The sequence below is a fragment of the Mesorhizobium sp. M4B.F.Ca.ET.203.01.1.1 genome (assembly GCF_004791025.1).
GTDB lineage: Bacteria > Pseudomonadota > Alphaproteobacteria > Rhizobiales > Rhizobiaceae > Mesorhizobium > Mesorhizobium abyssinicae.
In genome coordinates this window covers 40,879-98,549 of the sequence record NZ_SRUO01000017.1, presented here as the reverse complement: position 1 = coordinate 98,549, position 57,671 = coordinate 40,879, and the positions used below count along the sequence as shown (strand labels likewise).

Genomic DNA, 57,671 nt, shown 5'->3' with positions numbered 1-57,671 from the left:
CGAAGGTCGTGAACCAAACTATCACGGAGGTTGCTGACGGATCCGGATCGAGCGAAGCGAGCGTCTTGAGGTTCTGTAGAGACATCAAATTTTCGAGCTTCCAGCGTTTCAAACTGGCATTGGGGATCGAACTCTCCACTCACCAGACAATCAGACACGCCAGCCCGTCTGGTGACGTCATCGACGACACGCTGTCGACGGCCATCACCGCGCTCAAGCAGACAAAGGACCTGTTGAATCACGCCGCTCTCGAATTGGCGGCAAAACAGATCATACGAGCAAAAAGCATAGATCTGTACGGGTTCGGCGGCTCTGCGAATGTGGCCCGATACGCGCATTACTTGTTTGTTCGATTCGGACTGGTGTCGCGCGTGCTGGACGACCCACATCTCGCCGTCATGAGTGCAGTGAATCTCGGGCCGAAGCAAGTCGCACTGGCAATTTCGGAATCTGGCTCGAGCAAGGATACAATCAACTCACTTATGGCGGCCAAGGCGGCTGGCGCATTTACCATCGCAATCACCTGTCATATACGCAGCCCGATCGCTGCCAACGCGGACGCTGTACTGGGAGCATCCTCAACAGACACGCCCATCACGCGAGGAGCATTCTCCAGGGTCGCTGGACAATATTTGATCATCGACATCCTCGCCAACATGATCGCTAAAGATGGCAGCAAGTTCCAGGCGGCTATGCAGCGAACCGCAGAAGCCACCATAGATAAAAGCTTTTAGCCGAAACGTTCGCGCAGGTAGTCGTTCAGGAAGCGACCGTCCGGGTCGAAGCGAGCCCTTTGAGAAATAAAATCCCCGTATCTTGGGTACAAGGCTTCGATCTCGGACCGGCCCAGGCTGTGAAGTTTGCCCCAGTGCGGACGACCTTTTACCCAGGAAAAGATTGTCTCGCAATCGCGGATGAAATCCCAGTAGTCCTCTCCTGCTGCGCCGGACACCGATATCATTGCGGTCTTCCGCTCAAAGTATGGACTCAACCAAATATCGTCAGCCGCCACGGTTCTATACTCAACCGGGAATATCTGCGACGGATGCTTCGTCTGGATCAGCTTGCGTATTTCACGCAATACCGCCGGACCGTCCTCGTAGGGCACCGAGTATTCGCATTCGTTATGGTTCGGCATCGGAATTGAACCCGGAAATATCCGATAGCTGGGCCCTATTCTCTCGCCGGCCTGTGCTTCGACAGCTGCTGACGGCTGAGTTGTGACGTTCAGCGTTCTGATTTCGCAGACATCAGCTTTACTGCGCGTACGACCAATGCCAGACGTGTCGGGCAGGCTGTATAACGATGCCGAGTGTTCGGTCGGGCACCAGAACACGCGGAGGCTCCGGTTTTCCTGACATAGCTGATCCAAATGATTCATGCATTCTTCAAAATCCTCACGCCATATTTTGTCATGAAGATCAAAAGCAGGAACAAGCTTCATCGTGACGGAAAGCACCACGCCAAGCATTCCGAGACAAACTTTCGCAGCGTTGAGGACATCGATGTCTTGCGAAGCATCGAAATTGGCGATGGATCCATCGCCCATCGCTATCCGCATTCCAATTATCGGGCCCGCTAAGCATTGCAAACTATCGCCGCTGCCATGCGTACCCGTCGATACGGCCCCGCTCATCGTCTGCAGATCGATATCGCCCTGGTTGGGCAATGCCCAACCAGCAGAACGCAGTTCAAGGCCAACGTCACAAATCCGCGTTCCGCCGCGGAGGGTTACGCTGCCGTTGGTTGGGTCGATATTTTCGATCCCTGTTAGACGCTCCGCGGAGATTAGAACTCCGTCCGTGGGGACAATCGGCGTATAAGAGTGCCCCGTACCCACTACGCGGACGCGCAGATTGGTTGAAGCTGCTGTCTTGATCGTTCTGCAGACGTCATCGTCCGAACTTGGCATTTCGAAATGCTTCACCCGACAAACCTGATTGCTCACCCAGTTCCGCCAAATCATGCTAGGGCCGAGTGTCTGCGCTCTGGTCTCTGAAGAAGGCAATGGAGTTCTCCTTGCGTGTGTTTTCTCGCTGCTAGGTGCTGGGGCAGCCGCCTCGGCCCGCCAGAATAGGGTCGTCACGCTGTGCCCAGCGCCGACTCATTTTGGCAGGCATGACGGATATCATCATCGACCTAGATACAAAAGAAGATTATCTCCATTATAACTCGGTGCCCCGGCAGACCGACCATTGGCGCGGGGCAGCGGTGACCGCTGGTGGTCCACACTCGCTTCTCCCGTCGATGCGAACGGAAAATTATCGTTTCAGAGCCTTCACCCCACAAGAGCCGACGACTGGCACCGACCGGTTGCGTCGGGCCTCACCACGTATTTCGTGCGAGGCTTTCGCCGAAGGACGCGTATGCTGTCTTGTGCACGTCAATCAGCCTGTTGGACAGTTCTGGCTCTTGGCCCGGCGGCCTTGCAGTGCAGGAGCGTTTGGCGAGTCCTGGCCCCAGCTCTTGACCTTGTCCTTGCCCTTGAAGCGCATCATCAGACGCCGCCTCATAGAGCGCGCGCCGCACGTCGACGTCGCCTGCCTTCGAGATGCGGCCCTGAACGTCGATCGAGGTGCCCGACTGCCGGCGTCGCGACCTCAGCCCGAAGTAGGCCGCGACGTCGCGCGAGCGGCGGAACCGCGTGGGATCGTCCATCGCCGTTCATGAACGAAAGCGCCGTCACCGGACCGACGCCGGGGATGAACGCAGCGCTCGAACCGTCGTGACGCACTCTTCCATCGGACGGACGGAGCATCGAAATCGAGCGCGGTCCGGCTGTCTCATTGTCGGCGCGGCGGCAGGCAGGATAACGTGGTTCAGTCGTTCCTGGTTTGCATCGGTGCTCATCCGCCGGAGCGGATCTCCTTGCTCAGATGGGGTCCGTCAGCGCGCCGGCGCCATGCGTTTTATCTGCCGCCGCACCGCTCATCGATGCGCTCCCAGCAGCTTGCGGTCCTTGACATGGGCGCGCCGCGTGGCATCGGCCTCGCTCGCGGCCGCATCGCCGACGTAAACGTCCATCGCTCCACATGGCGTGTATGATCACCGCCAGCTTGCGCGCCACCGCAACGCAGGCCTTGCGGTGGCAGGAGCGTTTGGCGATGTCCCGGCCCCAGCTCTTGACCTTGTCCCTGCCCTTGAAGCGCGTCATCAGTCCTGACGCCGCCTCGTAGAGCGCGCGCCGCACGTCCGCGTCGCCGGCCTTGGAGATCCGTCCCTGAATGTCGATCGTTGAACCGGACTGCCAGCGCCGCGACGTCAGCCCGAAGTAAGCGGCGACGTCGCGCGAGCGGTGAAAGCGCGTGGGATCGTCGATCGCCGTCATGAAGGAGAGCGCCGTCACCCGACCACGTCGGGAATAGCCATGAAGCGCCGGCACGGCTCGCTGTGCGCGACGATCCTCACGACGAGATCATGCAGCCGGCAGTACTGTCGCCACAGCGCCGCGCGCGCCGTCAGCATGGCGTCCATCAGCTCGGCCGACAACGGATTGTCCGCCACCGCCTGGCGTACCGCGCGTTCGAAGGCGCCACGTCCGACCTTGCCTAAGGCGGATGCCGAACGACTTCAGCGAGTGGCGGATGGCGTTCTCCAGGTCGAGGAACTTCGGCCTTCAGATTGCGCCGGTGCGTCAGCAAAAGGCGCGTCCGGTAGCTCAATGGCTCGACGGACACGAACTCCGACGCCATGCTCGAACATCAAGTCGGCAAGTTGGCGCCCATCGAGCAGAATGACGCGTTGAGACAGGTGCTTCACGAATTCGTGGGCATGTGGGCTGAATGTCGAGGTGGTCACGAAAACACCCTTCGTCGCTCCTAGCCCTACCAGACTGCCGACGAATCCTTGAACATCAGGTCGCCCAATAGCGTTTGCGACAGCATAACGCTTCGCTTGAACATACACCGATCGAGACCGAGCCGATCCTCGTTGATTACGCCATCAACCCCGCCGTCGCCCGAGCGCCCAAGCTGGGCGGCTGCGTTCTTATGCGATCCGCCATAACCCATGGCGACAAGTAGATCGACAATGAGCCGCTCAAAGAAGGCCGGGCTGTTTTGGCCTATCCTGTCCAAAATGTCTGCCCGCAAAGCGGTTAGTACCGCCTGATAGGCACTTTCGATCTGCTCTTCCGGCGTCGCCTCCGTCGCGACGTCGGATGGCGTCTCCCCTGCACTATCATCGGAGCCGTTGCCCTTGTAAAACTTCCTAAACTCTGGGTGTTTCAATAGCAGCTTCACGTCGATGCGGTCAGGGCCGCTGGTGAGCAATGACAGACCTGCTTCGGTGGCAACGAACCGCCCTCGTGCGGGAGAGGCGAGCAGTCCCGCTTTGCTCATGTAGAATTTCGCCCAGTGGATACGGTTGTGTAGCACGTGCTGCTTGCCGCTCGGCAACAGCTGCTCACGCTCTTCAGCGGTGAGACCAAACCGTGCAGCAATCTCGGCCTCGGCTAGTGGGCGGAGGTTTCGTCCTTCGAAGAGACCTCAAGAACCGGGAGCATGAGCGATTGGTAGTCAGGGATCGGCATCGTGCTTTCAGCCTTCGAATACACGGAATGCAGTTGAGGCGGCGAGCGCTGACACGTGGGAATATCCCCGACTGTCGGGGGCATTACTGTCGATCGGCTTCGCTGAGCTTGACCTGCGGCAACTCATCGCCGCGACACCTTACTCGTGGAGGCAATCCCTTCGCCAGCGGGGGCCTCCGACGGAGTCGCCAAAGCGAAACGCGCAAACCTACCCAATCGCGTTCCAATTCTTGCTTACGAACAAGCCAGTCTGGAAGCACGCTGTCCATCGCTTTCCAGAATTGCTTGGAGTGGTTGTGATGCAGCAGGTGAACCTGTTCGTGTAGCACCACGTAGTCGATAACCTGTACCGGCAGCTGTAGAAGTCGCCAGTTAAAGTAGAGTGTCCTATGCTTGCCGCACGAACCCCAGCGGAATCCAAGGTCCCTCACAATCACCTTAGATGATTGTCTGCCCGCTTAGTCGTTCAAGCTCGGCCGATCGTGATCGGAGCCATGCAGCCCCTTCGTCCATGAACCATCGCTGAAAATGTAGAGCAGCCTTCGGAGATCGTGGACAAGCGCGTGCGCCGTTACGATTTGACGGTGAGTGGTTTGAGCTCAGGCGCAGTGCAACGAAAGTATCTTCTATCTCGGCCGAAGCTACCGACTTCGCAGCGTTGCGGCGCGTTGGACGATCTCGTCGAGCACATATCCGTCCTGATCAACCGCTCTCCACACCCAGGATTTCTGACCGTTGATGCGCACCACGACTTCATCGAGGTGCCAGACATCGTTTTCGTTTGCGCCTTCGGCGTATGCGGCGGGCATAATCAGGCAGTGCATCGGCACCATCGGAGGATGGTCTCGTGGGGAACGACAATCCCGCGATCGAGCAGCATTTCCCTGACATCGCGCAGACTCAGATTGGAGCGGAAGTAGCCAGATAGCACGGGCCACAATTTCGATCAGGTAGTTCGATCACACGTCGTTTCGTCAGTATCGATTGTCGCGCATCTCGGAACCAGATCCGCCCTGCGTGTGAACGATCTTGAAACGAGATGATGTGGGACGACAATCGGTATTTGACCACTACCATTTAAATAGAGATTCTTTGGGCGCTCGCTTCCGCTGAGCTTGATAAAGCGCTGACATTAGCACGAAACAATGAATGGGAGGAGGAACATTTCATGTCGCAAGAACTCGAATATCTTAGCCGTTACGTCGCTGCGGGCCGCCTGAGCCGACGTGAATTTCTCGGCCGTGCGACGGCGCTCGGCGTTTCAGCGACGTTCGCCAATTCGATCCTCGCCAGCGCTGCGCGCGCGCAGGGGCCTGTCCGCGGCGGTATCACCAGGGGCGGCCTTAGTGGTGCTGGGGCAACCGACAGTCTCGATCCGGCGACGTCCTCGAAGATTATATCAAGATCGTGGATATGATCAGGCGCTTAGCGTTATTGCGAGGAACGTTAGTGAAGGAACTTCAAGCGCGTCGTAACGACACTAGCTCCTGCGAAACGTGATCATCACCTAAGTGGAAGAACCGGAGCTGTGGCCGAACAGCGACAATCACCGCAATAGGTCGGAGAACAACCCGCTGCGCGGGATGGACGCGCGTGGTAAGGTAGAGGTCACGATCCGGTTGCCGCGCCCGCATTGAGCGTCGTTCGGCGGGGCAGAGCATCACAGGCTTCGTCAACAAGAAGCCTGACCACCCCCACCCTGTTCTCGATGCACCGATCAGCCCGCCGCGCCAATGGTTGATTGACGACATGACCATGCGCCGGTTCAGCCAGGAGGCGCAGCGCAACTACGTCCGCGATGTCGGGCGGTTCGCAAGCTTCCTTGGCCGATCGCCTTGCGAGACGCTGTGTTAGAGCAGCCAATTGTTATGCGAGTGCATCTTGCTTAAGCAAATTGCACTTTTGCCAAACGTCTTTATAGACAAAATGGGCTCTGGCGTAGAGGATTAGAATAGCCAATGGGAGGGGAACGAAATGCACAATGGTCGTAAAGAGAGCGAGCTGCTCGCCCATGCAAGACTGGTCCACGGCAGCGTAGAACGACCAATACAGGGCCGCTAGCCCGAACAAGGATGTGACGGCCGCGCAGCATGTTACCCAAGTGGCCAAACTATCGTCATTGATGACGATCTCTCGCTTTGCCGATTCCAAACGTGCCCGAAGGCTGCCGGCTGATGAGGGGTTTCTCACCTTTCTTGTTCCGATTAACGTTTCGATTGCCGCGATCTGGCGTGCAAGCGGTCCTCGAGGAACGATTGCCAGCTCTCTAAAAATCGACAGCGCCAAATTCAATCCGAACGCTAGTTGAAGCAGTCCGGAAAACTCATTCAGACGAAAACACTCTGTTGCGAGCGACTGAGATGCCATTGAAACTTACCCCCCGACCTTCGGCAGTGGAAAGCATCCGCCGCGCGCGACGATTGTCAATTGAAGCGGTCGCGATTGAGGCGAATATCCGACCAGATTTCTTGACTGAAATGGAAACAACCCCAACCGACGTCAGCAAGCGAGTGGCGTTTTCACTTTCCTCCGCTCTGGCTGTACCGGTCCAGTTCCTGTTCGCCAAAGACGTAGAAATCGACGCCAATATGCCTGATTTTCGCGCCGCCAATAATAGGCCAGCGGTTCTTACATCGGCAGGACTAACGCGAATCGCGCGTGCTCGTTCTATCGCCGCCTACCTGGCGGACCGAGCGTTCGAAGACTGCGCCAGGTTCGCCAATACAAATAGCGTGACCATCCATCAGCAGTCGACCGCGCGAAAGCTATTGAAATCGCTCTATGTCCCCGTCCAGCGCGTCGATGGATCGGTGGATCCTACCCTAACGTTCAGGGAGACGCGTGTATCGCTAGAGCGGAAAGGCATCATCGTGCTCTGCGATAGGGTAGCGGACCCGTTCCGTGGGTTTTGTTACTCTCCTACCGGTGACTTTCCCATCATCTTCGTGAATACAACCGGGCAGCGGCCCGCTACCAAGCTGTTCACACTGATGCATGAAGTGGTGCATGTGCTCCTTGGCAAAACGGGAGTTTCAGACCCCGCCATTCTCAACAACCAGGTTGAAAGATTCTGCAACTCGGTGACTGCCTCGGTCATGATGCCTGCGGAGGAATTTTCCCAAGCCTATAAAAGCGTCGCGGGAAGGGGTGCTAGGGCCGTCGTTGATCTCCTTTCCAGACGATTTGGCGCCAGTAAGCAGGCGAGCGCCTTACGCGTCTCTGATTTGGGCTTGAGCAAAGGCTTTTACGCTGCGTGGTCTGCGACCCTGCCGTCTGAAGTCCCCATGATCGAAGAAGAAGACGAAGGTGAGGAAAACAGCGGGGGCGGTGGAATTAGCTCGCAGATTGCCAGGTTCGGATATCTTCTGCCTAACATGCTCACCGCCGCGGTCGACAGGAAGGCAATCTCTCAGTTCGATGCGTACCGGCTCACCAATCTGAAGCCAAGTACGATAAAGCAGATCGCCGCCATCGGTGTTAACCGGCTGGGGCCATAACAGCATGGCCTATAGCGGCATCAACTTTGTGCTTGATCTAGAGGCATGCCTCTATTTTAGCGAAGCTGGCGGAAACCTGAAAGCCGCTCTGTTCCAACGAGCGAAAGTCGAACGCATTGCGGTACCCAAAGAGGTTTTCGACCAGGTTCGTATCTTCGACAAGAGCTTGGCCGATGAGATATCGGAGTCGGACATCGAAATTGTCGAACTCGATTCCGACGTATACGTGGCCGCTTGCGCACTCAACGAAATCTTTATGACCTCAGGGCATCGGTTAAACGCGGCCGCAAACGAAAAGGTCCCCTTCATAGCTCTCGTCCATTGTGCGCAAAATGGCGCTAAGCCGCCATGCCATTTGGTATCCGGCGACAACGGACTCCACTCCTCGTCGATGAGAAGCCTCTGTGCCGCCCTGAAAGTCCCTTTCATGGAAGTCACCAGCTTCTAGCAGCATTTTGGCGCTGTGCGGGAACTTGGTGTGGGACCAAGTGGCAGCTTTGCTCGAAAACCCATCTAAGCGACTGTGCCCTTCCCGAGAGATGGGTGCACTTCACCATGTCTCCGGTATAAACCGTAACCTATGTGTCCAGAATGGACCCCTGATTTCTTTGGCGCACCCTATCTCTTAGAAACTTTTAGGCAACTTGAAATGCCGAGCGACGCTCGAATCCGAAACTGCGCTCCGACTTCCGCCCTCGTGCTTACGTGGTTGCTTACGCGAGAGATCGGTGCTGGTTGGAGAGAACGTCATGACTAAGATCACCAAAAGGGTTGTCGACGCCGCCCAGGTCCGCGAAAAGGACTACGTCATCTGGGATGAGGAGCTGCTCGGTTTCGGCCTTCGTGTGTTCGCATCCGGCAAACGCAGCTATGTCATCAATACAGGGCAGCCGGCCGCTCGCCTCGCTACACCATCGGCCTCCACGGGATTGGACGCCCGAGACGGCACGACCGGAAGCGAATGTCCAGTTCGGCCGTGTCGCTCAAGGCGACAATCCTGCCGACGAGCGTGAACTCGACTACAAAGCAATCACCATCAAAGAGCTGTGTGCGCGATATATCGCCGATCTGAACGCGGGGCTTAACCTGCAAGCGGTATGAAGCCCCGCTGCCGATTTAGTATTTCTCGAAGGTCGGATTGTAGTCTTTACAGGCCATTTCGCTCAGAATCGAATTCGAGTCGCGCAAGGCACGTAGCAAAGACGGTTTAGTAAGGCCGGCCAACGTCACTTTCTCTGCCGAAACGCCAACAATGACGCGCAGAAGAACGGCGAAGACGTGACGAACGAGATCAAGAGAGTGATCGTCCGGCCCAATAGTCGCTGACTGGTCTCTTTCGCTTCTCGCCATGCCAGCGAGGATTGTTCATGAATGTCAGCGTGTCTCCCAAATTGGTGGGCACGCCATGAGCGATGTCATTCCTGATCGCAAACGCGAGACGGGCTGCATTGCACCATGTCTCAAGCAGGGGTGCGCTCCTCTCCTGCTGGCAGGGTTGAGGCGAATGTTTCAAGCATCCGATCAAATCAGAGATCATCTTCGCGTCGGTCTCGGGTCGAATGCCCGTTGGATTGGCGCCCTCGAGCTTCCACAGTGCCCGCTCCAGGTGATGTTCGATGGCGGCGGCGAAGATGATGATCGCCGCGATACGCTGGCTGACCATGGGCGTCAGCCCAAGCCGCTCTTCGAGGGTGTCGGCCCTTCCATACGTCATTACAGGGGTAGTTTCATCTCGCTCACTCCTGACCGTATCCCCACAGCCGTTTCTGCCGCGCGATCTTGAGCCCGACCGTATTGATGGAACCCCCGGCCGCAGGGCAGATCCCCTGCGATAGTCACGGAGCGAGGAAAAATCCATCCAAATCGAATTATCCTCGTTGATGGACTTCGTGACGTGAATTTCCGACGCTAAAAAGGTCGAAATGCCAATTCTTCTCAGTAGGATCAGGCTGTCGAATTACTTATCCTAAGGCATCATCGTCATCTTCGGAAAGGACGCCCCGATGACTGACGAGCGTTCCCGCGGCCGCCCTCGCGGCACAGGCAAGAACGATACAGTCTTCCTGACCATGGTTGCAGATCTCATGGTGAAGACGCCTGGCCTGAAGTATACCACAGCCATGACGCGCATCGTTCGGCAGCGCACGGACTGGGATGCGGCGAGTCCAGAGGCGGCGGTCCGTCGCTGGCAAGTGAAATGGAAGGTGCAAGGTGAGGCACTTCTCGCCGCTGCGCATGAGCGCGCCATGCCGAAGCCTGTAGCTCGGATAGGCCGTCATTCGCGCTTGCCAGACATGAGCGAGGCGCAGGCGATCGTCACGCTGATCCTAGATGCCGTGCGGAACCACGACCCCGTTCATTACCGCTCGCTTGAAACCACACGCTAACTCCCTGCGCTGAGTGTAGGTGATTATGGAATTCGCGGAGCGGCAATAGTCATCGTAGGATTACAACGTTGGCAACACTTTGCGACCTGGCAACACGGCTACCTCTTGTGATCGGGGGACTGCTCGACCGCGAGACCAACCTCAAGCGCGGTAGGTTCCGGGAAGAAACCATGACCGACATCCTCACGGGCGCGCTGGCCGCGTTCGCCGGTCCAGAGCTCGTCATCTCCTACCCGATCGAAAAGGACACCGGGGGTGATCTTGATCTGCGGTTCTGGAACGTGTCTGAGGGTCGCGACCTTTGGGTGCGGATCCAAGCCAAGCGCCTAAACGCCGCCGTGGTCCAAAACAAGAACCGCTCCTACAGCGAGCTGCTGCATAGGCCCTCGCCCAAGCATGACTATCAATTCCGCACCCTGCGGGACACGCCCCCGCCGTGGGTCCCACTTTACCTCTTCTACAATCATGCGAGTGTGACGATGGACCCTAACTTCAGGGGGCTGGTCCCCTCTGTCAGCGGGGCGAACCTAGCCTTTGCGAGCGACATCGCCGCCGAACTGGAGGCGAAGCTCGCTGGTGCCAGTGGGACGCCGAAAACGGGAGCGCTTAACAAGCGTCTGTCCATCTGCGGCCTCATTTCTTTTGCCTCGAGGCACTACTTTGTCCTCGGAGCACGGTTCGGAGCGAGACGGTTCCGACACCTGATACGGTCTCTGCCTTCCTGAGAGAGCGATATGTTCGTAGCGCCCCTGCCAGGCCTCGCGAAAGGTACGGGGACGAAACCTTCCGCCGGCTATCTGAACCTCATGAGCTCATGACAGCTGATGGGATTGGTCGGACCTTGCAGGACGGTCCGGCGGTACGTATCGACCGGCAGCTCGATTACCCGTTAGTTACGTTCATCTCCGGTCGCACCGGAGACTCCCGTACGCCTGTCATCAGCGACGTGCCCTCACAGCGAGGCTGAGCTGGGGCTCGCCATTAATAGGGATTGGCTGGCTAAATTGGGGGCGGACTAAAGACATTTGAGCCCAGCGGCCCATTTCAGGCAAAGCTTGCGTAGTAACTTTGCGCCTCATTTTGGCTCTGGTCGACTTCCAAGCACTTGACAAACTACTGGTCAATTCGTCGATCCAGCGGAGCGGAGGTCGGAAGAGAACCGCGTCGCGTGGAGCCGGTCCATCTCTGTGTCGAACCGGTGCCACAGAAGAACGCCCTCCTCACCGAGCATTTCGCTGTCGCGTTGGAAGCGGTTCTCCTCGTGCACGGCGTCCAGCGGATCGCGCCAAGGGAAGATTGCCGTGGCTTCGAGCTTGGCCAGTGTCGTTTCCAGACGCGATCGGATCGCTACCCGCTCTGATTGCGATAGCGTGTTGCGTTCGGCGTCGTCTTGCGCGAACAAGTCTGCTTGAGCGAATCTCATGGTGGCAACTTATGCTCTCGCGCATGCGGCGGCAACGGTACAGCCTCAAGCGGGAGGGGAAAGTGGCAAACAGTTGGCGCGGAGATCGTCTGCCCGACATCGTCCGATCGATGGCTTCCCGGCCACGACACGAGGCGTTGCGGGGCCTGATCACGGAACTGCTGCGAGAAGGCTTCGGCGCCGCGTTCAGCGAGTTAGAGCACGAGCGCTACCTTGTCGACAACAGTGGGCGGATCGACGTGGCGTGGGGCGCCACCGTGATCGAGCTGAAGAGCGATCTACGGCGCGAAGAGCGTGATGTCGTCGCCCGTATGCCCGACTATCTGGCCGATGCAAGCCGCGGCAGCGCACCTGGCCGTACCACCGTCGGTCTTGCCACCGACGGCGCGACGCTGCTCGCTTACACGCTGGATCTCGGCAGGCTCACGAGCATCGGCCGCTATGACGTCGACGTCGACCACCCCGAACGGTTGCTGACCTGGCTCGAGCCGCTGCTCTCGCCCGTTCCCGAGGTGATGCCGACACCGATCGCTGTCGCGCTCGCGTTCGGTCGATACAGCCTTGCCTTCGGCCGCGCGCACGCGCAACTGCAGCGCCTGTGGTCCGAGGTCGGCGACCATCCCGAAGTGCGGTTGAAGCGGAACCTGTGGGATGGGTTGCTGCGCCAGGTATACGGCGATGACGTGGGCAGTGATGCGCTGTTCCTCCAACACACCTACCTGACTATCCTCGTGAAGGCGATCGCGGCGCGCGTCCTCGATCTGGAAATTGGCGATCCGGCGGAGATGCTGTCGGGCCGGTTGCTGGCGAATGAGGGTATTGTCGGCGCCGTCGAGGCTGACTTCTTCGACTGGCCCCTACTCGCAACGGGCGGCGATGACCTGGTGCGTTCGCTTGCCGCCGAAACGATTCGTTTTCGCCTGCGCGATGTCAAGGTCGACGTGCTCAAGAGTCTCTACGAGAGCCTGATCGACCCCGACGAGCGCCACGACCTCGGTGAATACTACACCCCCGACTGGTTGGCCGCGCGGGTGGTCACGGCGGCTATTCCTCGCCCGCTGGAACAGCGGGTGCTCGATCCGTCCTGTGGCTCTGGGACCTTTCTGTTCCATGCGCTTCGCCGCCTGATCGAAGCCGGTCGGCAGGCTGGGGTGCCACCAGCCGAGATCGTCGAGACTTGTGCCGATCGCGTGTTCGGGATCGACGTGCACCCTGTCGCGGTCGCGCTCGCGCGCGTCACGTGGCTGCTGGCACTCGGCGATTTGGTACAGGATCGGCCGCCCACGCTCAGCGTGCCGGTTTATATGGGCGACTCGATGCAGTGGAACCTGCGACCGCTGGGCGCATCGGCCGAAGTGCTGGTCGACGTGCCGCCCAACGATCCGCCCCTGCGCATCCCCGCCGGCTTGGCGAGCGACCAACATCTGTTCGAGCGTGCGCTCGACGAGCTCAACCGCGGGCTCGACACGCTCGCCGAGCCGGAGGCCATTCGCCATGCCATCGCTCTCGCCGGCGCGACCACCGAGGACGCGGCCATGCTCGGCCAAACGTTCGCGCAGCTCAAGGAACTCTATCTTGACGGCCGCAACCACATCTGGACTTTCATTCTGCGCAACTTGCTGCGCCCAGTGTGGCTGTCGCATCCCGATCACCGGGCTGACGTCCTGATCGGCAATCCGCCCTGGATCGTTTATCGCCACCTGAGCGCGGACATGAAGGACCGGCTGCGCGAGGCGCTGCGGAGCTACAATCTCTGGGTCGGTGGCAGTCTGGCCACACAACAGGACATGTGTGCGCTGTTTTGGGCGCGCGGCGCGGAACGCTACCTGCGCGACGGCGGCGTGCTGGCGCTCGTTCTGCCCTATGCCGCGCTCAACGCTCCCGTGTTCGCCGGAATGCGCGACGGGGGCATGGAGCGCGTGCGGGTAGCGATCATCGGCGGTTGGGGTCTGGAGCGGGTGTGGCCGATCTTCGGTGCGCAATCCGGCAGCAGCACGACGAGCACCTGTGTGCTGTTCGGTGAGCGTGACCGTGCCGGGCCGCCGCCGGCGGAATTCGATCGCTGGGTAGGTGTGCTTCCACGGCGTGATGCCAGCGAGGCCGAGGCGGCCGAGGTGCTCGCGCATATGCGCGCGGCTTGGCCAAGGCCGAGAACGCTACTTGCTGCATCTCCATATCGGACACGCTTCCGTAATGGTGCAAGCCTCTTTCCAAGGCGCTTTGTTCTCGTGGAGTATGCCGCAGCCGGACGCCTGCAAAGCCGCCGCGATGCGCCGCGCCTGCGCGGCCGTGTTGGTAGTCTCGACAAGCGGCCGTGGACCGGCGTCGAGCCTCCCGAGGGCCCGGTCGAACGCATATTCGTGCGTCGAATTGCGCTGGGAGAGTCCGTCGCACCTTATCGGGTCCTCGACCTCGTGACGGGCGTGGTTCCGATGGAGAGCGGTGCAATCCTCACGGCGGCAAGCGCTGACGCACGAGGCCATCGTGGCCTTGCGGCGTGGTTGCGCGATGCCGAAACGAAGTGGAACGAGCATAGCAACAAGGGGGTAGACGGCGCGCCTCGTATGACGCTGACGCGGTCGCTAAACCACCTTCAAAAACTGGTGGCGCAGGCGGCGAGATCGCCGATTCGAGTTCTCTACACCAAAGCTGGAACGCGATTGAGCGCGTGCTGGCTAGAGGACGACGATGTGATTATCGACCACAAGGCCTATTGGTCGGCCGCCAACTCACTCGAAGAAGCCGCGTACGTTGCTGCCGTCCTGAACACGAGTATTGTGCTTGATCGCGTAAAGGACCTTCAGCCAGTCGGACAGCGAGATCCGCGTGACTTCGACAATCTCGTCTGGACGCTGCCTATCCCTGAATTCGACGCTTCCGAGGCACTGCACGTGGACCTTGCCGCGGCGGCGCTGCACGCTGCCGGAATCGCCGCCCGCATCGAACTACCCGACAGCGCGCACTTCACCGCCAAGCGGCGGGCGATCCGGCAAACACTAGTCGACGACGGCGTAGCGGAAACGATCGAACGCCTTGTCGACGCGCTACTTCCACCTTGACACCCGCACTAGAGAAGGTCCGCTATCGGAACCAATCCGCCCGTCCCCTGCCGTCCGCTCCCGGGCCTTATGCTGCCCCTTAGCCTGACGAATTGCAGAGTGCCGTTAAACCAAGTCATATAATTCGTGTCCACTTGCTATGCATTCGAATGTTAATATATTGTGCGTATGAGAGGTCGTAATTTGTCATAACCTACGCACAGCTCGCACACTCCAAGGCGGTCTCAGGCTTTGTCGATAGCCTTCAGGAGCCGCGCACGCCTTATATCTCGCCGAAGCGCCTGTCGCAGGCGCTGGGCGTGAAGGTGGCCAATCTGGCACAGTTGACCGGGGTTCATCGCAACACGCTCCGCAATCCCTCATCGGAACGCCTGCAGGGCCGGATGCGCGAGATGGTACAAGTGATCTCGGCCGCGACGGAGCTCACCGGCGACGTCGACAAGGCGATCTACTGGTATCGCAACGAACCGATCGCCGACTATGGCCACCACACGGCTGCCGATAGGGTGCTACAGGGCTGAGCATGCTCGTCGCGTTGGTTGAGGACGAGGGGCACGACCTCATTCCCCCGCTTGCCCGATCGGCCCTACAGCAATTGCGTGAGGTGCACGAGAAGGTCGGTGAGCTGGACCGACAGATTCACATCTGGCATCGTTCGCACGAGTTGAGCCGTCGCCTCGAAACGATCCCCGGCATCGGTCCGATCACCGCCAGCGCAATCGTTGCGACCGTGACAGATGCTTCCCTGTTCAAATCCGGCCGGCAACTCGCGGCTTGGCTTGGCCTGGTGCCGCGACAGAACTCATCCGGAGGAAAGGATCGGCTCGGGCGGATCAGCAAGCAAGGCGATCCCTACATCCGTCGCCTTCTTGTTGTGGGAGCCCATGCCGTGCTTCGCTTCTGTCGTAAGGGCAAAGCGGCACCCACTCGCTGGGCTGCCGAGCTTCTGGCGAAAAAGCCGTACAACGTCGTTGCGGTGGCCTTGGCAAACAAGATGGCCCGGATCGTCTGGGCGCTGATGACTACGGGCAAGCGCTTCGCGGATTCACCGGCGTAGTGACGTAGTCGCAGAGGATGCACAGAGGTTGGTGAGGTGCTGATGGTGTGATGACCGACGGTCGAACCGGGATCGGAAAAACCCGCTCAGTGGGTGCCGCTCAAAAAGCGCGTTGACCTGTCTGGGATCCGATCCGCGGACTTCAAGGCCAGCGGCATGAACAGGCCGCACTCAAAGGCCGAATACATGCCTGCACCCGACCAACCTGTCATCAATGTCAGAAAGCCCTTGCCACGCGGAGGCTGTCCATACATGCACTGTCTTCTCGGATCCGAGACCGGAAAGGCCGCGCTCGGCGATCTCGATCTTGGCGCCGACTGCGTGCGGCACGCACGAATGTTTTTCGACCGTCCCGACTATGACCTCGCCTCAGCAGTCCCGGGCAGCTTCGCGATCGCGCCCGCTCCAAAGATGGTGGACGCGCTCACGCGCGACTATGCCAATACGGCGGCCATGATCTTCGGCACTCCGCCGAGTTTCGATGACATTCTGGAATCAGCACGGCAGATTGAGCAGGACATCAACACCCATTCCTAGTCGCCTGGCCACGTCGCCGGGGCATCATCAAGGCGGTGTCGAGCAAATGGTCTGCTACTTCAAACCCGAGGGCATCGAAAAACATCACGCTGGCCGAGAGGACATGCATTGGCAGTTCGCTGAACTGCGGGATCGCTTTCTTGGTCGTAAGTATCAAACCGAGCGTGGCCACGAGTTCGAAATCACCGAGAGGGACACGGTCTTCGACGCGACGCTGACTATCCAGGCAGCATTGGCAGCCGCACAGCAGGCTGCGGAGGACGAGGATTTATTAGGCGAAGGCACCGCCGACGTGCCCCCTGTAGAGTCGCCTGACTGGCTTCTAACCAGAGAAGAAGTAGCCATTCTCCAAGAGGCCGGCGTCGAACTGGAAGATGAGTACGCGCGCAACCTCGAGCGCTTAATGGAGGGTCCTGCACAGTCTCCGTTTCGTCTCCCAACGCACCAAAAAGGCAACTGCGCAGAGCAAGCCTTCTATCCATCAATCTCCCTTTTCAAAATCATCATATCTCTGACCAACACTGCGATATTTTTCGCGGCGGAAGGAGCCAGGCACAGTCATTTCATGCGCAACAGCATTTCTAAGTTTCTCAGCTCGCCGGAACACGTCGGCGGCCGATGTCGCGCTCCGGGGGAGCTCTATTCCTTTTCGAACAATATCAGATTTGTCGCAGAACTGAGTGAATAGGATCTCGTCCACAAATCCATCATCACTCTTCGCATCGGCGATCACTTGAGAAATCTTCTTTCTTCTTTCGGCGCTAAGCTTCTCCAGCCAGCGGCCCGGCGTTTCGAAGCGTCTCCCTATCGCATCCGCCATGGACATCTCGAATGCTGTCACGAGAGCAAAGAGGGCTGCTCGCACTGGCAATTTCTGCATGCTGAAATGCTGACGAGACCTTCGATCTGGCGTGAGGAAACAACTAGGGTCAGGACCCATTAAATTGTTGAGTTGAAGGAGCGATGATGATTCAAGGTGGCTGGAGGTGGCCACCATGGGTGATTTGTTACTGCTGTCGCCGACGCAGATGCGGCGGATCGAGCCATTCTTTCCACGCTCGCACGGGGTACCTCGGGTCGATGACCGACGGGTGCTGAGCGGGATTCTGTTCGTGATCCGTAACGGGCTGCGCTGGCGGGATGTGCCGGCCGCCTATGGTCCGCACAAGACGATCTACAACCGGTTCATTCGCTGGAGCCGGCTGGGTGTGTTCAACCGCATTCTGGCCGAACTCTCGGCCCGGGGCGGCGGCACAGACAAGCTGATGATCGATGCCACCCATCTCAAGGCGCATCGCACGGCAGCCAGCCTGCTCAAAAAGGGGCTCTACCCCGATGTATCGGACGGACCAGAGGCGGTCTGACCACCAAGCTGCAGGTGGTTTGCGACGACCAGGGACGTCCGTTGCTGCTGCACCTGAGCGAAGGCCAGGCCAACGATCACAGAACCGCCGCTGCCGTGCTCGACGAACTGCCACCTGCCCGCCATCTGCTGGCCGATCGGGCCTACAGTTCCACTGGCTTCCGCGAGGCGCTCATCGGCAAGGGCATCACACCCTGCATCCCGCCTCATGCCAAGCACCGTGTCCAGCACAGCTATGATCCGCTGCTCTACAGGCAGCGCCACAGGATCGAGAACATGTTCGCCCGCCTCAAGGACTGGCGACGCATCCACACTCGATACGACCGATGCGCGCACACATTCTTGTCAGCAATCGCCTTCGCTGCAGCGTTCATCTTCTGGATCAATGAGATGCTGTAACGGGGCCTGCGTCGTGCGCTGCCCGTTACCGATTGCATGCTGACCGGTTGCCGCCGACGCTCCCGTATCTGATTCTGACAGGAGGATTACGGGATGAAACTGTTCATTGGGTTGGATGTCTCACTCGCCAAGACTGCGGTCTGCATTGTCAGCGAGCACGGCAAGATCGTGAAGGAGGCTGAGGTCGGCAGCGATCCCGCGGCGCTGACGCAATTCGCGCTGGAGCAACAGGGCGAAATTGCGATGATCGGGATGGAAGCCGGGCCGTTGTCGCAATGGCTGCACCGGGGGCTGACCGAAGCCGGCCTGGAAGTGGTTCTGATGGATACCCGGCAAGTGAAGGGTGCTCTGAAAGCCATGCCGATCAAGACAGACCGGCGCGATGCTGAAGGTATTGCCCGGCTGCTACATTTGGGCTGGTTCCGGCCAGTCCATTGCAAGTCGGTGTCTGCCCAGGAGATCCGCGCACTCCTCGGGGCGCGCAAATCCATCCAGCAGGGCGTGATCGCTCTGGAAATGTCCTTGCGCGGGTTATTGCGGAACTTCGGCTTGAAAGTCGGCGCAATCTCCAAAGGACGGTTTGATGCTCGCATTCAGGAACTGGTTGCCAGCAACACTACGCTGGTGGCGGCAACCGAGCCGATGCTTCGCGCCCGTGCCACCCTCCGCCATGAACTGGCGCGACTGGAGCGGCATGTGCGCAGCCTAGCACAGGACGACCCGACCTGCCGCTTGCTGATGACCATGCCGGCCGTTGGCGCGGTGGTCGCATTGACCTTCAAGTCGGCCGTGGATGATCCGGCTCGGTTCTCGTCGTCGAAGAAAGTCGGCCCGTGGGTCGGCCTCCCCCCTTCACGGCAGCAGTCCGGCGAGCGCGACGTGACAGGCGGTATCACCAAAGCCGGTGACGCCCATTTACGCCGCGCCTTATGCCAGGCCGCAACCGTCATGATGAACCGGGGCCGTGGGTCGTGGTTGCGGACATGGGCCTCGCGGGTCGCGAAACGGCGCGGCACCAAGCGGGCCATGGTGGCCTTGGCGCGTCGGATCGGTGTGATCCTGCATCGGATGTGGCTGGACGGAAGAAACTTCCGCTGGGAAGGAGCGCCAGAGCCGATCCATGCATGAGCTAATCTCCGTGTTGATGTCTGCCTGAGCGCAGACCTGCGAGGTCCCCGACCCGGGACGTGGTCCCGATGACGCCGCGGTCTGGACTGATGCCGCCCCGCCGGGCGAGCACGCCAATGAGATGGGCGCATCGGAACCATATTGGACAAGCATCATGTTGGCGGCCGCCGCGCCGACCACGGACCGAAGCATGAACCCGGGCAGAACCTCATACGGCAGGAAAGCAGGCGATATAGCACAACCAAAATGCAATCACGCTCTCCGCACACCCGGATGGGCGATCCCTTCTTGCATCAAATTTGCCTTGACGAGGACGGCCCCGTTACCGAAGTCCTGACCCTAGCCGACACGGCCTTTGGTCGGCGTCTCGGATGAAGTCTAGAAATGCTTGCGTCGGCTCCAACCAACGTCTCTTCTGGAGCGGAAACACGCTCAGAGATTTTTCCACTCGGCGGTGTCGCGTCGAAGAAGCGTTCTGCAAAGAATAGTCCCCGAAACCACCGTCATGAACCACAGGGACATAGCTGTGACGATTGATATTTCGCGTAGTTAGATCGGAAACCGACTCGCAAGTCATAAGATGAGCTCTAGGTGTCATTATCATTCCAACCGTAAGGCCTGCCTGTACGTGCCAATTTCCGCACTTACGTCGGCGAGTTCTTGATAATCGTTTTTCCGCACGAAACTTAAGCTCCCATGGGAGAAGGCGAGGAAATCAATGCACGGGTAGCAACAACGAGCCTGTCTCTCGAGTAATTGTAGAAGCGAGAATCAATTCTGAGTTTCACGTTTGAAGGACGATTCCCAGTGCAGCGTCTGGACCCGGAGGCGTCTAGGAATCCAACAGCAGCATTCAACCAGAACCGAAATTCACCCACGTCGAAATGCGCAATGTTCGAGCGTATGGTCTCAGCGGCATGCTTTTCATGGACCCGCGCCAGCTTGCAGATTGTCATTGCCAGCATGATTGGCTGGTCGTTAGCCCGCTCCCACAGGAAGTCGTCGTCTAGAAATGATGCTTCGTCAGCATCCGAAAACTCGAATCCACGAATGTCCCGTACCTCGGCAAGATTTTCATAGGTATGACTGTGGAAATCACCGATGAGCGTCAAGTGTGGTGCCCATCGATCCATCAGTTCGCTCTTCAGGCGGACAGCCTGATCGTTGGGCTTCACGCTGTTCCGTGATCGCTTGGCTGAAATGCTGAGACTCATAAGATCGACATGGAAATGGGTCGTTCCTTTCGAGTCCTCGCGACTGAAGCCCCAAAGATACCCCAGCGTTTCCAGCTTTGTTCGGCGCGGACGACCATCTCCGAGAACATAGGCTTCCAGTGTGGCAAGCGTAATAGTGTGACGAGCTGCATCAGAAAGGGAAATGGTGAACTTCATCGTGCGTTACCTGAAGGTGCCTCCGATTCGTTTCCGATCAACGGCCAGCCACGATCCTCACTGGGGCTTCGCTGGTCCAAATCGCGATATATCCGACCTAGTCGGCCCGAATCCTGACCTTGATCAGGATCTCGCACGCGAAGTCCTGACCAAGAAGCAATCGCTGGTACGTCGGGGGCTTTATCGTTCCCGCCTACGACGGTGTTGCGCCTGTGATACCTGACGGCGAGGAAACCATCGAAGAAACCGCCGACGACCTTCTCGCCAGTGAGACGCTGGACTCCGCTGTCGAGGAGGAGGTCGATGAGAAGGATTCGACTGACCAACCACCGCGGGACAGGTTTCTTCCGTCGTCGATAGGGTTGACGGTGGTTCTTCCGGAAACGGTGAGTCAAGTCACGCTGCGCGCAACATGGGGGAACTATAAGACGGAGCCCCCATTGCCCGATGCGCTCCTCATTCCCGAAGTGTCGGGAAAGGGCAAGCCAAAGCCAGAAAAGCCCGAGAACCTCCGTTGGGTTCGGGTTTCCGGCGAAGCCGCGATCGTCCTCGACGTCACTCGGAACCAGTCCGGGATCCCGCTGCCGGAAAGCGCTGCGCCTCACAGGCCGGGCGGCGGCATCGAAGTCGCCGTTCACACCGTGTGCTCCGTTAAAAGACTCCGGAAGGGGCTGAAGAGCGTCTGCGCGTCATCACCGTCTTCTTGGTAAACCGTCGACGGAGCACAAAGGCTCCGTACAAGGACGTGGCCTACGCGTTCCAGACCCGGATCGAGCTCGAATGTGCGGATGGATTTTATCCGCGCAGCGACCTGTCCACCTACCAGTCCGATGATTTCGAACTTAGGCTGGGCGATCTCCATTATCGCGATGTCCGCGAATATGCCGTTGGTCGCAACACATCTGCCGGCTGGCAAGAACGGCGTGACGCGACGAACGATCCGCTCCCCGTGACGCGTGTTTGGACCGATTTCCTTCCGCAGCAGGAGGTGGAGCGTGTCGTCCCGGCAAGGAGCGCGTCGAGTTCGGCATGGAGGCTCTCGCTCGGGCTGCCGTTTCCGGAGCCGAAGCGGTCAGTGCAGCCTTGGATTCACTGCCTGAACTTTACGCCGAGTGGCGGCGGGGTCAGGAAGGAATGATGACAGGGCTTGCGCCGAGACGGCTAAAGACGGGCCAGGCGCTTCTGGAAAAAGTTGACACCGCCGGCAGCAGGATTCGCGATGGGATAGATCTCCTTAAGCGTGATACGGTGGCGCGTGAAGCATTCGGCCTGATGAATACGGCGATGGCGATGGCCAACCGCCGGCGCGAGGCAGTGATCCAGAAGAAGCTGCCGGGCGATGTAGACCCGCCAACATGGCGGCCGTTCCAGCTAGCCTTCGTCCTCCTCAATCTCGTTGGCGTGACCGACCGAAACAGTGGTGAGCGTGAGATCGTCGACCTGCTTTTTTTCCGACCGGCGGCGGCAAGAGCGTATCTTGGACTTGCCGCCTATGCGATTGTGCTGAGGCGGCTCCGCGGATCTGGCGTGCTGGGTGCGGGCATCAGCGTCATCATGCGCTACACGTTACGCCTGCTCACGCCGCTGGTCTCGTCTGCGCGCTCGAATTCCTGCGGACCCATGATGACAATGGCCGGAAGACGCTTGGCGAATGGCCGATCGAGATTGGACTCTGGGTAGCGGCGCAGCCTCACCGAACAATCCAGCCGCGAAATTCTTCCGACAAGGACGCCGCGACGACCTGGCTGAAGCGGTACCAGAGCAGACCTAAGACGAAATCCCCGGTGCCACTGAAGGGATGTCCGTGGTGTGGTGAGCCCTTCAAGCCAGAGAGCTTCCACTTCACGCCCAACAGGACGGCTCCGCAGAATCTAGTGCTCAAATGCGAGAACGCCGAATGCGACTTCACGCGGGATCGACACCTGCCGGTGCTCGTGGTGGACGAGCCAATTTACCGCCGTCTTCCCGCATTTCTCATCGCCACGGTGGACAAATTTGCCTCCCTTCCATGGATTGGCAAGAGCGGCGCATTCTTTGGACACGTAGACCGGTATGATCCGGTCAAGGGGTTCTTCGGCGCGTATGAGCCAGGCGAAGGTCGCCCCTTCGGAAACGGGCATCGGCTCGATCCGCCGGATCTTGTCATCCAGGACGAACTGCACCTGATCTCTGGCCCGCTTGGAACGGTGGCCGCACTCTACGAAACAGCGATCGACCTGCTGTCGTCGCGGCCGGGTCTTCATGGACTCATTCGTCCAAAATCGTCGCTTCGACCGCGACCGTCCGAAGGGCGGAGAAACAGATCGCAGCCTTGTTCGATCGTTCGGAGACGGCCGTATTTCCGCCACCCGGCATCCACCGTACCGACAGCTTCTTCGCCAGGACTGTGCCATCGACACGAGAGCCAGCCCGCCTCTACGTCGGTGTGGCGAGTCAGGATCGCGGGCCTAAACTCCTCTTTCTTCGGAGCATGCAGACCCTGCTGGCAGGCGCGCAGGCACCGACTTCCAGCCCGACGCAAGAAGGGGAAGATCCCGCCGATCCGTATCTGACAGTGCTCACGTATTTCAATGCGCTTCGCGAGCTTTGGGGGCGCTCGTCGCATCTCCTCAGAACTCCGCTGCTTCCAGCTGGCGGCTGAAACGCACAGGCGCAGCCCAGCTTGGTCGCTAACCGCATCGATCGCCTCATGGTGTCTGCCATGAATCCGTGTGCGTGAAGCGCTCCAGAGCGAAGATGTTGGGCGTCAACCAAGTTCACCAATGAGCTTCACTGCTCGAGTTCTGCACGGTGTCACCGACTGGCGCCGGAGGTTGATCCGGTGATTAGGAGGAGCACTCGTTGTCGGATTCTCGACGATGTCGGACATGTGACACAACGCTTCCAGAGCGATCGCATTGTTCCGAAACGATTTTCCCAGTTGGCACGACGGTTGCGATCCTATGCGCAAAAGCCCTGCGATGCCGCACCGACTGGAAGAACTCATCAATGATCACGCTTTTCGAACATGTGGGCGCCGCTACCAACACTGAGCGTTCCCGAGCCGACGGAAGCCTCTATCCCTTCTTTCTGAAGGCTGTCCGGACATGAACGCATTTGATGTCCGTCCAACGCTGGATGCTCCCGACGACGATCCCTATCTCTGGCTTGAAGATGTAGAGGGCGAGCGGGCACTTGCCTGGGCCGCCGGCCAGTCGGCAAAGACCCTGAAGCACTTCGGTGGAACGCAGTTCGAGCGCGACCGGGCGGCTCTGACAGCCATTTTCGACAATTGCGACAACCTTCCCCTGATCGCGCGCCGTGGTCAGTACCTCTACAATTATTGGCGAGATGCCGGAAATCCACGCGGACTGTGGCGCCGGACCACCCTTGCCGCCTACATGAAGGCGGATCCCCAATGGGAGCTACTGCTCGATCTAGATGCTCTCGCGGCTAGCGACGGAGAGGATTGGATCTGGGACGGCGCGTCCGTCGAGCCGGAGAGACGGGAAAGAGCCGTTCTGCGCCTGTCGCGCGGCGGCAGCGACGCGGTCGTGCATCGCGAATTCGACCTGATCTCTCTGAGCTTTGTCGCCGACGGTTTCAATCTCCCCGAGGCCAAAGGCTACGTTAGTTGGCTGGACCCTGACGCGCTTCTGCTTTCCAGTGCGCTTGGTAATGGCATGGCCACCCGCTCCGGCTATGCGCGCACCGTGCGACTGTGGAAGCGTGACGCGGATCCCCTCACCACGCCGGTAATCTTCGAGGCCGGGTTCGAGAGCCTCAAGGTGTCTGGTCATTCGGACCGCACCGGCCGCAGCGAGCGCCTTTGGTTCATTGAGAAACGGGCCTTCTACGAGAAGATCAGCTGGATCGGCGACAGGAGCGGGCCGAGGAGGCAGATCGATCTTCCTCGTGACGCGTCGTGGCGGGTCTTCGGCGACTGGCTGGCGGTAAGGCCGCGCAAGCCGTGGACGGTGGGAGGCACCACCCATCCCGCCGACGCGCTGATCGTCATCTCGCTTTGCTCTTTCCTCGCCGGCGGACGCCGTTTTGAGACCCTGTTTCAACCAGGGGAAAGGCGCTCTCTGCAGTCATTCTTCTGGAATGACGGGAAGCTCATTATCTCTTACCTCGTCAATCTCGTACCGCGTTTCGAGATGTTCACTCCCGGCCACCAGGAATGGACGCGCCGAGTCCTGGACACCCTGCCGGCCGAAGGGACTGTCCACGTCTGGTCATTCGATGCGGCAGTTCACGAGACCAATGGAGAGGTCCTGGTCTGTGCTCAGGATCCGATCACGCCGCCGCAGCTCTTGCTATTCGATCTCAATGCCGCGCCGTCTCTCAGCGCTTCAGCAATCCTGAAGCGCAGCCCGGAGAATTTCGATGCATCCGGACTGGTGGTCACGCGCCACGAGGCAGTCTCTATCGATCATGAGCTGATCCCCTATACGCAGGTTGGTCCGGCGAACGGGAACGGAGATGCTCCGATTCACCTTTCCGCTTATGGCGGGTTCGGCACATCACTCCTGCCCTACTACAACTCCCCGCTGGGCAAGCTGTGGCTCGAGCGCGGCGGCACGTGTGTGGAGGCGAACATCCGCGGCGGCGGCGAGTTCGGCACCCGCTGGCACGATGCCGGGCGCAGGGAGGGCAAGCGTCTCGCCCATGACGATTTCGCCGCCGTTGCCGCCGACCTCGTGCGAAGGGGCATCACCGTGCCGAGGCGGATTGCCGCCGAGGGCGGCTCAAATGGCGGCCTGCTGATCGCCAACATGCTGACCCGCTATCCTGAGCATTTCGGGGCTCTGTTCTGCACAATTCCGCTTATCGACATGCGTCGCTACACCAAGCTCTTGGCGGGCGCGAGCTGGATCGACGAATATGGCGATCCGGACAAGGCTCACGATTGGGCTTTCCTGAAGGAAATCTCCGCCTATCACGCCGCGGCGCCGGGACAGCCCTATCCGCCTATCCTGATCGCCACCACGAAACGCGACGACCGCGTCCATCCGGGCCATGCGCGCAAGATGGCCGCAAAACTGCAGGCTCTTGGCTATCCCGCTTACTTCTACGAGGCCAGCGCAGGCGGGCACGGCTACGGCAAGGACAATCGGGAGCAAGCCGCATTCATCAGTCTAGGCACCAATTTTCTCCGCAGCGCAATCGGCTTCAACGATCACCTTCCGGAGATGGCGGTACGCGTTGCAACGCAAGAGGAGCATTTGAGCTCCATCAACAATTCATTCGAGCAGGAGACCAAACAGTGCAGTGCATCCTTTCTGAACATCAAGGAGTGAATATCATGGGGAGAACGCGAATGGGCGTAGCGCGGGCAATAGCAGCGGCGGTGGCCCTAATCATGGTGGGACAGCAGGCCGTCGCCGCGGAGCCTGCGCAAGCAGAGACCGTCCTGGCGGAGACGGGAGCTTCGGTCACCGAAGCGCCAAGCCCTTGGCAGGTCCGCCTGCGGGCGTTGGGCGTCGTTACGAAAGATCTGGGCTACGTTGACAAGCTTCCCGGCTCCGGTCTTTCCTATTCGGACACGGTGACGCCGGAACTCGATATCTCGTATTTCTTCACCGACAATATCGCCGCCGAACTCATACTCGGCACCACCCATGCTAACATCGACGGTCAGGGAACGATCCGCTCGGCGGGTAATATCGGCAAGGTTTGGCTGCTCCCGCCCACGCTGACATTGCAGTACCATTTTACCGATTTCGGCGCGTTCAAGCCCTATATCGGCGCCGGCGTGAACTACACGGTCTTCTATAACCAGGACACTGGCAGCGCCGACGCTCTCAAGGTGAAGAATACGTTCGGCACGGCGCTGCAGGTCGGTTTCGACTACATGGTGGACGAGCACTGGGGCGTCAACTTCGACGTGAAGAAGCTTTTCCTGAAGCCGGACTTCGACGTCACGGTGGCCGGCGCGAAGCTGACGGGGAAGGCGGAGCTCGATCCCTGGCTGATAGGCGCAGGTGTCACCTACCGCTTTTGAATATCAGAGTGAAGTCTGCTTCCCGACTGCCGGTTTAAAATGAAGGGCGCCTCGCGCGCCCTTTTTTACGGTCGACACTGCAGGGCAAGACCTCATCAAGCTATTGTCGGGGGGTTCTCTTCCGGCGGACCAAGAAGGTGCACTGACCAACCGGCCTGATGGAGTGCTTAGAAAGCGCTTTGGATCGGGACGGGCTTTGGTATTGTGGGTGGAATGCTTCAGCCAGACCATTTGCCAGCATCGTCTCCCGGACGTCATGCCTGAGCTTCCTGTCAGCGCAAGGCGAACACGCGGCTCCTAGATGCCGACAAGATGGCTGGTTCAGCCATGCTGCGACAGTTGGCTGTTTTTTCGGTTCTTTGCTGTTCGTGCGCTAACCGCAACGCTCCATACTAGTCTCGCGTGCCTGTCCCCGTGGGGTGGGCGACAGAAAGCGATTAGGCCCGCTGAAAGCGGCGGACCGCATCCGAAGGACCGTAACGAAGAGAAGGACCTGAAGCGAGAGCGAAGGTTGCGGGAGGCCGCGGCGGGCCTAAAAGGGAATGCCGACCACCCCACGCCCCAGGAAAGGCTGACAAAAAACGCAGCGGCCGACTGTCCAATAGGGTGCGCCCGCGCGAGGGCGAGCCAAATGGCAGGGGCTGCCGGGGGCCCTAAGAAAAGCGTGGGTTCACAAGCACCCGGCGCGCGCCATCAGGCCGCCAGCTACTTGGAGGGCGGGTGTATCAGGCCTGTTTGTCGGGCCGAACCAGATCCATGTGGCTGACGCCGAGGGCCAATGCCAGTTCATAGATCGTGATAATTGTCGGATTTCTTCGGCCTTTCTCCAAGCCGCTGATGTACTGCTGACTGAACCCGGAAATCTCCGCAAGCTGCTCCTGCGTCAGACGCTTCCTTTGCCTGATCCTCTGCACATTCCGTCCGACCAACTTGCGCATATCCATGCACGCAAGCCAGCGGATCAGGCGGCTTGAGTTTATCAACTATAATATGTAATCCACATTTAGCAGGCACAGGGCTTCGCGGGTCCATTGGCCGGAGATAGAATTAGCGATGTTACAGCCCAAATCGAACACGCCGTTTGCCGACGAGGTCCCCTGGTCGGACCGCATTACAGCCTACGACAAGGACCACTTTACAACCTATATGAGGCTCCTGGACGCCTCAGCCGACAACGCCACTGAAGAGGAAATGGCCCATGTGATCCTCGGCATTGATCCGGCACGCGAACCTGAGCGCGCACGGAACGTTCTTCGCAGTCATCTCGACCGTGCAAACTGGGTGGTGACGAGCGGCTACAAGGATTTGTTCGCGAGTTGACGAAATGGGCGGTGCGGTCGCTTCGCTTCAAGCAACGAAGTTGCGTAACCCCCATGCATCGACGCATCACCACAGCGCGAATGCGCTCGAAGATGATCGCGAGGACTTCCAGGCGGCGCGGATGGCCCAGCGCTTCGCTGTCTCATCGTTTTGTCCTCCGCTCGCCAATGGCTGCTTCCCAGGAAGCGGTGCGGCGGCGAGTCATGACAGGAACGGGCCCGCCGTCTGAGCCGCACCGCATCCGAAGGACCGGATGGACAACCTACTGAAAGCTCACAGCTAGCTAAGGGTTGCGGGACGCCGCGGCGGGCCTAGAAGGATGCGGCGCCACCTGCTGGGAGCAGGCACAACAGAGAGAATTGCGAGAGTCTAACGACGCGCTAGGAGGCGCAGCGGAATGGTCGAGACGCCCTGAGCCAAGAAAAGCGGGAATCGACCCACCGGCACCCGGCACGCGCGGTGATGGGCGCGGGCGCCCACTACGTCCGCAGGCTCAACAGAATCTCACACGGATCAGCGTCGAGGGCCGCAGTTACGTCGAGAAACTCAATGACATCGAGACGCCGCTCTCCACCCTCATATTTCGCCACGAAGGATTGCGGACGACCAAGCTTCTCAGCCACCTGCGCCTGCGTCAGCCCTTTGACCTTGCGCAGTGAGATCAACTGGGCCAGAAACCGCTGGTGGCGGGGAGATCGAAGAGATTTGGGCATTTAGGTGAACCGGTCAGGTGAGACCGGCTCAGCGACTAATCCCCGTTTCGGATTATCCCATTTTGGGATATTCTGCCTTGGATCCAGCGATCAACATGCGAGGTTCGCGGCAGACATGAAACGATCAACGGGAACAGATAGGACTCAAAGCTCAACACTGCTCGACGAAGTCCCTTGGTCTGACCGTCTTACCGCCTACGACAGGGCGCACTTTACCACCTATATGAGGCTCCTGGACGCCTCAGCCGATGAGGCGCCCGAAGAGGAAATGGCCCATCTGATCCTCGGCATTGATCCGGCACTTGAACCGGAGCGTGCCAGGAAGGCGCTTCGTAGTCATCTCGACCGTGCGAACTGGATGGTGACGAGCGGCTACAAGGAATTGTTCGCCAGCTGACAAATGCGCAGTGCTCGGTCATACAAGTAGGCAGTTCCGGTGGCAGCCAGTGGTCAGGCTGATCGGGACCTGCACCACAGACGCGCCGGCAAAATGGACCCGGTGGCGAGCACAATTCAGTTCCCAGGAAATCGGGTTTTGGCAATTCGTCCGAGCGTCTGACGTGATAGAAGGTTCCGCTCTGTCTGGGTGGGTAATAGCCCGGAGCAGCACTCCATATCGTGCCGGCGCTCGACCCAGAAGGGTCCACCTCTTCGCTTTAAGCCGGATAACCGATAGCCATCGCCCTAAGTCAACGGTTAGAGATTACCGGCAGGCAGGTATGCAAGCGGGCCATCCTCGGAAACTATATAACGGCACGACTAGCTCGTAAGCGACGAAACACCCGCTCGAGCACCGATAGACTAAGATCACCGGCGCGGGCTGGAAGAATACGGCTGCATCGCCCTGACCGAGCCGGCGGAACAGAAGATCTCGGCATCCAGTCAACGCTCGATACAAAGCGCGCGATCGAATGGACCGAGCACAACCGGATCAAAAAGCTTCTCAGAGAATTGAGGACCCTTCGGACCCCAAAAGGGCTATAGCCTGATTTTGGGTTCGCACGCCTAGCTTCTTCTTGGCATTGTCCAAATGAAAAGCGATCGTGCGTGGCTTGATGCCCAAGATGCGGCCGGTCACCCAGGCTGAATTACCCCGCGCTGCCCACCGCAGGCACTCATATTCGCGGGATGTCAGCGAAATCCCATCCACTGTTCGATCGCTCGGCAGTTTGCGGCGAACGCAACGATGAAAGCAGGCCGCCATCAGCTGAAGAGCTTGTTCGTACCGCTCAGCGACCCGAAGAAATACTGGACGAGGCTCATCGGTGGCAAAAGTAACCGCAGCGATGCGGCCGCGGAGATCGACAATTGGGATCGTCAAACCGCAGCAGATGCTGAATTGAGCCGCCTCATCGAATAGCTGCTGTTGAGCCGGCGACATTTTATCGCCTCCCAAATTCGATCCCCAGTGAAACGGGCAGCCGCCATTTCGAGCACGCAAGACCACAGGATCGAGTTTCTCATACTGATTTTCCAGATACTGTCTGGTCCAGCGGGGTGGATAGTTCGAAATTAGCCTCGGTTTGCCGGAAGGCCGTGCTGGCAAGGAGAGGTAGGCAAAGGAGATTAGGTCAAATCGTCCGGCCGCCTCAGCCATGGCCTCCCGGAAATCTGCCTCATCGATACTCTGTGACAGTCTTTCAAGGAATGTCTCGAAAACAAGTGGCATGTCCCTCGTCATCGTCGCGCTCGATTCTTCCTCTTTCTGCACGCCTTCCGGCTGCGTCGTGTATGTCCCGACAAACGCGATTGACTTCGCGGGCGTCGCTGGGCTGACCAGGCTCCAGAATGCTGCCACACTTTCGATCTTCGCCGGTCATCCCAATCATGCTGGGCTCGCCCGATGGGCGGCTGGCAGACGCCTCTTGATCTTTCAACAGCTCAATCAGAGAATCTCCATGCATTAAATCATGACCGCCCCTGCACCGTCCAAATCAGGAGAAATCATCCTGCGCTGACCAAAAGCCATCATTGACCCAGCTTTTGCAGGAATTTGGGTCGGCACGAGCATAACAATTCGGATAGCCGCTCATCCCCCACCCGGGGCGCCGTGATCCGGAACGAAGTGTTGCGATGCTTCCTTTTCTTTGATAGGCAAATCGTCTCAACAATAAAAAAAATGCCTTTTCCTTGTGAATGGGATGGCGTGTGAGTATCGTCATTTTATATACCTGACGTGATAAAATTAACCGCAATGATTATTCTGCTCTTTGTGATGTGAAGGAAGATATCTTCGGCGTTGCCGCACTTTGGAACCGGCGACCGTGGCCCGCTGCAATGATGTAAAGGGCGCGTCTAAGCTCAATCTGCATCGGAACGTGCAGATGACCTTTACCAGACCCTCGATTCCGGACGGGCCATAATGATTCTGATTACGTGGGTCAAAAAGGGCGCCCTGCCGGCGGGGAGGTACACCCGCAGGGCGCGCCGCACAGAGGTCCTGGTCGTTGGGCAACAGGACAGCGGCGGCAGAACTGATTCGGTTCGTGACTGAAATAGTCCGGAGCATACTCAAGATCAGATATCTGGAATTCAACAGTTTTGGGTCTGCTCGGCGCAGTAGCGCGCAGGGACATGCCTGCCTCGCGACTCACTCCTTCGCGATCGCAAAATCATACGGCACCCTCGGCCTTCAGCGCGCGATAGGTGGTATCGACCGACTTTACCGTCGCGTCGACAATGATGTCGATCTCTTTTCGGGTAATGATCAGGGGGGGTGCATAACCGAGGATGTCGCCATGCGGCATGGCCCGTCCGATGACACCATTCTCAAACAGAGCAGCTGCAGTGCGCACCCCGACCTGAAGGTCGGGTTCGAATGGTATCCTTTGTTTTGGGTCCCGCATCATCTCTACGGCCGACAGGATACCCACTCCGCGAACTTCACCAACGATGGGATGTCCCGCCAGCTCGGCCTTCATCCGGTCTTGCCAATACGGTCCAACATCGCGGACATGCTCCAAAATATTTTTTTCTTTAAGCAGTCGAATATTGGCGAGCGCGGCTGCGGCACAAAGCGTGTGCCCCGAATATGTCCAGCCGTGGCCGAGTGCGCCGTGCTTCTCAGTGCCTTGTTCCAAAACCGACCAGACACGGTCGCCAATGATTGACCCGGAGATGGGGAGGTAGGCGGAACTCAAACCCTTTGCGATGGTCACGAAATCCGGATGCATGTTATACAGGTGGGAACCGAACTTCTCGCCGGTTCGCGCGAAGCCGCAGACCACTTCATCGGCGATTAGAAGGATATCGTATTTGTCGAGCACCGCTTGAATGGACGTCCAGTACCCTGTGGGGGGCGGCACAATACCTCCTGTCCCAAGTACCGGCTCTCCGATAAAAGCTGCAACCGTTTCCGGTCCTTCAGCCAGGATCAAGGCTTCAAGCTCATCGGCACAGCGCCGGGAGAACGCTTCCTCGCTCTCCTCGATACGCGCCTGGCGGTAATAGTGCGGCGTGGTTGTATGGCGCACCAAATCCAGAGGCAGGTCGAAGAAATTGTGAAAGAAGGGAAGGCCAGTTAGGCTACCCGTGACCAGTCCAGACCCGTGATAGCCGCGATTTCGCGAGATGATCTTTTTCTTTTCGGGCCGGCCAAGAATGTTATTATAGTACCAGACCAGCTTGATGTTGGTTTCGTTAGCATCGGAACCGGAGAGGCCGAAATAGACCCTTCGCATGTTCTGACCGAAATACTCGACCACGGCCTCTGCCAACAGGGCGACCGGCTCCGTACCTTGGCTGGCATAGACGTGCGCGAACGGTAATTCGCGTGCTTGCCTGGCAATGGCCTCGGCGATCTCCGTGCACCCATATCCCATGTTGACGCAGTAGAGCCCTCCGAAACCGTCGAGGCTCCGTCGGCCTTCGGTGTCCCAGATATAGACGCCGTCCGCTCCGGCCATGATCCGGTTTGGCGTCTCGCCGCGACTGTGCTTGGCCAAATGTGTAGACGGATGAAAGACGAAGCTTCGATCCTTCTCCTGGAGTTGCTCAGTTCCCAGATTGCTCGAGCGCATCGTCCCTCTCCTCGCGATGGATTGGCGGAGGGCACTCGGCCAACCACCTGTTCAGCAAATAGCATACCGGAAACGTCTCTCGAGTTTCTCGGGAATGCAGGTTATTCGCCGCGGAATTCGCGGGATCGGCCCGAATTGCCGTGAAAACTAAGGCGCCACCTTCGCCTTGGCCGAGGGAGCGTTGAATTGGATCTCACTGATTTTGCGACGTCAGGGCCGTACTGCAAACACGAACAGCTTACGACGCGCATGCGCCCAGCATAGTGCCCGATTAGCGGGTGACCTTGCTCCCAGTTTCTAAACAGTTTTTGTTCGTTTCCGGCGTGGGTTGTGCTCTGCTGGGCGGGTGAAGCGACGGGCGCTGGCGCGGAGCTTTGGCATAGCGCAGCGCGAGCGACCGTCGCGGATTGAAGGTGCTGGCGAACTCGGCCGGTGTCTGCCAGGCGAGTTGGGAGTGCGGCCGCGCAGTGTTGTAGTCGGCGCGCCACAGGGCGATGGCTACGCGCGCCTGAGCCAGCGAGGTGAACAGCGTCTCGTCCCACAAGATCCTTCAACGCGGCATTGTCGAGCATGGCGTCGGCTAGAAGCCGCTTCAGCCGGGTGTCCTCGTCCTCCAGAGCCTTCAGTCGCCGAGCCTCGGAGACATCCCGCCGCTGCGGGCCTTTCAGTTATAAATCGAGGGGTCGCCGACCCCGTGCTTGCGACACAGATCGGAACCGATACCCCGGCCAAAGTTCCTTCAAAATTCCGATGATCTGCTCTTCATAGAAGCGGCTACGTTTCGGTCCTGGTCCTCTCGATGGCCAGAACGAACTTCAAACCGGATTAGATCAGAGGGGCAAGGTCACGGGCGATATTGAAGGATGAATAGCGCTCGGGATGCTGTTCCCGCCGGCCGCATGAGGTACGATAGAGCGCCGCCGGCCATGTTCCGCCGAACTGCCGGTCATCCCTTTACATTCTGATGGTCCGGATCGGTCTTGCCCTTCCCCAGGGTGGTAACGCAGGTGATCAGGGGGAAAATCACATTCGCCTCGATCAGCAGGCAGCGGGTTCCGTGCGGCGGCACAGGCTCCAACCTGGTTGGCCAGCGCTGATAGGCTGAGGTCGTGCCCTCGCGCATAGCGATCGCTTTGGGCGGTGCAGCGGCTGGTGCTCGGCAGACTTCTCAAAGTAACATAGCCAGCAGGTTCGGCCCGGCAAAGACGCGCGGCGAGAGCGCCTCGCCATCGACACCTTGATTCGCAGCCGACCAGCGCCGCCAAGTTCTGTCGTCAGTGTGTTGCCCTTCTTGCGATCGCAAATTCGTGGTTGCTGCGCAGGGCGAGCCGAGCTGCGGCTCGCGGGACGCGGGCGAACCGACGAACTCTTTGCGCCGCCTGAAAAGCTGCCTCCATCAATGCTGGCCGATCGTGCAGTCTTGAAGCGCTGGCTCAAGCCTCAAACGTCGAGCAGCCGCTCCTTTTCCTCTCGAAACCAGCGCCCCCTCGCCCGACGTGATCACTCGATCTGATGCTTCGAGCAGGGCTCCTCCCAATGGTTGCGCTCATGACCTGCACCCTTCAGCCAAACTCAGCAAATCGGACGTCTCTTTTTATCGCCGGCTCGGCAAGCTCGGAACACGCTGGCGGACGCTCCTAAGGCTAGTCGCCGCCAGCGGATGGCGAGGATGTTTTGACGGCTAAGTACTTTTAGGTGGGCGATTATAAGCCGAGATCCCGATAGGTGCTTTCGCCATAGCTCCTGGCGCCATCGCCACGCTGAGCGTTTGAAAGCCGATGAAATTCGCTCGGCCAATTGGCAAGCGCGTGCTTGATAGCCTTCATCTTGAACGGCACGTGCACAACACATTTGTCCCTGATGATGGGCGGACAGCTCGCATCTTGTTGTCGCGAGCCGTTAAGGTTTGCTGCGATTATCGGCAGATCTAGATCAAGGGCCAACTCCATTTCCCAGCGCACGAAGCGAAAAAGGTTTTTCGTTTTCTCACCGATCAGGACAAGTACCTGGCTCGATCCATTCATTCTGTTGCGAAGATTGCGTTTAACATAATCTTCGTCCTGTGCTCGGCTCGTCATATTGTCCAGATCGTGAGCGTTCGCGAATTCAAAACTCACATTCTCGCTGGCATTCCACCCTTTCATAAAGCGGTATGCCCAAGCGTCTTCATCGCCGTCAAATATTACATAGGTCGGATCGCTGTATGCCATTGTTGTCTCTTAGTTGTTTTGACGAGCAACCCACTGGGTGTGCTCCCTTGAGAAAGCCAGTTCGGCTTCGTTCACCGCCGCGGAGAATGCCTCATCAGAGTTGGCGTCCGTAATAAGGTCGGCAGTCAATCCGATCTCGTGAGCTGTCAACGTGTAAGCCGATGCCAATTCGTTAAATTTCTTGATTTGGGTCCACCCGATAAGCGAGGCGGCAATAACGATTAACGGCTCTGTCGGCCAGCCTGGTATCGCTGGGTCAGCGATGCGTACTACGATGAAAGAGAACCCCAGAGCGTAAGCAATGACACCAAGGCCCATCCAAATTTTTGCGGATCTCTTGTTCGAGCGCGCTTTCTTCTCGTACCACTTACGTTGCTCGCAAATTCGTTTCTGCAGATATAGCTCTTTTCGTTCTTTTAGCGGGGATTCCCTTATTGACATCATTTCGTCGGTTGTTTGAGGGGATGCTGAATCGGTGCCGCTCAACGCGCTGCCAAGGTGACGATTGCTATCAAGGATACCTTCCATGAGCTTGCGAAAATCAGCTCTAGCGTCGGCCGCACGCGTGTCATCGAACGGCTGTGCTCGCATCGCAAAGCGCCAGGTCAATGTCTTTACTGACTCTGCCAAAGCTCTAGCTTGATACCAGACCTGCTCGGGCTTTGTGACCGACCGAAATATGAGGATTCCCATTGAGCAAAGAAACACCGCAGCATACACACCGAAATAGGCCTTTGATGGCCACAAATCCAAAGAGAGAACAGACGCCGAAAAAAGAAGAACGTACTCTGCCCGGATCAGGCGAAGAAATGTCACCTGCTGCTCGTTAGACGCCACGTCAGCGCTATTATAAAGTCCAGGATATTTCATTTTCTAGAGCACGCAATTCTATTTTGTGTCTGCAAATTCTTTAAGCCATGATTTGGCAAACGTAACGTTTGCAGTCGAGCTTACAGAGCCTAGTCTTGAGCTAGACGCGGTGCCTCTGTTCATAAACAGAACTGCAGGTCCGGTCCCATCGATGTACGGGTATAGGCCCAAAAATTCTTGCCCGGAAAATGTTTCCGAAGAATTTTTTGCCACAGGGAGAACTGCTACCGCGGTCCGAAAGCCATCGAAAAAGCCAAGCTCCCAAGGCATCCATCTGGATCCTGGAGAATTGTTTGAATGCACATAGATTAGCGTCTTTGACTGCCTCATACGGGTCCGCAGCAACTCGGCAGTGGCCGAGGAGACCTTTGTACGGTCCAGTTGTGAATCTTCGATCCAATCTACGTAGGCAGTGAACCCAAGCTCCTCAAAAATTCGCTTCGCACCGAGAACGATCTCTGCGTCCTTGAAAGAATGTGACAGAAAAACGTCGAATGACGATCTGGCTGTAGCTGCGGCCATCTCTTCCTTTAGAACGATCGATGCGGCTCTATGTCGTCGGCTGGCATTCGCCGCTTTTTTCAGCTCTGCCTCGGTCAGTAGCACTATTCAAATCCCCCATGATCTGTTCGCAATCTATGAACTAGACGCCCATTCGATTAAGCGACCCCTTGTCTTGTGAAAACTGGCACCATGCTCAGCCGGCAGCGCAACGGCTGGCAGGCGTGACGGGCCTTGTCACCCACCTACGCGACCGCGACTCAGCGATGCTCCTCGCTCAGAAGGTTGCGGAGCCCCGCAATGTCAAACAGGACAGACGATCTCCTAATCTTGATCAGCAACGAACTTACGGCGTAAAAAGGCGATGGAGCGATCTCCCAATATCCGCAGGCGTCGAGGGCCGGTTTGCTCGCCAAGGCCGAGCGGGCCAGCTTGCACTCCCGCTACCCGTCGGCTTACCAATGCCTCGCTGTAGATTTCGCCCCCTACACGGATGCGCTGACCGCGACTAAGCTCAATCGCCACTGATCGCCAATCTCGGGCGAAGGTTCCCCCTTGAGATAGCTGTAGAGGCACTTTTCGGCACTTCGCATTTCAGATATGGACGCCTCCTCCACCAGGCACGATCCGGTTTGGCTTCTCGCCGCAACCGTGCTGGCCAAGTGCGTTCGATGGCTGCTTCGATCCGTCTACTGGAATTGATCGGTTCCAGATTGCTCAAGCGCATCGTCCTTCCTCGCCATCAACTGGCGGATAGCGCTCGGCCACCTTTTCCAGCAACTAGTATACCGCAAATGTCCCTTGAGTTTCGTCGGAATGGGCGCGTTTTGCCGACGAATCTACGGGATCCGTGCCAAACGCCGTGGAAACTAAGGTTTTTCGGGTTTTACCGTTGGCTCAGGGCGGACAAGGGTATCGGTGAATTGGACTTCACTGGTTTCGTAACGACAAGGCTATAGTATTGATCAATCCCTAAGCCTGCCTGCAGCAGTCCCTCCATGAAATCCTGATAGGCGGCCATAGAACGAGATGCGACCCGCATCAGATAATCGACGCGCCCCCCAATTGCCCAGCAGTCCAGGATTTCCGGAATCTCTTGGATTGCAGTTTCGAAGTGTCGTTGGTCCTCAAGACGATGACGATCCAGCACGACCTCCACCATCACAAAGATCATGCCGCCGATGAGGGCAGGACTCAGTCGCGCATAGAACCCCTCAATAATCCCTGCGGCCTTGAGTGCTCGGAGCCGCTCCGAACAGGCGGACGCCGAAAGATGAACTCGTTTTGCAAGCTCACTTTTTGAAATCCGACCGTCTGCCTGAATTTCGGAGAGAATCCGGACGTCCCAACTGTCGAGTTGCACGGGATCGGGTTTCGACTTCATAACCTGTTGCTCTCAAGCAGCGATCGACAGCGCGTTATGTGCCGATCAATTCTATCATCAATTGGAACGACCGAAGGTAGTAGTGGAAGGCATCCGTTCCAGGCCCGAGATGTGCTAGAATGGGTACGAAAATCAGCTGAGGGAGAGCGATCCGCTGAGAAAAGCTGCAGAAGTAATTTGGCTGTCGCCCCGACGCCTAACGGGGCAATGGTGCAGCTGGAGAGGATAGTCGGCGGCGGCGGAGACCTCCTGATAAATAGATAACCCATTTTCTTGAATCCCCGCCGCCGTACTTGATACACGCGCGACAGCATTCGAGCCTCGATCGCGTGGACGGTATACTCAATGCGGTATTCACTGGCACATTCAGCTATTGGGGTGAATTGAAGGCCTTGCTCGTCCGACTCGCCGAGGCGCAGGGCACCGCAAATGCCGCTCGTCTTACGGCTTGCCCGACAATTTGGCGCTGGGGTCTGGCCGAAATCGCCCAACCGGAAAGACTCAAACACCGATGTTGCGTGCGATGCTGTCGGCCGCCATACGCTTACGCCACTCAAAAGGCCCGGAATTGTGAATGGAGTTTCCCTCAACGTCGACGGCCATGATAACAGGCATGTCCTGCACATCGAATTCATAGATGGCTTCCATGCCCAGGTCTTCAAAGGCGACAATCCGCGCCGCCTTAATCGACTTTGAAATCAGGTACGCAGCGCCACCCACTGCAGCAAGGTATGGCGTTTTGTGTCTTACAATCGATGCGATGGCCGCCGGTCCCCTCTCCGCTTTGCCCACCATCGCGAAAAGGCCGGTTTCGGCGAGCACCTTGTCCGTAAAATCGTCCAAGCGGCTGGAGGTTGTTGGACCGGCGGGTCCAACGACCTCATTCCTCACTGCCCTGACGGGACCGACGTAGTAGATCACGCGTCCCCGCAGATCGACTGGAAGCGGCTTGCCGGCATCGATCAGTTCGACCATTCGTTTGTGGGCAGCGTCACGGGCCGTCAGCATCTTTCCAGACAGCAGGAGCGTTTCACCGCAGCGCCACGATGCCGTCTCTTCCTTCGTCAGCGTATCTAAATTGACCCGCCGGACGCCGGCTGGGTTCAATTCGTCGGCTCCGATGTCGGGCCATTCGCGCAAATCGGGCGGCTGGAGGCTGATGGGTCCAGAGCCGTCCAAAGTAAACTTCAGGTGCCGGTTGGCGGCGCATTGCGGGATGAGCGCCACAGGCTTGGACGCCGCATGAGTAGGATAGGTCGCAACCTTGACGTCAACGACTGTCGTCAGACCACCAAGGCCTTGGGCGCCGATACCAAGCGCGTTGATCCGCTCATAAAGCTCAATCCGCAGCCCCTCCTCTGCGCTTGACGCCCCCCTTGCGATCAGTTCCGCCATATCGATGGGCTCGTTCATGGCCTCCTTGGCCAGCAGCATCGCCTTTTCAGCGCTACCACCGATGCCGACAGAGATCAGTCCAGGTGGACACCACCCGCTGCCAAGGGTCGAAACGGTATTGACCACCCAGTCGGAAACGGAGGCGCTGGGATTGAGGGTGGTAAAACGTGCCTTGTTCTCCGACCCGCCGCCTTTTGCGGCGATGGTGATCTCAATCTGGTTACCTTGCACCAGGTCGACATGGACAACTGCCGGCGTGTTGTCGCGGGTGTTGACCCGTCTAGCGAGGGGATCCGCAACGATCGATGCCCGAAGGGGATTATCCGGATCGAGATAGGCTTGACGTACGCCCTCATTCACAAGATCGGCGAAACTGGCCGTTGACTTAATACGGGCATCCATGCCGACCTTTGCGAAGACAACCACAAGTCCGGTGTCCTGACAAATCGGGCGCCGCCCAAAGGCCGCCATGCGGGAGTTCAGCAGAATCTGACCTATGGCATTCTTCGCCGACGGGCTCTGTTCTCGCGTGTATGCGTGAGAAAGAGACCGGATATAATCTGGAGGATGATAGTACGAGATGTACTGAAGGGCGTCGGCGACGCTCCTTGTGATGTCGCTACCGGATATGGTCCGTGTTCTGTTTCCCACCGGATTTTATCCAAATGAACCGAGGCCATTGACCATTTTCAGAATCTGGAAGCTTCGCACCCCCTGCTCGCCGCCTTCGTATCCATAGCCGCTTTGCTTGACTCCTCCATAAGGGGCATCAGCGGAAACCCCTTTCAGGTAATTCACACTAACAGCGCCCGCAGAAAGACCGCTCACAAGCCTCTGTTGCGTATCGGCCGCGCCAGTGAACAAGTAGGCGGCCAGACCGTACTCCGTGGCGTTGGCTTCATCGATCGCCTCTTCGATCGTATCGAAAGGAGCCACGGTGAGGATCGGTCCGAACGGCTCTTCATGAAGCACTCTCGCTTGCTTCGGTACGCCCGTCAGGATGGTTGGCGGCCAGTAAAACCCCGGTCGGTCAAGGGGGATGCCACCGGTCTCGATGCGGGCGCCGCCTTCTACCGCATCCTTGGTCAGGCGCTGCATGGCCTCTATTCGCCGCGCGTTTGCCATTGGCCCCATTTGCGTTGCAGGGTCATCCGGTGGTCCGATCCTGATTTTTCGGACAGCCTCCGTCATCCGGAACAGGAATTCCTCATAGCGGGATCGGGCGACAAGAATCCTGCTGGGCGCATTACAGCTCTGGCCCGCGCACTCGAATTTGTATTCCGAAATAGCGGGTATCGCCTTTGCCAGATCCGCATCTTCGCACACGATAACCGGGGAATGTCCACCGAGCTCAAGGATGCAGCGCTGCAGATTATTCGCGGCCAGCGTGGCCAGCTGTTTTCCAACAGCGGTCGACCCCGTGAACGTCAAGACTTTCACAATTGGCGAACTGAGCAGATGCCGCGATATATGCACAGGAACACCGAACACCAGGTTGACCACGCCTTCCGGTATCCCTGCTTGACGCAAAGATTCCACGATATGGACAGCCACGCTTGGCGTCTCCTCGGCCCCTTTGAGGATCACCGGGCAGCCTGCCGCCAGCGCGGGGGCGAGCTTGCGGGCGATGAGAACGGCTGGATAGTTCCACGGCGTAAAGGCAGCGACGACACCGAGGGCCTCCGGGACGATCATCCTGTTCGGGCCCAACGGAATCGGGGTCGACAACTCATCGGCATGCCGGCCATTCCATTCCAGCGTTTCGACTGCGCGCGCATATTCTCCTGTCGCTTCGGCAATCGTCTTTCCCTGTTCGGACGACAGGTCCCTGGCTGCGGCGCCAGCTTTCTCTGCCAGAATGCTGGCGGCCGAGACGAGTATCTCGCCACGCTCTTTGGCGGGTCGTGAGGACCACGCCTTGCGGCTGCGTTCTGCCGAAGCAAGAGCTTCATCCAAGTCTGAAACCGTAGCCGAGGCCACTGAGGCAAATACCTTCTCCGTCGCCGGGTTGATCACCGGCAAAGTGGCTCGGCTACCACCGGCTCGCCATTTGCCATTAATGAAGAGCTCGTAGCTCTTGGCGTCGGACATCGCGGGCTCCACTTGACTGAATTCTTGCATACGAGCGCAGTTTCGATATCGAAACTGCTGAACTCGCTTGAGCCAGTTTCATCGCGATGGTCGCGGCGGGTCAAATATCGAATATTGCCGAAATCCATCTGGAATCCAGATCGGGCTGGTCCTGATGGCCGCAAACAATCATGCCCAGCTTTACAGGTTAGTTTGTCAGGTCGCCTCAGGCGCCACCGCCGCCCAGTCCCGGATTTCAATCAATTTTCTGGCGACCTTCGGAATGAGCTTGCGGACCGCAGAAACGGCCGCAGAACGCTCATCTTTGGGATTTACAGCGAGCACCACGGAGCGGGTAATCACCGGATCGACGATCTTGACAGTCCGGACCAGCCCTTGGGAGGCTTCTTTCTGAACCGCAGACGGGGCGAGAATAGAATGCGCTTTTCCCTCTACGACCATGTTGATGATCGTTGAGAGGGAGTCCACTTCAAACCTGACGTCCAGCGCGCAACCGTGTTGTGCGACGACATCAGCCACCGAACGCCTGACATTGTTGTTGCGCATGGGAACCGCCAGGGGGAATGCATGCAGGTCGGCCAGAGATATCGCATCTTCAAACGGTGGCTCGCCGGACGGAACCACCAGACAAAGGTCTTCGCGCGCTAGCACCGTCATTCGCCCCACACTGTCTGCTGTGCGGTACAGAACCGCCAGATTGAAGCGTCCAGCCGCCATCCATTCCTCTAGCGGTCCCGTCATACCCTCGACCATCTTGAGGGACACCTTGGGCAGTTCGTGTCTTACCGTCTCAAGCAGCGGACCGCTCAGGACGCGAGCAGCTCCAGACGGAATGCCAATAGACACCTCCCCGGCAGGGGAAGCGGCTGTGTTGGTCAATTCCACCTCGGTAAGTCGAATTTCTTTAAGAATCGCCCGAGCGCGATCGAGCAGTTTGGCTCCTGACGCCGTCACGCTCACACCGGTCCTGTCGCGTATCAGCAGCTGAGTGCCGAAGCCTTCCTCCAGTTGACGCACATGCAGGCTCAGCGCACTCTGGGCAACATTAAGGAAGCCAGCGGCCTTCGTGAAACTGCCTGCTTCGACCACACCGACGAAGTATCTTAACTGCCTGATTTCCACGGTACTCTTCCGAGGGCGGACTGCAATTGACGTAATCTATCTCGAAATGTGATGGCGCGACAGCAATAATTGTGCCGAGCTGCTGACGCTTCCTGTCGTCGTCCCAGTCTTGTCGATCAACCCGCTGAGGACTCAACGGCCAACTCGGCGCCCGGATCCGTGGCTATGATTTCTCGGGCCCTTCGAATAACCGGTGGATCGACCATCTTTCCGTCCAATGCGAACGCGCCTCTGCCTTGCGCCGTCGCATCTTTTTCCGCCGCGAGGACACGACGGGCCCATTCGAGTTCCTGTGGGCTTGGCGAAAAAGCCTCATTGAATATGGCAACCTGGTTTGGATGAATCGCCAAAGCTCCGGCAAAGCCAAGCCGCCGCGCATGCGCTGCGGCTTCACGAAGTTTATAGGTGTCCGAGAACTCGCCAATGCTTCCAACAAAGCCCAAAGGGAGCAATCCGGCCGCACGGGCAGCGAACAGCACGGCAAGGCTCGGGGCCAGGAGCAGATCAAATTCCGGGCCGCCGCCAACAGCGGCACTGAAGTCTTCAGGACCAAGCGCCATTGCGACCATCCTTGGATGCGCCGACGCAATGGCCGCGAGTCTTTGCAAGGCGCCTGGGGTCTCGATCTGGGCAAGGAACCGGATGCCTCCCGGCGGAAGATTTCTTTCCCGTTCAAGTTCCGAAACCGCATTCGCGATCTCTGTTACCCACTCTGCGGAATCCGTCTTTGGAAGAACGAGTGCGTCAACACCCGCCATCACGGCTGCATCGAGATCGGCCGCCAAGGCGCGTAGGCCATGATTCACGCGGACCAAAACAGATGCGCCCGCACGCGCCACCTTTGCCACAGATTCAGAAAGCTGCTTCCGTGCCTCGCCCTTCTGGTCCTGGGGAACAGAATCCTCCAAGTCGAGAATGACGCCATCTGCACCCCGCTCATTGGCCGTCTTCACAAAGCGCTTAACGTGAGCGGGAACGAAGAGCAGGGATCTCCAGCGTGGTAAAGCCATCGCGCTTTCAACGGCCGCAAAAGTGTGCTTGATCATGGAGAAGCCCCTGCGGCCGATCCTCCCGAGGGCGGTGGCAATGAGTTTGCTGGATGGCCGACGCCTTGAGATGATCCAAGGTAGACAGGTTCTTTGGAAATCGCGAGCGCACTCACGTTACCGAAACGCGCGCTCACGCTGACGCCGCTCTTTTTCGCAAAAGCCCCAAAACCTCCTCGCGGACAGCCTCGGTGTGAGCGCCAAGAGCCGGAACCGGGCGCAGCGACGGGTGCTCGGAGTTGAAGATAGCCGCAGGCGCTATCGTCTCGACAATTCCTTCGGGTGTGGCGACCTCGACCCTGCGAAGGTGCGAATGCTTCGAAACATCCGACACTTCGTTCAATCGGCCAAATGCCAAACCGGCCGCCTCGAGCTCCTGCATTGCTTCGTGGCAGGACAGTTCGGAAAACCGCCGTTTAATGATCTCGTCGAGCTGCGCACGATTACCGAGACGCTCCATATTGTCGGCAAAACCGGGCGCGCGTGTAAGCTCCGGCTGCTTCAGGAATTTCTCGCAGAAACTTACCCATTCCCGGTCATTCTGAACCGAAAAGATGACGTCCGTACCGTCGGCGCTACTATAGGCGCCATACGGCGCCAGGGACGGGTGTTTCACGCCGGCGCGTACGGTATGGTAGCCGCCATAGTCGTTTTGCAGAACTGGCACGTTCATCCAGTCAGCGACCGCATCGAACAGTGACACCTGGATGCTGGTGCCTTCACCGGTGACCTCACGGTGATACAGCGCCTGAAGAATGGCGCTATGTGCTGTCATGCCCGCCGAAATGTCGCAAACCGAGACCCCTACACGCGCGGGCCCTTGTTGGTTGCCAGTGATCGCGCATAGACCTGTTTCGGCCTGGACGATGAGATCATAGGCCTTCAAATGGGAATACGGCCCTGTGTTCCCGAATCCAGAGATCTCGCAGGTGATCAGCCGCGGAAAACGTCGACGGAGATCCGCAGACGCGAAACCCAGTTTTTCAATGCTGCCCGGTTTCAGATTCTGGATATAGACGTCTGCACTGGCAATGAGCGTGTCGAGAACCTCGCGGTCCGCCTCCAACCTCAGGTCTAGACAGACCGACTCCTTGCCCCGGTTGAGCCAGACGAAGTAGGCGCTCTGCCCCCGAACCAACTTGTCGTAGCTTCGGGCAAAGTCCCCTTCCGGCCGTTCAATCTTGATCACTCGGGCGCCGGCATCCGCAAGGCGAGATGACGCATAAGGCGCGGCCACAGCCTGCTCCACGGCAACGACGGTGATCCCCTCAAGGCTATTCTGCATTGCCGACATACCGCGCTAATCATCCAACAATTTCGTTTCGAGTCCGACGACGGTTCAGCATCGCCAGCAACCGATTTTGTTCGTTCCCAACTATTGAGAATGCCTCGTCGACACCCATTCCGGGCTTTGCGAGCATCATGTCGGCCTGAGTTGCCACCGATATGTGGACAGAAGCTTGGGCGGAGAGATCTGTCTCGGTACAGCTTCCCCCGACATAAGCTCCGACCTTGTTTTCCTTGCAGATGAGAACTGCGCGCGCCGTATCGGCAATTGAGCCGACATCGGGCGTCTTGATTTGGACCAGATGTGCAGCCTTGGCTTCGGCAAAGAGCCGAATATCCTCAAGCGTATTACATCTCTCATCCACGACAAGGCGCGCGCTGGAACCCCGGTTGTCCAAAATCGATACGATCTTGGCGTAGTTCTCAATTTGAGCTTGGGTCGAACCAAAATCCGCCGGAGACTCGATGTTGAGCCTGAAATCCGGGACGGTATCTACAACCTTACAGATAAAGTCGGCGATGCATTGCGGCTCCAAGCCGATTTCCTGGCCGATCCAGCCATAAACATCGAAATGCAGCACGGGATTATACCCGGGGCGGCCGATCTCGCGCGTACGCCTCGCAACCCACCTCACGAACTCCATGAAGGTCTGACCGCCAGCTCCGAATTTCGCCCGTGAGTTGATCAAGCCGTGAGGAAGCACATCGACCGCCTTCAAAATCATCTTGTCTACGTTGATTTCGCGGGCGTCGCCGCTCTGGCAGTAAATTGGAATTCTGCGCGTGGGCAGCGGCAGGCCAAACTCCGCGCATACGATCTCCGCCATCGTCTTTCGGTGGAGATAAGCTGCGGCACGAAGGAGAGCCTGGCTGACGCCATACTCAACAGCCAAAGGTAGCCGCTTATGCGTTAATGGCTGGAGGACCTTCGCGCAGGCATCAAGATAGCGAAATGCATTAACATCAAGAAGCCGTGTCGATATCTGAGACGTCAGATCCGAGACTTGATCGACATCGAACAACGGATCGCGTCCGCCAGCACCAGAGTACTGGACGCTCATCATGTCGCCCCAGACAACAGTGTCGTCGGTAAGGACCAATCCGACACTAAGCGAAGACGCTGGAACACGAATGGCTTTGAAGCCGATCGTGACAGGTTGGCCCACATAGATGAAACCGTCGTGCGGGACGCCGGCCCTGATCGCATCTTGGTCGTCATAGAAAAATGCACCATTGCCAGGCGCAAGGAGGACGTCTTTGATCTGCACTTGCTTTGCTCGATTCCTGTCGGGCTGTATCGACGAACGGATGCAGTACGATCCGCTGCTCGCAAAGTATGCGCCTTATGGCATACAGATCGCCAATATAATCTCCCGGGTGGCGCTATCGCGTTTCCAGATGGACGGCGGCTGCCCGACTCGGACTGGCGCCCGGAAGCCCTGTGCAAAAAACCGGGCTTCCTGCCCGAACCATTTATTGGGAACGGCGTGCGCGGATTTTATGATGCCCTGCAACAGTGATCCACGCACGAGATCCTGATACATCATACGACTGGGAATCCTCAACGGGCGCTAGCAGATGTTGGACAACCCGATTCTAAAGGATCTCTCAGCAAGAGGTGTAGGTCCACCCTGTGTAAGTTTGCGACATTGCCAATGACGATCTCGCTGCCGCCGTCATAAACTGACGATGAATCCGTCTCGGCGGCCGCCTTGGACAGGATCGTGTACATCGCCGCCTTGTTCTGGAAGGCGATTGCGGCGATCTCGGCCGGCAGCATAAACACCACGTGGGAGTAGGATCGGCAGAAGCTGGTCCTGCCGCGCGGCGAGTCATTCCCGGCAGGACTTTCCTTGGGCCTTGGGGCATGGCGGTTGCGACAGGAATTGTTCGGCGGCCGCACGCGCCGAGCGGCCGGCCGAGTACAATACCTGAACGTCGATGCGGGCGATTTGCATCCCGGCCGGAAACAGCCAGCCCTGCGGTTTCCTTAGTCACCAGTCGACCCGCAGGATGTGCAGAAGCTGCGCCGAGAGCATAACCATGCGGTCCTTGCAGCCCTTGCCGTGCTCGACCCGGATCACGCCACGTCCGCTGTGAATGTCGCCGACCTTCGGTCCTACGTCTCCGAAGCGTGCAGACCCGCGGCATAGGGTGTCGTCAGGGCAGTGCGCGTCTGGAAAGAACGAGTGGGCCTGCTTGATCGCCACAATCACATTGCCACTGTCGCGCGTGCGGACCGGAACGCATTAGGTCCACCCAGTGACAATATCGGTCCCTTCAAGATGCTCACCTTCATCTCTTCTCAGAAGAGTGGCTGGGAATCAGAAGAGTGGCTGGGAATTCCAAACCCCTCATAAAAGGAAATCCACTCGTCAGAAGACAAAGACCAGCCCTTGGTGGTATCCGCCTGCGGAGCCCTGTGCACGTACGTTCTGTGTCGAAAATCCGTCCTGGCCATCAGGAATCCTTTCGGAATCCGAAGTCAACGAGAACCTTGCCGGCCGCTATGCTTAAAGTCAGCAATTTACCAACAAATCGCGTGACATATTGCTTAGCGACTTCGCGCCGTTCTCAGTCACTCGGACAGTCTCACTGAAGACGTAGCCGTCATCCTTCTCAAAAATACCGATGAGAACGTGGAAGGTCATGTTAGGTTCAATCACGGTGTCGTCGTCCACCTGGAAGCTGATTCCGCCGTCGACCCAACCGTGGCCGATGGAGTAGCCGCTTCTGGATTCCTTCCGCACGCCGTATGGTTTAAAGGCGCGCTGGAACGCTTGCGAAACTTCAGAGCACGCAACTCCAGGCCGTATCGTTTCGACCTGCGCGAGAAAGCCGTCCAAAGCGGCTTGATGTAGGTGCCGCGCGCGAGCGGTTGGCTCGCCCAAAAATACCGTCCGGGACAAGGCGCAGGCATAGCGGTGTCGGAAGGCGCCAATCTCGAAGTTAGTCTGACAGCCCATCTTATAGCTCGCGTCAGACCACGAAAGATGCGGCGCATTGGCGGGAGCGCCAACCGGCATAGTTGGAAAGGCGCAAACACCGCCCGGGATTTCCGGAGTGCCCTTGACCAAAGCATTAACTATGGCGGCGCCCACGTCGCATTCGCGTGCGCCAGGAGCGATCTCGAGCCGGCCCACCTGCATGGCCCTGTCCACAATCTTTCCGGCCTGCTCCATGTAGGCAAGCTCAGCTGGTGATTTTACCGTCTTTAGTTTACCAAGCATTCCATCGGCATCGATGAACTTCGATGAATCCAAGCTGTTACCGAGGGCGGCATGGTCCTTCACTCCAAACGTCTTGGCCGTCAGTTCGACCCCGATTCGGCTAGACTTGGTGCGCTCGCGGATTAGATCGCCAATCGGCTCCCATGCCGTTAGCTGGCTCGAACCAATGTATTTCTCGGGATAACTGAGAATGCGTGATTCCGGCAGGTAGGAGGTGGGTGTTGCACACAAAGTGTCCATTTCGCGCAAAATCAGCCACGGGTCTTCATCGTCTTGACACACGAGAGCGAGCTGCGGAACGTACTCCGAGTATCCATCATAGCCGGTGAGGTAGTTCATATTATTCTCGTTCATGACAAGCAGCGCATCCATTCCGCGCGCCGCCATTTGCTTTCGCAGCCGAGCAGTGCGCTCGCGGTATTCCTGCTGACTAAATGCAGGTACGCGTTCCTGTTGCCTAGAGGTGGGCATGAGCAGCTTTCTCCTATCTTGGTAAATGTCAATTGCAATCAAGTGCAGGCCAGCAAGAACAATCTCATCAGTTCATCTAGATTATCCCGCTTACATTATTTGCGTGCGACAACCAGGAGGCGCGAGCTCTCGGATGTAAACGGTTCACCTTCCTCCCCATAAGCTTCCACAGAAACGAATCCCGCGCTTCGCAACATGCGAACATATTCAGAAAACCCATACTGCCTGTAAGAAAGGTGAGTTCGTCTAACGCGTCCATCGCGGACGACAATTCTTTCGAGGTGCTCGCGATCACTTAGCACATCGTTGTTAAATATATCGATTCGTACATCGTCGTTGCGCTGTGCAACGTCACACATAGAATACTTATGACGCAGAGACCCGATTCGATTGGGGTTATCGATTAACAGACGCCCGCCCTTTCGAAGGGACGAAGCGGCTTCACGAAGAACTCTCTCATTATCCGTGTCATCGAAATAGCCAAAGGTCGTGTACCAAAGAAAAACTGCGTCGAATCGATCTCGCCAGGGAAGTGAGCGCATGTCGCCCACAGCATACTCCACATTTACTCCGAGTTCAGCTGCATCCGCTTGGGCCTTTTTTAGCAAGATCGGTGAGATATCAAGCCCGGCTACATGCGCTCCTTTTTCCGCTAATCGGTTGGCAATTCGCCCATAGCCACATCCCAGTTCGAGAACTGCGTTTCCCTTCACGAGAGAAAGGAGATTCCAAATTAACTCCGTTTGATTGTCACTTTTTCTGGGGGGGTTTATTACGTCTCCAAAATATAGATAATCTTCACTGAAGTATAATCTGATTTCCGTCAGCGATGCGTTTCCTTTAAGATTGTCAGCCACGTATTTTTTCCTCTTACCACTGTTATCCAAAGAGCTTTTGTTCCACCATGATTATTCGCATATATTGCACCGCAGTTAAAGAGAATATTTGTGAAGGTTTTCATTGGTATGTCAATTTATTGTGACAGTAAGCTACCAAGGCGTGTTGGAGATTGTATCGTCTGCCGATAAGGGGTCTGTCGAGCCACTCTCCCGCGAGTACACATCACCCGCCACCCCTCCACAACGGCCCGTCTAGGACGGGAAATGGGAAGGCATCAGCTTCCGTCGCATTCGGACCTACCCGTAGGCACAGTCGGGGCAGGCGAGTGTCGGCCTGGTAGACCCTTTCAGTTCGACACCGTGCTCATCGCGACTCGAATTATGTCCCCAATCAGCGACTTGAACTTGTCGAGAGCCGTTGGCACGATGCGCCGCTCGCTCTTATGGGACGCTGAAGCCGAGGGAACTTCCGCTCCGCGCAATGCTACATACCGGGGCTACACCTATTTGGTCGATCTGTTCGAGTTGAAGCTGGAGAACAAGCGTGTGCTCAAACTCATCCAGCATTGCTCAAGGCCGAGTTGATGGAGGACGGCTTGGTCCGTCGGTGGACAGGAAATTTCGCAAGGGCGGTCCGCTCTCGCCCTCCTGCCCGACGACCTCGACAGGGGACTGGTCCGACGTCGGCCTCCGCTCTTGCCGCTACGCGGACGACTGCAACATCTTTGTTCGCAACCGGTGCGTTGGCGAACGGGTTATGGTCTCGGTCGGCCGATTCATGACCTAAGTTGCTGCTGAAGGTCAACAAGAGAAGCGCGCGGGTCGGCGCGGCCGTCGACAGGCGGATGCAGCAAGCCCTGCCGCAATCGAACCGGCGTTCTCCGAGCACAGCTAGGGCTTCCGCCCCGGGCGGTCCGCCAGCAAGAAGTAGCCCAAGCAGTCTAGGTGTTTAGTCTAGGTGTTTAGATGGGGTATTCGGCTTTGCCCCACGTCTTGAACGGGTGTTTGAGGTGCTGCGCTTCGAGCTGATGACAAAACGTGGTCTGCGTGAACAGCCACAAGCATCAGGAAAGGAAGCGCAGCATGAAGCATTATGCCGGACTGGACGTCTCCGTAAAAGAGACGGCCGTTTGCATCGTGGATGAAGGAGGCCGCATTTGCCGAGAGATGAAGGTTGCGAGCCATCCGGACGATCTTGTTGAGGCGTTGAAGAACCCCGCCTGGAATTTGGCCCGGATCGGGCTTGAAGCTGGTCCCTTATCACAATGGTTGTTCAGTGGTCTGGCGGGAGCCGGACTACCTGCAATCTGCATCGAAACCCGTCATGCGAAGGCCTTTCTCAAGGCGCAGGTCAACAAGACCGACCGCAACGATGCGCGCGGCATCGCGCAGATGATGCGGGTTAATTTGTTCCGGCCGGTGCACGTCAAGACGCTGATGAGCCAGGAACGTCGTGTCGGGCGAATTGAGAAACTGACCCCCTGACGAAATGAAGAACTGACCCCCTCGGTTATGAGAGGAGGCATGGATGACGATTGGGATTTCGGCGATTCCTGCATTGTCGAGAACGATGCAGGGAGAGGAGATGCTTCAGCCTGAAGAGGTGGCAGCGATGCTGCGGCTGCATGAGCTTGGCTGGGGAGCGAAGCGGCTGGCGAAGGAATTCGGGTGCGCGCGCAACACGGTGCGTCGGTATCTGCGCGAAGGCGGGACTGTTCCGTTTCGCAAGCCTGTGCGGCGGAGCGCGTTTGACGGGCTAGACGATTTGGCTGCGGGAGCGCTTCTTCCGCCATGGTGGCAACGCCGATGTGGTGCGCCAGGAACTGGAGAGCGAACATGGGATCGTCATAGGGCTTCGGTCGGTGGAGCTTCGGGTGCAGGGTTGGCGTCGGGAGTTGAGGGTGCAGAAGCGCGCAACGGTTCGGTTTGAGACGGCGCCGGGACATCAGATGCAGATCGACTTTGGCGACACGCGGGCGTGGATCGGCGGCGAGCGTGTTCGGGTGCACCTGTTTGTGGCAACGCTGGGTTACTCGCGTCGGCTGCATATCCGTCCCTCGCTTCGGGAGCGCCAGGCGGACTGGTTGGAGGGGATGGAAGGAGCCTTCCTTCGCTTCGGCGGGGTTCCAACGGAAGTGCTGTTCGATAATCCGAAGGCGCTGGTCGAACATCACGATGCGGCGACGCGGGAGGTGCGCTTCAATGTGCGGCTGCACGCCTTTGCCCGCTACTGGGGATTTACGCCACGGGCTTGTGCGCCCTACCGGGCGCGTACGAAGGGAAAGGACGAACGCGGGGTCGGCTACGTCAAGCACAATGCGATTGCCGGCCGCCGGTTCGAGAACTGGGCGGCGTTCGAGGCGCATCTGGACCGGTGGACGCGAGATTGCCGATCAGCGTGTGCATGGCACGACCGGGGTGGCTCCTGCGGAGCGCTTTGCCGAAGAAGCCATGGCGCTTCGCCCTCTGGGCGGACGGGCGCCGTTCGGGCAACTGCGGGATCTCGTGCGCAAGGTCCAGGCAGACTGCGCAATCGACCTGGACACGAACAGTTACTCGGTTCCCTGGCGGCTGATCGGGGAGAGCGTCCAGGTCGTGGTGCTGGGCGGCCGCGTTATCGTGCGTCATGCGGGCGAGGTGGTGGCGGATCATGCGTTGTGCCGCGGACGTCGCCAACCGATTGTCGAGCGCGCGCATCTTGCCGGCGTGGTCGGCGCTGCTGCGCCGGTGCGATCGGCGCCGGTGGATATCGTTGCGCCTTCCGCTCTGTTGCGGCCGCTGGCCGAATATGAGGCACTGGTGGGAGGCAGCTGGTGATGACGACGGTCGATCACGAGATGCTGGTGGCTCAGCTCGACCGGCTGAAGCTGACCGCGATCCGGGACCAGCTCGATACGCTGCTGGACGAAGCGGCGCGTTCGCAAATGACCTTGCGCGAGGCTTTGGCCTTCCTGGTGACCCGCGAGATCGCGCGGCGCGACGAGCGGCGCATCTCTATGGCAGGCAAGATCGCGCAGTTCCCGTTTGTGCGCGAACTCGATGGCTTCGACTTCGACGCGCAGCCGTCGCTGGATCAGCGCCAAATCCGGGAGCTGGCGACCTGCCGCTGGATTGCCCATGGCGACACGGTCCTGTTCCTTGGACCTCCGGGTACGGGCAAAACACATCTGGCGGTGGCTCTCGGGCGCGAGGCGATCCGGCAGAACCATAGCGTCCAGTTCGTCACGGCGGCCACGCTCGTGGCGATGCTGGCCAAGGCCCATGACGACGGTTCACTCGAAAAGCAACTGACGACCCTGTCGCGGCCGAAACTGCTGATCATCGACGAGCTCGGCTATCTCCCGTTCGAAGCCAATGCCGCACATCTGTTCTTCCAGCTGGTGTCGCAGCGTTATGAGCGGGGATCGATCCTGATCACCTCCAACCGCTCGGTGGGCGAATGGGGCAGCGTGTTTGGCGATCCCGTGGTGGCAACGGCGATCCTTGATCGCCTGCTTCATCATTCGACAGTGATAACGATCCGTGGCGACAGCTACCGGCTTCGCGAAAAGCGTCGTTCCGGCCTATTGCAGAAGGCCGGAACGACGCTCGGCACCAACGAAACCGCAAAACAATGAGGGGGTCAAATCTTCAGTTCGCCCAGGGGGTCAAATCCTCACTTCGCTTGACAAACGTCGGGCGCTGTTGACAGCCCGCAAGTTGCTGCAGGAAAAGGCCATCGCAATTGAGAACGACATTCGAGGCCTGTTGCGTAACTTCGGTCTCAAGGTTGGCATTGTCGGCGCTGCCAAATTTGCGGATCGCATCCAGGACCTTTCCGGCGACATCCCGGAGCTACGTGACATCATGGAGGTGTTGCTCGCCGCCCGGCAGAAACTTCGCGAGCAGTTCACGGTATTGCATGAAAGGCTGTTGTCGATCGTGAAGGGTGACACGGTTTGCAGGCGGTTGATGACCGTCCCTGGTGTCGGACCTGTCGTTGCGCTGGCTTTCAAGGCCACAGTCGACATTCCTGCCCGCTTCAAGAATTCGAAGGCCGTAGGGCCGGCTCTTGGGTTAACGCCGCGCTTGCATCAATCAGGCGAGGACAATCGCGTCGGACGTGTTTCCCTGTGCGGTGACGCCATGATGCGAACGCTACTTTATGAAGCCGCGCAAGTCTTGCTGACGGTGGTGAAAAAGTGGTCATGGCTGAAAGCTTGGGCGATGAACGTCGCTAAGCGCCGGGGCCGACAAAGAGCGACCGTTGCCCTTGCTCGCAGATTAGCTGTCATCATGCACAGAATATGGTCCGATGGCAGTGAGTTCCGCTGGGCGCGAGAGGAAGCGACGGCGGTGATATAGCCGGGTCCACCAAACGAAAGGGAGAACATCCGATAACGAGATCCGCCAGGGCGGATGAATGTCCTTCGCGGGACGGAGGATGAAGAGAGGACGTGCCGGGACTCGTTTCCACCGCGGCAACATGGTGAGAACGCTGTTTAGATTGACCCCTTCACTCCAACTGATCCCATGCTGGGAGGGCCAACGCGCCGATCCCGAAGAGAAGCAAGGCCTCGCGAAAGACATCAAATGCCCGTGGTAGAGGAAGCTTGAAAGCGATTGACTTCAACACGCCGAATAGAGAAGTCCCGGCATTTGCTGGAGCGGGTTGAGCGAAAACCGTTCCGGCTGGGAAAGCCACGCCTTGCAGATGAACTCATAGGGTGTGAGGCCTTTGAGGGTCTTGAGCCTGCGGCCGAAATTGTAGGCGGTGACGAAGTCGGCGAGATGGCGACGGAGCTGGTCGTGGCTCTGGTAGTAGAAGCGCTTGACCGTCGCATCCTTGATGGTTCGGTTCATCCTCTCGACCTGGCCATTGGTCCATGGATGTTTGGCCTTGGTCGTGCGGTGCTCGATGTCGTTCGTGGCGCAGGCGTATTCGAAGGCATGTGCCCGGAAGAGTTCGCCGTTTGCGATGGCTTCCCTGATCAGCGGCACGGCCGAACCGCTGGCGCCGGGCGTCGTGAACTGGATGCCGTTGTCGGTGAGTACGGTGTGGATTTTGTAAGGAACCGCCTCGATCAGACGTAGCAGGAACTCCCTCGAGACGGCGGTCGTCGCCTTCTCGTGCAGTTCGACGAAAGCGAACTTCGAGGTTCGGTCGATCGCCACGAACATGTGCAGCTTACCCTGTTCGGTGCGGACCTCTGCGATGTTGTGGAAGTAGCCGATCGGGTAGCTCTTGAACTTCCGCTTCGCCGGCTTGTCGCCCTCGACATCCGGCAATCGGCCGATGCCATGACGCTGCAGGCAGCGGTGCAGAGAGGATCGCGTCAGGTGCGGGATTGTCGGCTGCAACGCATAGAGACAATCGTCCAACGGTAGCAGCGTATAGCGTCGGAAGGCGACGATGACCGCCTCTTCCTCCACGGAAAGCACGGTCGATCTCGGCTCCTTCGGGCCAGTCGGAACGTCCGCGACCGAAGCCCGCTTCTTCCACTTTGCGACCGTCTTCTGGTTGATCCCGTAGCGCTTGGCCAGCGCCCTCAGGCTCGCTTGACTATGTTCTATCGCTCGACGGATCGCCTCTGTCGTCGTGGCGCTCCCGTGAAGAACCTGGCCCACAGCGCATCCTTTGATTCGGACGACAAGGATGCTCCATCAAAGCCTGGGATCAAACATCTAGGGGTGCTCTCCAGTTTTTCGGGACCGCTGTTCTGGCATTTTGGCCTCTCACGATGACGTTGAGAGGGGCCATGCCGAGACGGAAGCAAGCGAGACGAACGAGCGTGTGGGATATCCAAGCGATCTTGCGCCTGACCCATGAGCACGGTCTTTCGGTGCCTAAGGGGCCTAAGGTGTCGGAACGGCTGAAGATCAGCAAGACGACACTATCGACCTATTTGCTGCGGGCGAGGGAGGCCGGGCTGTCATGCTGGCCGCTGCCGCCGGGCCACGACGACGCTACGCTTGAGCGGCTGCTGTTCGGCCTTGCCGGTCGTCGACCGCAAGGCCCGAGCGAACCGGACTTTGCACTGATCGCCAGGGAGTTGAAGCGCAAGGGGTGACGCTGACGCTCCTGTGGCAGGAGTATCGCGCCGCCCATCCCGACGGCTACGGCTACACCTGGTTCTGCGAGCATTTCGCCGCTTTCGAGCCCCGGACGAGCGCGACATTCCGCAACCAGCGTGCGGCGGGCGCGGTGATGCAGACGGACTATGCCGGGCAGACGGTGCCGGTGATCGATCCGGCGACCGGCGCCATTTACCCGGCAGATTTTTGTCGCGGTGCTGGCCGCCTCCAACCTGGCCTTCGCCTTTTGCCAGCTCCAGCCAAAAGCTGCCGGACTGGATCGAGGGCCAGGTGCGAGCGCTCGCCTTCTTCGGCGGTGTCACCAGAGCGATCGTGTGGGACAACCTGAAGGCCGGTGTCGTCAAGGCGCTGTGGTTCGAGCCAACGTCTCGATCGCCGAGCTCAACGCGGCGATCGCGAACTGCTCGAGGATCTGAACAATCGGCCGATGCGCCATGTCGGCCAAAGCCGCCGCGAACTGTTCGAGGAGATCGAGCGGGCTGCCTTGAAGCCGCTGCCGGCGGCACCGTTCGAATACGCCGAGTGGAAGTCGGCGAAGATCCATCCTGACTACCATGTCGAGGTCGACAAGACCTTCTACTCGGTGCCGCACCGGCCGATCGGGCGCACCGTCGAGGTGCGGCTCACTCATCGAGTGGTCGAGATCTTCCACGATCACCAGCGTGTCGCCAGCCATGCGCGTCGCTCGCAGCGTTCCGGCCACGTCACCGTCAATGAACACATGCCCAAGGCGCACCAGCGCTAGGCCAACACCACGCCGGCCAGTCTGATCACAAGCGCGTCCGGCACCGGCTCGCCTCAGCCAGGCTGCGCTTTCCCGAAGCCTGTATCGAGGGGACATCGACTTTGCCGCGCCACGCGGGGCTTGACCGGCGCGGCACCATGGCGCTCGCCCAGGGCGAATGGCTGAAAGCGCATGAGAACCTGATCGTCACCGGCCAGACCGGAACCGGCAAGTCGTGGCTGGCCTGCGCCTTCGGCCGGCAAGCAGCACGGCTCGATCATTCCGTGCTCTATGCGCGCGTGCCTCGCCTGTTCGAGGATTTGGCGCTCGCCCGTCTCGATGAGCCTTGTGGTGCTGTTCGCCGGGTACGTATTGCCGTTACGCTGAATCGCTATGCTTAAAGTCAGCAATTTACCAACAAATCGCGTGACATATTGCTTAGCGACTTCGCGCCGTTCTCAGTCACTCGGACAGTCTCACTGAAGACGTAGCCGTCATCCTTCTCAAAAATACCGATGAGAACGTGGAAGGTCATGTTAGGTTCAATCACGGTGTCGTCGTCCACCTGGAAGCTGATTCCGCCGTCGACCCAACCGTGGCCGATGGAGTAGCCGCTTCTGGATTCCTTCCGCACGCCGTATGGTTTAAAGGCGCGCTGGAACGCTTGCGAAACTTCAGAGCACGCAACTCCAGGCCGTATCGTTTCGACCTGCGCGAGAAAGCCGTCCAAAGCGGCTTGATGTAGGTGCCGCGCGCGAGCGGTTGGCTCGCCCAAAAATACCGTCCGGGACAAGGCGCAGGCATAGCGGTGTCGGAAGGCGCCAATCTCGAAGTTAGTCTGACAGCCCATCTTATAGCTCACGTCAGACCACGAAAGATGCGGCGCATTGGCGGGAGCGCCAACCGGCATAGTTGGAAAGGCGCAAACACCGCCCGGGATTTCCGGAGTGCCCTTGACCAAAGCATTAACTATGGCGGCGCCCACGTCGCATTCGCGTGCGCCAGGAGCGATCTCGAGCCGGCCCACCTGCATGGCCCTGTCCACAATCTTTCCGGCCTGCTCCATGTAGGCAAGCTCAGCTGGTGATTTTACCGTCTTTAGTTTACCAAGCATTCCATCGGCATCGATGAACTTCGATGAATCCAAGCTGTTACCGAGGGCGGCATGGTCCTTCACTCCAAACGTCTTGGCCGTCAGTTCGACCCCGATTCGGCTAGACTTGGTGCGCTCGCGGATTAGATCGCCAATCGGCTCCCATGCCGTTAGCTGGCTCGAACCAATGTATTTCTCGGGATAACTGAGAATGCGTGATTCCGGCAGGTAGGAGGTGGGTGTTGCACACAAAGTGTCCATTTCGCGCAAAATCAGCCACGGGTCTTCATCGTCTTGACACACGAGAGCGAGCTGCGGAACGTACTCCGAGTATCCATCATAGCCGGTGAGGTAGTTCATATTATTCTCGTTCATGACAAGCAGCGCATCCATTCCGCGCGCCGCCATTTGCTTTCGCAGCCGAGCAGTGCGCTCGCGGTATTCCTGCTGACTAAATGCAGGTACGCGTTCCTGTTGCCTAGAGGTGGGCATGAGCAGCTTTCTCCTATCTTGGTAAATGTCG

The 57,671-nt window shown here is 58.5% G+C and carries 42 protein-coding genes and 18 pseudogenes (1 of these 60 running past the window's edge); 28 read left to right on the top strand and 32 right to left on the bottom strand.

Annotation, left to right across the window (positions count from 1 at the left end):
* On the top strand, nucleotides 1-734 hold the 3' portion of the coding sequence (locus EN846_RS27615) for a MurR/RpiR family transcriptional regulator (RefSeq protein WP_029354755.1). It extends 94 nt beyond the left edge of the window; only the last 734 of its 828 coding nucleotides appear in the window; the start codon falls outside the window, past its left edge; it ends in the stop codon at nucleotides 732-734.
* On the opposite strand, the gene EN846_RS27610 is transcribed toward EN846_RS27615, so the two are convergent.
* From EN846_RS27610 to EN846_RS27585, 5 genes and pseudogenes are all read right to left on the bottom strand, one after another.
* Nucleotides 731-1,948, bottom strand: a complete 1,218-nt coding sequence (locus EN846_RS27610) for a D-arabinono-1,4-lactone oxidase (protein ID WP_164783573.1) — start codon at nucleotides 1,946-1,948, stop codon at nucleotides 731-733. The genes EN846_RS27615 and EN846_RS27610 overlap by 4 nt on opposite strands.
* Before the next feature lie 485 nt (nucleotides 1,949-2,433).
* Nucleotides 2,434-2,704: pseudogene (locus tag EN846_RS27605) on the bottom strand (IS110 family transposase); the annotation flags it as partial.
* A gap of 224 nt (nucleotides 2,705-2,928) precedes the next feature.
* Nucleotides 2,929-3,659: pseudogene (locus EN846_RS35630) on the bottom strand (IS110 family transposase); the annotation flags it as partial.
* Between the two features lie 94 nt (nucleotides 3,660-3,753).
* Nucleotides 3,754-4,397: pseudogene (locus EN846_RS35620) on the bottom strand (restriction endonuclease); the annotation flags it as partial.
* Nucleotides 4,398-5,199: 802 nt separating this feature from the next.
* A pseudogene (locus EN846_RS27585) lies at nucleotides 5,200-5,450 on the bottom strand (DDE-type integrase/transposase/recombinase); the annotation flags it as partial.
* A gap of 249 nt (nucleotides 5,451-5,699) precedes the next feature.
* Here EN846_RS27585 and EN846_RS27580 point away from each other — a divergent pair.
* The 5 genes and pseudogenes from EN846_RS27580 to EN846_RS27560 form a co-directional block, all read left to right on the top strand.
* Nucleotides 5,700-5,912: pseudogene (locus EN846_RS27580) on the top strand (twin-arginine translocation signal domain-containing protein); the annotation flags it as partial.
* Between the two features lie 693 nt (nucleotides 5,913-6,605).
* A complete protein-coding gene (locus tag EN846_RS27575) occupies nucleotides 6,606-6,839 on the top strand; it encodes a hypothetical protein (RefSeq protein WP_127220023.1) in 234 nt (77 codons plus the stop codon).
* 58 nt (nucleotides 6,840-6,897) lie between these two features.
* Entirely contained in the window at nucleotides 6,898-8,028 is a 1,131-nt protein-coding gene (locus tag EN846_RS27570) for an ImmA/IrrE family metallo-endopeptidase (RefSeq protein ID WP_189347394.1), read from the top strand.
* A 4-nt stretch (nucleotides 8,029-8,032) separates the two neighbouring features.
* On the top strand, nucleotides 8,033-8,476 hold the full coding sequence (locus tag EN846_RS27565) for a hypothetical protein (RefSeq protein WP_029354749.1): 444 nt from the start codon (nucleotides 8,033-8,035) through the stop codon (nucleotides 8,474-8,476).
* A 301-nt stretch (nucleotides 8,477-8,777) separates the two neighbouring features.
* A pseudogene (locus EN846_RS27560) lies at nucleotides 8,778-9,117 on the top strand (Arm DNA-binding domain-containing protein); the annotation flags it as partial.
* Nucleotides 9,118-9,319: 202 nt separating this feature from the next.
* On the opposite strand, the gene EN846_RS27555 reads toward EN846_RS27560, so the two are convergent.
* Complete coding sequence (locus EN846_RS27555) at nucleotides 9,320-9,742, bottom strand: hypothetical protein (RefSeq protein WP_029354745.1); 423 nt, start codon at nucleotides 9,740-9,742, stop codon at nucleotides 9,320-9,322.
* Nucleotides 9,743-10,031: 289 nt separating this feature from the next.
* On the opposite strand from EN846_RS27555, the gene EN846_RS27550 reads away from it, so the two are divergent.
* Both EN846_RS27550 and EN846_RS36540 read left to right on the top strand, forming a co-directional pair.
* The gene (locus EN846_RS27550) at nucleotides 10,032-10,415 is read left to right on the top strand and encodes a hypothetical protein (RefSeq protein WP_091597881.1); all 384 of its coding nucleotides are present in this window, start codon (nucleotides 10,032-10,034) and stop codon (nucleotides 10,413-10,415) included.
* Between the two features lie 107 nt (nucleotides 10,416-10,522).
* Nucleotides 10,523-11,382: pseudogene (locus tag EN846_RS36540) on the top strand (DUF6615 family protein).
* 153 nt (nucleotides 11,383-11,535) lie between these two features.
* On the opposite strand, the gene EN846_RS27540 reads toward EN846_RS36540, so the two are convergent.
* Nucleotides 11,536-11,838: a hypothetical protein gene (locus EN846_RS27540; RefSeq protein WP_127313414.1), complete on the bottom strand. Its 303-nt coding sequence runs from the start codon at nucleotides 11,836-11,838 to the stop codon at nucleotides 11,536-11,538.
* A gap of 62 nt (nucleotides 11,839-11,900) precedes the next feature.
* On the opposite strand from EN846_RS27540, the gene EN846_RS27535 reads away from it, so the two are divergent.
* The 7 genes and pseudogenes from EN846_RS27535 (at nucleotide 11,901) to EN846_RS27505 (ending at nucleotide 19,381) form a co-directional block, all read left to right on the top strand.
* Nucleotides 11,901-14,897: an N-6 DNA methylase gene (locus tag EN846_RS27535; protein ID WP_036268033.1), complete on the top strand. Its 2,997-nt coding sequence runs from the start codon at nucleotides 11,901-11,903 to the stop codon at nucleotides 14,895-14,897.
* A gap of 188 nt (nucleotides 14,898-15,085) precedes the next feature.
* A pseudogene (locus EN846_RS27530) lies at nucleotides 15,086-15,400 on the top strand (hypothetical protein); the annotation flags it as partial.
* Nucleotides 15,401-15,456: 56 nt separating this feature from the next.
* A pseudogene (locus EN846_RS27525) lies at nucleotides 15,457-15,954 on the top strand (IS110 family transposase); the annotation flags it as partial.
* 252 nt (nucleotides 15,955-16,206) lie between these two features.
* Nucleotides 16,207-16,491, top strand: a complete 285-nt coding sequence (locus tag EN846_RS27520; protein ID WP_245492252.1) for a hypothetical protein — start codon at nucleotides 16,207-16,209, stop codon at nucleotides 16,489-16,491.
* The gene (locus EN846_RS27515; protein ID WP_135927944.1) at nucleotides 16,436-17,179 is read left to right on the top strand and encodes a hypothetical protein; all 744 of its coding nucleotides are present in this window, start codon (nucleotides 16,436-16,438) and stop codon (nucleotides 17,177-17,179) included. The genes EN846_RS27520 and EN846_RS27515 overlap by 56 nt, the downstream gene beginning before the upstream one ends.
* 307 nt (nucleotides 17,180-17,486) lie before the next feature.
* A protein-coding gene (locus EN846_RS27510; protein WP_236370666.1) for an IS5 family transposase occupies nucleotides 17,487-18,253 on the top strand; the annotation gives its coding sequence in 2 pieces (ribosomal slippage) (nucleotides 17,487-17,820 and nucleotides 17,820-18,253; 768 coding nt in all).
* A gap of 93 nt (nucleotides 18,254-18,346) precedes the next feature.
* Nucleotides 18,347-19,381, top strand: a complete 1,035-nt coding sequence (locus EN846_RS27505; protein ID WP_029354722.1) for an IS110 family transposase — start codon at nucleotides 18,347-18,349, stop codon at nucleotides 19,379-19,381.
* A 686-nt stretch (nucleotides 19,382-20,067) separates the two neighbouring features.
* Here EN846_RS27505 and EN846_RS27500 read toward each other — a convergent pair.
* A complete protein-coding gene (locus tag EN846_RS27500) occupies nucleotides 20,068-20,772 on the bottom strand; it encodes a hypothetical protein (protein ID WP_091597890.1) in 705 nt (234 codons plus the stop codon).
* Nucleotides 20,773-20,984: 212 nt separating this feature from the next.
* Between EN846_RS27500 and EN846_RS27495 the strand changes: the two genes are divergently transcribed.
* From EN846_RS27495 to EN846_RS27485, 3 genes are read left to right on the top strand one after another with little or no spacing between them, the layout of a single operon-like run.
* Nucleotides 20,985-21,482, top strand: a complete 498-nt coding sequence (locus EN846_RS27495) for a hypothetical protein (RefSeq protein ID WP_051695310.1) — start codon at nucleotides 20,985-20,987, stop codon at nucleotides 21,480-21,482.
* A gap of 35 nt (nucleotides 21,483-21,517) precedes the next feature.
* Nucleotides 21,518-21,910, top strand: coding sequence for a hypothetical protein (locus EN846_RS27490; protein ID WP_127283231.1), 393 nt, complete (start codon nucleotides 21,518-21,520; stop codon nucleotides 21,908-21,910).
* Nucleotides 21,907-22,452, top strand: coding sequence for a hypothetical protein (locus tag EN846_RS27485; protein ID WP_135899043.1), 546 nt, complete (start codon nucleotides 21,907-21,909; stop codon nucleotides 22,450-22,452). Before EN846_RS27490 ends, EN846_RS27485 begins: the two co-directional genes overlap by 4 nt.
* Before the next feature lie 191 nt (nucleotides 22,453-22,643).
* On the opposite strand, the gene EN846_RS27480 is transcribed toward EN846_RS27485, so the two are convergent.
* A complete protein-coding gene (locus EN846_RS27480; protein WP_127283229.1) occupies nucleotides 22,644-23,015 on the bottom strand; it encodes a hypothetical protein in 372 nt (123 codons plus the stop codon).
* Nucleotides 23,016-23,858: 843 nt separating this feature from the next.
* Between EN846_RS27480 and EN846_RS27475 the strand changes: the two genes are divergently transcribed.
* A complete protein-coding gene (locus tag EN846_RS27475; protein ID WP_127283228.1) occupies nucleotides 23,859-26,054 on the top strand; it encodes a prolyl oligopeptidase family serine peptidase in 2,196 nt (731 codons plus the stop codon).
* Between the two features lie 5 nt (nucleotides 26,055-26,059).
* Nucleotides 26,060-26,758, top strand: a complete 699-nt coding sequence (locus EN846_RS27470; RefSeq protein WP_127399678.1) for an OmpW family protein — start codon at nucleotides 26,060-26,062, stop codon at nucleotides 26,756-26,758.
* Nucleotides 26,759-27,483: 725 nt separating this feature from the next.
* Here EN846_RS27470 and EN846_RS27465 read toward each other — a convergent pair.
* Nucleotides 27,484-27,702, bottom strand: a complete 219-nt coding sequence (locus tag EN846_RS27465) for a helix-turn-helix transcriptional regulator (RefSeq protein WP_029354714.1) — start codon at nucleotides 27,700-27,702, stop codon at nucleotides 27,484-27,486.
* Between the two features lie 109 nt (nucleotides 27,703-27,811).
* On the opposite strand from EN846_RS27465, the gene EN846_RS27460 reads away from it, so the two are divergent.
* Nucleotides 27,812-28,078, top strand: a complete 267-nt coding sequence (locus EN846_RS27460) for a DUF2285 domain-containing protein (protein WP_029354712.1) — start codon at nucleotides 27,812-27,814, stop codon at nucleotides 28,076-28,078.
* Between the two features lie 479 nt (nucleotides 28,079-28,557).
* On the opposite strand, the gene EN846_RS27455 is transcribed toward EN846_RS27460, so the two are convergent.
* A complete protein-coding gene (locus EN846_RS27455) occupies nucleotides 28,558-28,791 on the bottom strand; it encodes a helix-turn-helix transcriptional regulator (protein ID WP_127215245.1) in 234 nt (77 codons plus the stop codon).
* A 115-nt stretch (nucleotides 28,792-28,906) separates the two neighbouring features.
* Between EN846_RS27455 and EN846_RS27450 the strand changes: the two genes are divergently transcribed.
* On the top strand, nucleotides 28,907-29,188 hold the full coding sequence (locus tag EN846_RS27450) for a DUF2285 domain-containing protein (protein WP_127284127.1): 282 nt from the start codon (nucleotides 28,907-28,909) through the stop codon (nucleotides 29,186-29,188).
* A 546-nt stretch (nucleotides 29,189-29,734) separates the two neighbouring features.
* On the opposite strand, the gene EN846_RS27445 is transcribed toward EN846_RS27450, so the two are convergent.
* The 19 genes and pseudogenes from EN846_RS27445 to EN846_RS27360 form a co-directional block, all read right to left on the bottom strand.
* Nucleotides 29,735-30,472, bottom strand: coding sequence for a LuxR family transcriptional regulator (locus EN846_RS27445; protein ID WP_127284137.1), 738 nt, complete (start codon nucleotides 30,470-30,472; stop codon nucleotides 29,735-29,737).
* Between the two features lie 931 nt (nucleotides 30,473-31,403).
* Nucleotides 31,404-32,810 (bottom strand): aminotransferase, encoded by a 1,407-nt coding sequence (locus EN846_RS27440; protein WP_127284128.1) that lies wholly within the window; start codon nucleotides 32,808-32,810, stop codon nucleotides 31,404-31,406.
* Between the two features lie 271 nt (nucleotides 32,811-33,081).
* Nucleotides 33,082-33,354 carry an integrase core domain-containing protein gene (locus EN846_RS27435; RefSeq protein WP_164763856.1) on the bottom strand — a complete coding sequence of 91 codons (273 nt, stop codon included), beginning with the start codon at nucleotides 33,352-33,354 and terminating at the stop codon, nucleotides 33,082-33,084.
* Nucleotides 33,344-33,565: pseudogene (locus EN846_RS27430) on the bottom strand (transposase); the annotation flags it as partial. The pseudogene EN846_RS27430 and the gene EN846_RS27435, both read right to left, overlap by 11 nt.
* Nucleotides 33,566-33,871: 306 nt before the next feature.
* Nucleotides 33,872-34,029, bottom strand: a pseudogene (locus EN846_RS34940) (transposase); the annotation flags it as partial.
* 484 nt (nucleotides 34,030-34,513) lie between these two features.
* Nucleotides 34,514-35,020 (bottom strand): TIR domain-containing protein, encoded by a 507-nt coding sequence (locus tag EN846_RS27425; protein ID WP_127284129.1) that lies wholly within the window; start codon nucleotides 35,018-35,020, stop codon nucleotides 34,514-34,516.
* A 9-nt stretch (nucleotides 35,021-35,029) separates the two neighbouring features.
* A complete protein-coding gene (locus tag EN846_RS27420) occupies nucleotides 35,030-35,890 on the bottom strand; it encodes a DUF4231 domain-containing protein (protein ID WP_127284130.1) in 861 nt (286 codons plus the stop codon).
* An 18-nt stretch (nucleotides 35,891-35,908) separates the two neighbouring features.
* Nucleotides 35,909-36,496, bottom strand: coding sequence for a toll/interleukin-1 receptor domain-containing protein (locus tag EN846_RS27415; RefSeq protein ID WP_127284131.1), 588 nt, complete (start codon nucleotides 36,494-36,496; stop codon nucleotides 35,909-35,911).
* A 781-nt stretch (nucleotides 36,497-37,277) separates the two neighbouring features.
* Nucleotides 37,278-37,775 carry an Lrp/AsnC family transcriptional regulator gene (locus EN846_RS27410; protein WP_127284132.1) on the bottom strand — a complete coding sequence of 166 codons (498 nt, stop codon included), beginning with the start codon at nucleotides 37,773-37,775 and terminating at the stop codon, nucleotides 37,278-37,280.
* A gap of 501 nt (nucleotides 37,776-38,276) precedes the next feature.
* Nucleotides 38,277-39,821, bottom strand: a complete 1,545-nt coding sequence (locus EN846_RS27405) for a fumarate hydratase (protein WP_127284133.1) — start codon at nucleotides 39,819-39,821, stop codon at nucleotides 38,277-38,279.
* 6 nt (nucleotides 39,822-39,827) lie between these two features.
* Nucleotides 39,828-41,261 (bottom strand): NAD-dependent succinate-semialdehyde dehydrogenase, encoded by a 1,434-nt coding sequence (locus EN846_RS27400; protein ID WP_127284134.1) that lies wholly within the window; start codon nucleotides 41,259-41,261, stop codon nucleotides 39,828-39,830.
* A gap of 195 nt (nucleotides 41,262-41,456) precedes the next feature.
* Nucleotides 41,457-42,383: a LysR family transcriptional regulator gene (locus EN846_RS27395; RefSeq protein ID WP_127284135.1), complete on the bottom strand. Its 927-nt coding sequence runs from the start codon at nucleotides 42,381-42,383 to the stop codon at nucleotides 41,457-41,459.
* Between the two features lie 116 nt (nucleotides 42,384-42,499).
* Complete coding sequence (locus EN846_RS27390) at nucleotides 42,500-43,429, bottom strand: CoA ester lyase (RefSeq protein ID WP_245494513.1); 930 nt, start codon at nucleotides 43,427-43,429, stop codon at nucleotides 42,500-42,502.
* A 133-nt stretch (nucleotides 43,430-43,562) separates the two neighbouring features.
* Complete coding sequence (locus EN846_RS27385; protein ID WP_127239345.1) at nucleotides 43,563-44,714, bottom strand: CaiB/BaiF CoA-transferase family protein; 1,152 nt, start codon at nucleotides 44,712-44,714, stop codon at nucleotides 43,563-43,565.
* Between the two features lie 19 nt (nucleotides 44,715-44,733).
* Entirely contained in the window at nucleotides 44,734-45,984 is a 1,251-nt protein-coding gene (locus EN846_RS27380) for a methylaspartate ammonia-lyase (protein ID WP_127239346.1), read from the bottom strand.
* A gap of 428 nt (nucleotides 45,985-46,412) precedes the next feature.
* Nucleotides 46,413-46,607: pseudogene (locus tag EN846_RS35985) on the bottom strand (transposase zinc-binding domain-containing protein); the annotation flags it as partial.
* 1 nt (nucleotide 46,608) lies between these two features.
* Nucleotides 46,609-46,901: pseudogene (locus EN846_RS27370) on the bottom strand (tyrosine-type recombinase/integrase); the annotation flags it as partial.
* A 334-nt stretch (nucleotides 46,902-47,235) separates the two neighbouring features.
* Nucleotides 47,236-48,417, bottom strand: coding sequence for a Xaa-Pro peptidase family protein (locus tag EN846_RS27365; protein ID WP_127239353.1), 1,182 nt, complete (start codon nucleotides 48,415-48,417; stop codon nucleotides 47,236-47,238).
* Nucleotides 48,418-48,512: 95 nt separating this feature from the next.
* Nucleotides 48,513-49,274, bottom strand: coding sequence for a class I SAM-dependent methyltransferase (locus tag EN846_RS27360; RefSeq protein WP_189523700.1), 762 nt, complete (start codon nucleotides 49,272-49,274; stop codon nucleotides 48,513-48,515).
* 1,065 nt (nucleotides 49,275-50,339) lie between these two features.
* Between EN846_RS27360 and EN846_RS27355 the strand changes: the two are divergent.
* The 4 genes and pseudogenes from EN846_RS27355 to EN846_RS27340 form a co-directional block, all read left to right on the top strand.
* Nucleotides 50,340-50,711: pseudogene (locus tag EN846_RS27355) on the top strand (transposase); the annotation flags it as partial.
* A 73-nt stretch (nucleotides 50,712-50,784) separates the two neighbouring features.
* Nucleotides 50,785-52,073, top strand: a pseudogene (istA, locus tag EN846_RS27350) (IS21 family transposase).
* The gene (gene istB, locus EN846_RS27345) at nucleotides 52,073-52,873 is read left to right on the top strand and encodes an IS21-like element helper ATPase IstB (protein ID WP_127211509.1); all 801 of its coding nucleotides are present in this window, start codon (nucleotides 52,073-52,075) and stop codon (nucleotides 52,871-52,873) included. The pseudogene istA and the gene istB overlap by 1 nt, the downstream one beginning before the upstream one ends.
* A gap of 52 nt (nucleotides 52,874-52,925) precedes the next feature.
* A pseudogene (locus EN846_RS27340) lies at nucleotides 52,926-53,600 on the top strand (IS110 family transposase); the annotation flags it as partial.
* Nucleotides 53,601-53,864: 264 nt separating this feature from the next.
* Here the strand turns inward: EN846_RS27340 and EN846_RS27335 are convergent.
* Nucleotides 53,865-54,863: an IS481 family transposase gene (locus tag EN846_RS27335; RefSeq protein ID WP_127286429.1), complete on the bottom strand. Its 999-nt coding sequence runs from the start codon at nucleotides 54,861-54,863 to the stop codon at nucleotides 53,865-53,867.
* Between the two features lie 131 nt (nucleotides 54,864-54,994).
* On the opposite strand from EN846_RS27335, the pseudogene EN846_RS27330 reads away from it, so the two are divergent.
* Nucleotides 54,995-56,073, top strand: a pseudogene (locus tag EN846_RS27330) (IS21 family transposase); the annotation flags it as partial.
* A 32-nt stretch (nucleotides 56,074-56,105) separates the two neighbouring features.
* Nucleotides 56,106-56,456: pseudogene (locus EN846_RS27325) on the top strand (ATP-binding protein); the annotation flags it as partial.
* A 2-nt stretch (nucleotides 56,457-56,458) separates the two neighbouring features.
* Here the strand turns inward: EN846_RS27325 and EN846_RS27320 are convergent.
* Nucleotides 56,459-57,671: Xaa-Pro peptidase family protein (locus tag EN846_RS27320; protein WP_210236128.1), on the bottom strand; the 1,213-nt coding region annotated here is incomplete at its 5' end.

Excerpts from the sequence above, each read along its gene's own strand:
- EN846_RS27470 (WP_127399678.1), top strand. The coding sequence starts at position 26,060 with ATGGGGAGAACGCGAATGGGCGTAGCGCGGGCAATAGCAGCGGCGGTG.
- istB (WP_127211509.1), top strand. The coding sequence starts at position 52,073 with ATGACGACGGTCGATCACGAGATGCTGGTGGCTCAGCTCGACCGGCTG.
- EN846_RS27515 (WP_135927944.1), top strand. The coding sequence starts at position 16,436 with ATGACATTCTGGAATCAGCACGGCAGATTGAGCAGGACATCAACACCC.
- EN846_RS27385 (WP_127239345.1), bottom strand. The coding sequence starts at position 44,714 with ATGCAGAATAGCCTTGAGGGGATCACCGTCGTTGCCGTGGAGCAGGCT.
- EN846_RS27465 (WP_029354714.1), bottom strand. The coding sequence starts at position 27,702 with ATGGATATGCGCAAGTTGGTCGGACGGAATGTGCAGAGGATCAGGCAA.
- EN846_RS27550 (WP_091597881.1), top strand. The coding sequence starts at position 10,032 with ATGACTGACGAGCGTTCCCGCGGCCGCCCTCGCGGCACAGGCAAGAAC.
- EN846_RS27475 (WP_127283228.1), top strand. The coding sequence starts at position 23,859 with ATGAACGCATTTGATGTCCGTCCAACGCTGGATGCTCCCGACGACGAT.
- EN846_RS27450 (WP_127284127.1), top strand. The coding sequence starts at position 28,907 with ATGAAACGATCAACGGGAACAGATAGGACTCAAAGCTCAACACTGCTC.
- EN846_RS27565 (WP_029354749.1), top strand. The coding sequence starts at position 8,033 with ATGGCCTATAGCGGCATCAACTTTGTGCTTGATCTAGAGGCATGCCTC.
- EN846_RS27400 (WP_127284134.1), bottom strand. The coding sequence starts at position 41,261 with ATGTCCGACGCCAAGAGCTACGAGCTCTTCATTAATGGCAAATGGCGA.
- EN846_RS27505 (WP_029354722.1), top strand. The coding sequence starts at position 18,347 with ATGAAACTGTTCATTGGGTTGGATGTCTCACTCGCCAAGACTGCGGTC.
- EN846_RS27425 (WP_127284129.1), bottom strand. The coding sequence starts at position 35,020 with ATGGCATACAGCGATCCGACCTATGTAATATTTGACGGCGATGAAGAC.
- EN846_RS27520 (WP_245492252.1), top strand. The coding sequence starts at position 16,207 with ATGCACTGTCTTCTCGGATCCGAGACCGGAAAGGCCGCGCTCGGCGAT.
- EN846_RS27500 (WP_091597890.1), bottom strand. The coding sequence starts at position 20,772 with ATGAAGTTCACCATTTCCCTTTCTGATGCAGCTCGTCACACTATTACG.
- EN846_RS27480 (WP_127283229.1), bottom strand. The coding sequence starts at position 23,015 with ATGAAGACCCGGCCGCGACGACAGCAGGTCGATCGCTGTTTCGTAGAG.
- EN846_RS27455 (WP_127215245.1), bottom strand. The coding sequence starts at position 28,791 with ATGCCCAAATCTCTTCGATCTCCCCGCCACCAGCGGTTTCTGGCCCAG.
- EN846_RS27390 (WP_245494513.1), bottom strand. The coding sequence starts at position 43,429 with ATGATCAAGCACACTTTTGCGGCCGTTGAAAGCGCGATGGCTTTACCA.
- EN846_RS27485 (WP_135899043.1), top strand. The coding sequence starts at position 21,907 with ATGATGACAGGGCTTGCGCCGAGACGGCTAAAGACGGGCCAGGCGCTT.
- EN846_RS27445 (WP_127284137.1), bottom strand. The coding sequence starts at position 30,472 with ATGACGAGGGACATGCCACTTGTTTTCGAGACATTCCTTGAAAGACTG.
- EN846_RS27440 (WP_127284128.1), bottom strand. The coding sequence starts at position 32,810 with ATGCGCTCGAGCAATCTGGGAACTGAGCAACTCCAGGAGAAGGATCGA.
- EN846_RS27540 (WP_127313414.1), bottom strand. The coding sequence starts at position 11,838 with ATGAGATTCGCTCAAGCAGACTTGTTCGCGCAAGACGACGCCGAACGC.
- EN846_RS27410 (WP_127284132.1), bottom strand. The coding sequence starts at position 37,775 with ATGAAGTCGAAACCCGATCCCGTGCAACTCGACAGTTGGGACGTCCGG.
- EN846_RS27420 (WP_127284130.1), bottom strand. The coding sequence starts at position 35,890 with ATGAAATATCCTGGACTTTATAATAGCGCTGACGTGGCGTCTAACGAG.
- EN846_RS27460 (WP_029354712.1), top strand. The coding sequence starts at position 27,812 with ATGTTACAGCCCAAATCGAACACGCCGTTTGCCGACGAGGTCCCCTGG.
- EN846_RS27365 (WP_127239353.1), bottom strand. The coding sequence starts at position 48,417 with ATGCCCACCTCTAGGCAACAGGAACGCGTACCTGCATTTAGTCAGCAG.
- EN846_RS27555 (WP_029354745.1), bottom strand. The coding sequence starts at position 9,742 with ATGACGTATGGAAGGGCCGACACCCTCGAAGAGCGGCTTGGGCTGACG.